Genomic DNA, 57,671 nt, shown 5'->3' on the forward strand with positions numbered 1-57,671 from the left:
CGACCGAGCCGTTGTCCTGTGGAACACCGTTGCCGGGGTGCCACAGACCGCCGCGCCCGGCTCGGGTGCGCCGTCCCTGCCGCCGGGTGGACGGTGCTACAAGCGCTGCAGCACGAGTGTTGCGGCCTCCGAGTCCTGCACGCTGTCCGCGTTGATCCAGACCTGCTGGGCGCCGTCACCCTCCAGTTTGGACTGGAAGGTGGCCCCGCCGCTCGTCTCGATCGTGAACATCTTCTCGGCCTCACCGATGCCCTGGATCCGGTGGGCCGGATCGCTGATCTTGTTGACCACCGTCACCTGGGCGAACGACTCGGTGAAGCGGATGCAGGTGAACTCGTCGACATCGGATCTGATGGTGGTGGAGTACCAGCGCGCGGCCGGGACGCAGTAGAACCGCGTGAGCCGCTGGAACCGCTGCGCCTTGCCGTTGTCCGGCAGTTGCTGGTTGTGCAGACCGCCGCCGTCGATCGGCAGCTTGACACTGCAGATGAAGGCGGTGACCTGTGCTCGCGGGTTGTCCTGACCGACGGCGACGGAGATGTAGGCGGCATCGCCGCCGGAGAGGAAGCGGACCACCGCCGGGCCCTGATCCTGGGTGGTACCCGGGACCGTGACGGTCACCGGCTCGTGCCGGGGGTCGTTCGACCAGGTGACCGTGACTTCGGCGTCGCCGTCGGACATCGCCGAGTTGTAGAGGAAAACGCCGTACAGCTGGGTGTCGTCCAGCTCGCCGAGGGTGGCGGTGTCCCCTTGGCGAAGCGTGACGACCTGTCCCGCGGACCAGTCGATCGACATGGCTCTCCTTCGTTCGGACATCGGGGTTTTCACGACCGGCGGTGTGCTCCCACCGCCGTTGACCTTCGTCTTCGAGGCTATGGAGGTGGGGCGAGCACCTCATCAGGGAAATCCCTACAGCAACCCCGCGTCTTCCCGGCCCGGGCACAGATCCGTCACGCCGCCGCCCGGTCCGTCGATCATCCGATGTGGACGGTCGCTTCCCCGGTGCCCGGTTCAGTTCCAGAGACCCGCGGCGGCGGTTTCGGTGACGTAGTCCTCGAACGGCCTGGCGGCGCGGCCGAGGGCCCGTTCCACGTCGTCGGTGGCCTCGGCGGCCAAGCCGTCGCGGATCGCGACGAGGATGCCGGTGAGCAGCCGGGCGATCCCGGCCGGGATGCCGGCGGCGACCTGGTGCTCGATGTGGGCCTCGGGGGCGATGTCGGCATAGCGGATCGGGCGTCCGGTGGCCTTCCCGATGAGGTCCGCCGCCTCGGCGAAGCTGACGGCCCGCGGTCCGGTCAGCTGGTAGATTCGGCCCCGGTGGTGGTCTTCGGTGAGCGCCGCCGCGGCGACTTCGGCGATGTCCTCGGCGTCGACGAACGGCGTGCGCCCGGCCCCGGCAGGCAGGGACAGCGTCCCGGCGAGGATCCCCGGCAGCCAGGGGCCCTCGCTGAAGTTCTGCGCGAACCAGTCCGGTCGCAGGATGGTCCAGTCGAGTCCGGAGGCGCGCACGGCCTGTTCGGCGGCCTTGAGCGGATGGCGGTCATCGGCCTCGCCGACGCCACCGGCCGACAGGAGCACCAGCCGCCGCACCCCCGCGGCGACCGCTTCGGCCACGAACCTCGGAATGCGGTCCCCGCTCGCCCGCAGGTCCGGTTCCACGACGTAGGCGGCGTCGACGCCCTCGAGTGCCGGTGCCCAGGTCGGCGGATCCGCGAGGTCGAACGCGATGTCCCCGCCGGTGCGGGAAGCCGCGCGCACCGGCCGGCCGGCGGCGCGGAGGCGCCGGGTGATGCGGCGACCGGTCTTCCCGGTGCCGCCGACGATGAGGATGTTCTGCATGCCGGACAGCCAACTCCCCGGCTCGCGGACGATCCATGGGAGTTCGTCGAGGATGGCTTTGCGATCGTCTACGGTGGGCGGGTGGACGTGCTGAGCGATCTGCTGGTCCGGGCCCGCGCCGGCAACACGCGGGTCCGGCAGCTGATCCAGCGGCCACCGTGGTCGGTGACCTATGCCGATCCGCCGCCGCTGACCGTCGTGGCCACGCTCGGCGGGTCCGCTTCGGCCCGGTTCGACGACGCCGGTGCCGCGGCGGTGCGGCTGGCCCCGGCAGACATCGCCCTCGTCAAAGGACCCGGCCGGCACACGATCGCCGACGACCCGTCCACGCCGCCCGGGTTCGTGATCCACCGGGGGAGGAAGCACTTCCCCGGCGGAGGCGAGGTGGCGGCGCAGGCCCAACGGATTTCGGCACCCCGCACCTACGGCGACAGCTTGCCCGGGGCGACCGTCATGCTGCGCGGCGCCTACGAACTCCACGGCGACGCCGGTTCCCGGCTGCTGGACATGCTCCCACCGCTGGCGGTCGTGCCCGCCGGGCCGCGGACCCAGCCGGCACTGGATCTGCTCGCCGCCGAGATCGCGCGCGACGAACCCGGCCAGGACGCCGTCCTCGCCCGATTGCTGGACCTGGTGCTCGTCCTGGCCTTGCGCGCCTGGTGCGCCGGACCGCAGGCAGTGCTCCCCGCCTGGTACCGGGCGGCGGAAGATCCCGCCGTCGGCGACGCGCTGCGCCTGATGCACGACGATCCCGCCCGCCGGTGGACAGTCGCCGCGCTGGCCACCGAGGTCGGCATGTCCCGCGCCGCCTTCGCGGCCCGCTTCACCAGCTTGGCCGGCCAGCCACCGCTCACCTACCTCACCGGCTGGCGGATGACGTTGGCGGCGGATCTGCTCCGGGACACCGACGCGACCGTCGCCACCGTGGCCCGCACGGTCGGCTACGACGACGCCTTCGCGTTCAGCGTCGCCTTCAAACGCGCCCGCGGCACCAGCCCTTCGGTCTGGCGCCGCAAGTGCGTTGACACCTCCGCACCACGGGCCACGCGTCCCGGCTCGGAGCCGGGATAGCGACGATGGCCCCACCCAGCCGGCGAGCTCCCCCGTTCGCCGGCCTTACGCGGCGGCGTATTCCGCGGGGGAAGGCGTGCGGCCGTCGCCGGCGGTGATCGGTCGGGACCGCCACAGGGAGATGCCCAAGCCGATCAAGGCCACTCCGGTCGGAACGGCCAACGGGCGGTTGAACCATTCCGGCAGCACCGCGAGCGCGAGCGTGGCGACGGTGCCCGCCGCAAGGAGCGCCGAGGCCCACCGGGCGAGCACGCGCGCCCGGAACAGCGCGATGCCGAACAGGCATCCGCCCGCGAGGTAACCGACGGAGCTGACGACGATGACGGCCTGCATGGCGCCGATGCCGTGGGTCGCGGTGCCACCAAAAGCGACGGCGAGGACGTCGGCGACGTAGCCGGGCGCCGTACGCGCCAGAGCGGGCAGCACGGCGGCGGCGATGACCTCGGTGCTCATCATGAGCAGATAGCCGGCGGCGAACACCACGTAGCCGAGGAAGCCGAGGATTCCCGTCTGCCGGATCTGACGCAGGTACATGCCCGTGATGCCGGCGAGGGCCAGCGCGGCCATGAGCGCTTTCGCGGAGCTGCGCACGACCCAATCGGTGGTGGCGACCGCCGAGACGTCCATGGCCGGGTGGCCGATCTGGACCCCGATGAACAGCGTCCCCGCGATCGCGGCCGAGATCCCGGCGGCCCGCGAAAGCCACCCTGCTGTGGGCGTCAGGGGGAATCGGGTTCTGACGGGTTCTGGCGTCGCACTCATGCGCTGCTCCTTCGAGCGGTCCGGATGGTAGGTGTACGACGTACACCTTTACCCCGGCCAGTAAAGGCGTACTATGTACACCTGTCAAGACCGGACCGTCGGCCAGGAGGTGGAGCGCCCCCATGCCGGACACCGCCGAGACCACCGGCCGGGACCGGCTCAACCGCGCCAAGGTGCTGCGCGCCGCCGTCGAGCTGGCGGATGAGGGCGGCTTCGAGGCGCTGACGATGCGCAGGCTGGCGGCCGGGCTCGGGGTCGTGCCCATGGCGCTCTACAAGCACGTGGCCGACAAGCGCGAGCTCCTCGACGGCATGGTCGACCTGGTCTTCGCCGAAGCCGAGGTGCCCGTCGACGTCGACTGGCGCACCGCCATGCGAACACGCGCCTCGTCGATGCGGCAGGCGCTGCTCCGCCACCCGTGGGCGGTCGGCCGGATGGAGACGGGGACACCCGGGCCGGCGAACCTGCACCACCACAACGCCGTGATGCGGTGCCTCCGCCGTGACGCCGGCTTTCCCTTCCGCATGGCCGTGCACGCCTACAACCTGATGGACGCCTACGTCTACGGGTTCGCCCTCCAGGAGAAGACCCTGGCCGGCGACATCCCGGCCGAGGCGGCGCGCCGACGGGACACCGTCGTCGACCGGCAACCGTCGGGACTCGAGGACTACCCCTACCTGGCCGAGGTGGTCACGGAACTGGCGCAGACGGGATTCGCCTTCGCCGACGAGTTCGAATTCGGGCTCGACCTCATCCTCGACGGCCTCGACCGCCTGCGCCGGCACGCTCCGGCGTCCACCTCACCCACGCCCGAGGTCGAGCCGGACGCGGCACGCGGGGGGTAGGAGATCGGCAACCGCGGATCACCGGGGCGTCGCGTGGTCCCGGGTACCGGGATCGTCTTCACCGGTGTCCTCGGCGGCGCCGCGCGGCGTGTTGCGCGCCGACCGGGATCCCACCACGCCGAGCAGGACGGCGGCCGCGAGCAGGATGCCGCCACGCAACCAGACGCCGGCCTCGATCCGGGTGGCCAGCAGCACGCAAGACGCCAAACCGAGCACGGGGAGCACGGTGGGCGCGCGGAAGTGCGGGAGCGCTTGCCGGTCCCGTCGCAGCACCAGGACCGCGGTGTTCACCGCGGCGAACACGATGAGCAGCAGCAACACCAGCGTCGAGGCGAGGACGTCGATTTCACCGGTCAACGCGAGGACGAGCGAGAGCCCGCTGGTCACCACGATCGCGACCCAGGGCGTGCGCCGGCGGGGCAGCACCTTCGCCAGCACGGACGGCAGCAGGCGGTCACGGGCCATGCCGTACGCCAGCCGTGAAGACATGATGCCGGTGAGCAGAGCGCCGTTGGTCACCGCCACCAGTGCCACCACGCCGAACACCCACTGCGGTACCCCGCCGGCCACCCGCACGACCTCCAGGAGCGGGCCGCTGGAGGCCACCAGCCGTTCAAGGGGCACCACCGCCCCGGCGACCACGCCGACCAACAGGTACAACACCCCCGCGGTGGCCATCGCCCCGAACAAAGCACGGGGATAAGACCGGCGGGGGTCCTTCGTTTCCTCGGCCACGTTGACCGAGGTCTCGAAGCCCACGAACGCGTAGTACGCCAGCACGACCCCGGCGAGCACCGCGGCGACCGGACCGTGCTGGGCGGTGCCGATATCGGTCAGCCGGTCGAGATCGGCGTCCCCACGCAGGATCACCCACGCGCCGAGCCCGACCACCAGTACCAGACCGCCCGCCTCGACCAAGGTGGCCAGCATGTTGGCCCGCAGCGAGTCCTTGATACCGCGAGCGTTGAGCAGGCCCAGCGCGAGCAGGAAGACGACGACCACCAGCACGGTCGGCAACTGGACGAACTGCCGCAGGTAGTCACCGGCGAAGCCGCGGGCCAACGCGGCCACCGAGACGATCCCGGCCGCCAGCATGCAGAACCCGACCACGAATCCGGCGAACGGGCCGAACGCGCGGTGGGCATAGTGTGCTGCGCCGCCCGCTCGCGGATATTTCGTCGCCAGCTCAGCGTACGAAGCCGCGGTGAGCACGGCCAGTACCAGCGCAACGATCAGTGGCAGCCACACCGCGCTGCCGGACGCGCCGGCGATCTGCCCGATCAGTACGTAGATCCCCGCGCCGAGCACATCACCCACGATGAACAAGTACAGCAACGGAGTGGTGACCTCGCGCGCCAACGGTTCGCTCATGGCTCAAGTGTCCGGTGACGTCGGTTCCCGCGCTGGCTGGCGCCACGCCGCTCGGGAAACAGAGCTCCTTCGACCAGTTTTCTCCTTGGCGTCCGCTGATCGCGCTGCCCGTCGCTGGTGCTCCATACGGTGTAGCCGGCAAGCGCTGTCACGCGGCTCGGGTGAAGAGAAGAAAACGGGACTGCGAGGGGAGAACGGGCGGCTTGGGTGATCGGGCTGCGCGAGGCCGCGATCCGGCTGAGTGTGCACCAGCTCGGGCAACACCGTCGCCGGCGCGTGAGCACGCTGGTGGCGCTTTCGCTGGCCGCCGGGTTCAACGTGGGCAGGGCCCCGCACCGCCGGCGTGCCGCACCGTGCGCCTGAGCAGACCCGGCGCTCGCGCTCACCGTCCATCGGGCTGATGCTCCTCCCCGCCGGGTCGCCACCAGCCGGGGTGACCGCCGACGCGGCGTCCCGGCCGCTCCCGGTGTTGCCGGACATCCGCACCTGCCGCCGGTCGCGCACCCACGCCCGGTCATGCCGACGACCGGGGAACGGATCGGCCCTTCCTCATCCGCAGGATCATGGCGACCGCCTCCTCCGAAAGAGCTGCCGGCGTCAGCACCTCCTGCAGGAGCAGGCCACGCATCGCGGCCACGGTGACGGTGGCCAAAGTCAGCGCCTCCTCGGCGCCGAGTCCTTCGCGTTCCGCGAGCGAGGCCAGCATCTTGGTCAGGTCGTCGAGCGAGTCGATGAACTCGCGGAAGTCCTCCGGGCTGTACGCGGCCAGTCCTACGACATGGAAGAAGCCACGGACCCGCGACAGCTGCTCCGGGCGGGTGTAGGTCCGCCAGATCGCCACGACGAGGTCGTCGAAGGTGCCTTGCCCGGCGGCCTCGAGCAGTGCCTCGTTGTCGCGGGATCGCTGCGCCTTGAGCATGGCCGCCAGGACGCCCGGGAGCGACCCGAAGTGGTACCGCAGGAGGGCGTGGCTGGTCTCGGCCCTGGCGGCGATCTCGCGGAGCGATACCTCCGGTGCGGGCAGGACTTCCCCGAAGGCGTCGAGGAGCCGGGCCAGGAGACGCTCGCGGGCGTCGCCGTTGCGTTCCGTGCTTGACAGGATCACTCCCACAGTTTATCCATTGGAAAAGAGCTGGCTACGCCGTGTCGCTCACATGGTCGCAGCCGGCCCCAGTGGAGGGAACGACTCGTGGAACGGTTCCAGGTGGTCGGCGCGACGGTCGTCGACGGATCGGGTCGCGACCCGGCCGACGTCGACGTCGGCGTCGAAGACGGGCGGATCACCCGGATCGGTGCCTCCGGCGCACGCGGCGAGCGCCTCGATGCCGGCGGCCTGACGATGACGCCCGGCCTGATCGACGCGCACGTCCACTTAGGCCTGTCCAGCCCGATCCAGCCACAGTTTTCGTTCCGGATCAGCGCCGCCGAGCTCGCGGCGGACATCTTCGCCGCGGCCGGCGCGACGCTCGACGCCGGCTTCACCACCGTCCGGGACACCGGCGGGGTGGACGGCGGCCTCGTCACCACGATCGCGAAGGGCAAGGTCCGGGGCCCTCGCGTGCTGTCGTGCGGGCCGGTTCAGTGCCAGATCGGCGGGCACGGCTACTACGGAGCCGACTGGGAACCCACCGAGCTGTGGAACAGCCACCACCTGCCCGGCCTGTGCGCCCTGTCCATGATGTCCGGCAACGCGGACGAGCTGCGGCGCAATGTGCGCGAGGCCTTCCGCCGCGGAGCCTCCTTCCTGAAGCTCTGCGTGACCGGTGGCGTGGTCGGCGCGCACGACCGGCTGACCGACACGCAGTTCACCGTCGAGGAAATCGCCGTCGCCGTCCAGGAAGCCACGGCGCGCGGCACCTACGTGACGGTGCACGCCCACAACAACGACGGCATCCGGAACGCGGTCGAGGCCGGAGCGCGCTGTGTCGAGCACGGCACCGACCTCGACGAATCCACGGCCACCCTGATGGCCGGTCGCGACGTCGCCCTCGTGCCCACGTTCGCCGTCGTCGAGCAACTGCTGCACGACACCGCCGGAGCGGGCCTCGACGCATCGACCCGCGACCGGGTGCTGGGGGTTCGCGAGCGGATGACCGAGGCGCTCGCTGTCGCCAAGGAGGCCGGGGTGCGGATCGGGCTGGGTTCCGATCTCATCGGCCCGGCGCAGGACCGCCGAGGCGAAGAGCTCAGGCTGCGCGCGAAGCTCGAAACACCGATGGACGCCCTCGTGGCGGCCACTAAGACCAACGCCGGGATCCTCGGCCTGTCCGGGCAAGCCGGGGTCATCGCTCCCGGCGCGCAGGCCGACCTCGTGCTGTGGAACGGCAACCCGGTCGAAGACCCGGAGCTGTTCGCCGATCCCGCCAACGCCGTCCTCGTTCTCCAGGCCGGCCGAATCGTGAAGGACCTCCGATGAGCACCATGTGGCAGGGCTGCCTCGCCGACACCGGCTACTTCGAGCTGCGTTCCGGCAGCGGGCACGACTACGGCGTCTGGGTCACCGCACCACCGGGCTACGACCCCGCTACCACGCCAGCGCCTGCCGTCTACGTGCTCGACGGCAACTGGGCCGTGGGCATGACGGCTCCGCTCATCGTCACCCAGAACGACCCCATGCAGCAGATCCGGCCCTACATCCAGGTCAGCGTCGGCTACGCGGGCGAGGACGCCCAGCACTGGGCCCGGCTGCGCAACCGGGACCTCGTGCCACCCGGCGAGCCCATCGCCCGGGAGTTCGTCGACGCCGTGGAGACGGGAGTCCGCTCGGGCGCGATGACCCGCGAGGAAGCCGACGCCTACCTCGCCGAATTGAAGGAAACCCACGCCGACGCGTTCCTGGCCTTCCTCACCGCGGAGCTGCACCCGCGGATCGAACGCGACTACGGCACGGCCGCGAGCGGCCACGGCCTCTTCGGCTACTCCTACGGCGGGCTCTTCGCCCTCTACACCTGGCTCACCGGCAGCACGCTCTTCGAAAGCATCGGAGCGGGCAGCCCCGGTGTCGTCGGTGAGGACAGCCGGATCTTCGCGATGCTCGAAGAGAGGGAGGACAACCTGCCTGCCGCCAAGCTCCACCTGACGCTCAACGACCGGGAGCTGCTCGGAAACCTGCCCGTCTACCAGAACCTCACGAAGAACGCGGCCACCGTCCTGCACCGCCTGACCGCCCGCGGCGGCGCCGTCACCAGCGCGGTCCTGCGCGAAACGCACGTCACCGGCCTGCAGGCCTCGTTCCTCAGCTACCTCAGGACCTGCCGTGCCCGGTAAGCGCTCGGGTGCCGGCGTGGTGGTCGTGATCGGAGCGGGGGTGATCGGTTCGTCGATCGCCCTCGAGCTCGCCCGGGCGGGCCACCGGGTGATCGTGCTCGATCGGGCTCCGGGAGCGGGACAGGGGTCGACCTCGGCGTCGAGTGCGATCGTCCGGTTCAACTTCTCCACCACCGCCGGGGTGGCGACGGCGTGGGAGGCGCACTTCGGCTGGCTCGACTGGGCCGGCCACCTCGGCCGCGATGTCGGCGACCTCGCGGAGTTCCGCAGGAGCGGGCTGGTCATGCTGGACGTCGAGGCGGCTCCGCGTGCGTCGTGGCTTCCGTTGTTCGACGAGATCGGTGTCCCCTACGAAGAATGGGACAGCGCCGCCTTGGCCGAGCGCGTTCCCGGTATCGACACCGGCCGCTATTGGCCGCCGAAGCGGCTCGACGACGAGGAATTCTGGGAGGACGCCGAGCACGCGCTCGGTGGCGTGTACACCCCGGACGCCGGTTACGTCTCGGACCCGGGCCTCGCCGCCGTGAACCTCGCCGCCGCGGCGTCGGCGTGCGGGGCGGACTTCCGGTTCCGCAGCACGGTGGCAGCGGTGGAGAAGACCGGCGGGCGCGTGACGTCGGTGCGGCTGCCGGACGGCACCCGGATTCCGTGCGCCGTCGTGGTCAACGCGGCCGGTCCGTGGTCGGGCGCGGTGAACCGGCTGGCCGGCGTGGGTTCCGGCTTCACGGTCGGCGTGCGGCCGATGCGGCAGGAAGTGGCGCACGTGCCGGTCCGGGAGGGCTACGGCGGGCCGGTGGTGGCGGACATGGATCTGGGCACCTACTTCCGCGGTGAGGCGGGAGGGGATCTGCTCGTCGGCGGAACGGAGCCGGAGTGTGATCCGCTGCAGTGGACCGACGACCCGGACACCGTCGGCATCCACCCGACGGCCGCGGTCTTCGAGGCCCAGGTGACGCGGGCCGCGCGGCGGTTGCCCGCGCTGGCGGTGCCCAACCGGCCGCGCGGCGTGGTCGGCGTTTACGACGTCGCCGACGATTGGACGCCGATCTACGACCGCACCGAACTCGACGGCTTCTACGTCGCGATCGGCACGAGCGGCAACCAGTTCAAGAACGCACCGGTCGTGGGGCAGCTGATGACGGAACTGATCAACCAGGTGGAGAACGGCGCCGACCACGACGCGGCGCCGGTCCGGTTCCGGGCCCCGCGCACCGGCCTGGAGATCGACCTGGGCGCGTTCTCCCGCAGGCGCAAGCGAAACACCGCGAACTCGGGCACGGTGCTGGGCTGAGCGGAACCTCGGCCGCGAGCACGACGCCTACGTCGACCACCGCCCCCGTGCTCCAACCAGGATCCAACCGGGCCCCGCGATACTCGCCCTCAAGTGCAGCCGCCACGGGGAAAGCAGGGGTGCTATGACTCAGACCAAGTTCGATGTGCCGGTGAGCGTCGGGCTGACGGCTTTCGCGGCCTGTTCGGCGCGGGCCGTCGAGGGGAGCCGGCCGGACCGGTTGATGGAGGACCCGTTCGCCGCCGCCTTCATCCACGGCGCGAAACTCGATACCGGGCTTCCCTTGACGGTCGGCGAGGTCGACCAGGAGTCGATGCTCTCGTCGCGCTTCGCCGGGGTGCGGACCCGGGTGTTCGACGATTTCCTGCGCGAAGCCGTCGACGACGGTGCCGACCAGGTCGTGATCCTCGCGGCCGGCCTCGACGCGCGGGCGTTCCGGATGCCGTGGACCGGCGGGATCGACGTCTACGAGGTCGACCACCCCGACGTCCTCGACTTCAAGGACGCGGTGCTCGGCGACCTCGGGGCCGAGCCGCCGTGCCGGCGGCACGTGGTGCGGGCCGATCTGGCCGGGGACTGGGGTTCGGCGCTGGCCGCCGCGGGGTTCGACCCGCGGCGCCGGACGGCGTGGACGGCCGAAGGCCTGCTGCCGTACCTGGGCGCCCGCGAGGAAGGGCACCTGCTGCGGACCATCGGCGCCCGCTCGCTGCCGGGCAGCCGGGTGTGCCTCGAGTACATGCCGCCGGACGTCGTCGCGACTTTCCGCGACCACCCGCGGCTGGAGGCCACGAGCGACACCCTCGGCGTGCCGATCCGGGAAATGTGGAACGCCGAACCGCGGGAGGACACCGCCGGGCTGCTGCGCGCGTCCGGCTGGCGCGTCGGCTTCCGGTCGCTCGGCGACTGCGCGCTTTCGCTGGGCACGCCGCTGGGGGACGAGTTCGCGACCCCCGGCGACGACTTCACCGACGGCATGGCGCGCTGCGGCTACCTGACCGGCGAGCTGACCCGCTGACGCGGCTCACGGAAGTGCGGGGCGTGGCCGGGGTTCCCGGCCACGCCCCACCGTCCCGTCTGTCCAAAATGGACACGTACTGTGACGGGCTTCACAGCGCGGGACGCGAGTTGCTCGCCCCGTCGCGGTGCTGCTACTGTTCGTGGCATGACGACTCCCGTGCACGCAGCAGTCATACTCTGACGCTGGTTCGCCGCCTTCCGGCGCAAGCGATCGGCTGACCACCCGCCGTCCTTGCCTTTTGTCGTACCCCGGAATCCGCGAACCATTCGTGCCTGTTCCGTCGATCGTGAACCAGTGCTTTCCGAAGACTCGTTCCTGTTCGCCGCGGCGCGTGGTTCCTTCATGCTCCCGTAGGAACGGACCTCATGCCTCACTCTGGACCCTCCGCGTCCGGCGACGTCACCGGCGCCGGCAAACTCGATCGCGACGTGCTCAAGGTCGCCGCCGTCGTCGTGCTCGGCTCGATCATGGCGATCCTCGACACGACCGTCGTCAACGTCGCCCTGCAAGAACTCACCGTCCGGTTCCAAACCTCCTTCGCCACCATCCAGTGGGTCTCCACCGGGTACATGCTCGCGCTGGCCGCGGTGATCCCGGTGACCGGCTGGGCGTCGGACCGCTTCGGCACCAAGCGCCTCTACCTCGTCGCGCTGTCGGTGTTCCTGCTCGGCTCGGTGCTCGCCGGGCTGTCGTGGAACATCGAGACCCTGATCGGCTTCCGTGTCCTGCAGGGGCTCGGCGGCGGCATGCTGATGCCCGCCGGGATGACTCTGCTCACCAGGGCGGCCGGGCCGCAGCGCGTCGGCCAGGTGATGGCGCTGCTCGGCGTGCCGATGCTGCTCGGCCCGATCGGCGGCCCGATCCTCGGCGGCTGGCTCGTCGACACCGTGTCCTGGCGCTGGATCTTCTTCATCAACGTCCCCATCGGACTGGTCGCGCTCGTGGCGACCACCGTGTTCCTCCCCCAGGACGAGCCGGAGCGGGCCGACCGCTTCGACTTCCCCGGCATGCTCATGCTTTCGCCCGGGTTGGCCCTCCTGCTCTACGGCGTGGCGAACGTGCCGGGCGCGGGCGGCGTGAGCCGGCCGGAGGTGTGGCTGCCCGCCGGGCTGGGCGCCGTCCTGGTCGCCGGGTTCGTCCTGCGGGCCACCCGGATCCCGAACCCCCTGATCGACCTGGGCCTGTTCCGCGACCGGACGTTCTCGGTGGCCGTGCTGGCGATGGCGTTCTTCTCGGTGTCGTTCTTCGGCGTGATGCTGCTGTTCCCCAGCTACTTCTTGCTGGTGCGCGGCGAATCGGCCCTCTCCGCGGGGCTTTTGATGGCGCCGCAGGGAATCGGCGCGATGCTCACCATGCCCGTCGCCGGCAAGCTCGCCGACCGGATCGGCCCCGGCAGGGTGATCCTGCCCGGCATCGTCGCCATCGCCGCGGGCCTGGCGCTGTTCGCCGGCGTCGGCGCCGGGACGGCGTACTGGCAGCTGCTGGCCGCGTTGTTCGTCGTGGGCCTCGGCGTGGGGGCCGCCATGATGCCGATCATGGTCGCCGCGCTGCGGACGTTGCGGCACCGGGAGGTCGCCCGGGCTTCCACGGCGACGAACATCATCCAGCAGATGTCCGGGGCCATCGGCTCGGCGGTCATGTCGATCATCCTCGCCGGCGTGCTCGCGGCGAAGTTCGGCGTGCCGACCAGCCAGGGACAGCTGGCCGCGGGCGCCGCGCTCGCCGATCCGGCGACCCACGACGCCGCCGCGGCGGCCGCCGCCGACTCCTTCGGCACGGCGTTCACCTGGGGGCTCGTCTTCATGGTGGTCTCGGCGGTTCCGGCCGCCCTGCTCCTGCGGAAGGCGCCGCTCCGTGATGAACTCGTTCCCGACGTGGTGGACGTGCCCGTCGGGAAAACCGTGGTCTAGGGAGAAATCATGTTCGTCCGCTGGGTCGAGGGCGGCGAGGAGCTGACCGCCGAGTGGCGGTCGGAGAACAACGCGCCGCCGCCGGCCGAGATCGTCGTCGCCGACGACGACCTCGCCGCCGACGAGGCCTACCGCCTGGCCGTCGACGGCAAGGCCGTGTTGTGGCGCGGGGACTTCCAGAACGCGCGGCAGCTGCTGAAGGCGGTCGACCGGAGGATCCAGCGGGCGGGCAAGCGACGTCCGGCCAAGAACGCCACCGAGGCGTTCCACCTGCACCGCCAGCGGCAGGCCCGGCAGGCCCAGCTGCTGGGCAGGCTGCTCGTGCCCGTCGACCCCGGGCACGTCGTCCCCCTGCGCCGGGCGCCCGACGTGCGGGAGGCGTGCGCGGAGGCCTACGGCCCGGCGGAGGGACCGTCGGTCGTGTCGCTGCGCGAGCTGCTCGGCGTGATCGGCGCGCACGAGTGGCGGCGCAAGGGTGTCGAGGTGCCCGGGCTCGGCGCCCGGATCCACCCGCACTACGGGGTGTTCTCCCCGGCCCGCGGCGAGTACGTCGACCTCGTGGCGGCGGCGCCGCTCCCCTCGACCCGGCTCGCCTTCGACATCGGGACCGGCTCCGGCGTGCTCGCCGCGGTGCTGCTCGCCCGCGGGGTGCAGTCCGTCGTGGCCACGGACCTGGACCAGCGGGCACTGGACTGCGCGCGGGACAACCTCGACCGGCTGGGGTTCGCCGATCGCGTGCGGTTCGTGCGGACGGACCTGTTCCCGCCCGGCGAAGCACCCCTGGTCGTCTGCAACCCGCCGTGGCTGCCGGCCAAGCCGACCTCGCCGATCGAGCACGCGGTGTACGACCCGGGCAGCCGGATGCTCCGGGGCTACCTGGACCGGCTGCGCAAGCACCTCGAGCCCGGCGGCGAGGGGTGGCTGGTGCTGTCGGACCTGGCCGAGCACCTCGGGTTGCGGTCCCGCGCCGAACTCCTCGAGGCGATCGACGCGGCCGGGCTGACGGTGGCCGGGAAAACGGACACGCGGCCGCGCCACCCGCGTGCGTCCGATCCGGACGATCCGCTGCACGCCGCACGCGCGGCCGAAGTCACCTCACTCTGGCGGCTCACCGTTCACCACTGAACGGCAACACGAGGACCACCGAAATCGACGCGCTTACCCGGCCACGACAAAGAAAGGCGGGTGTGACACCCGACAATAACCTGCTGCACCTCGAGCCGAGTTGGTTCACCCCATCGGGCGATGGCACGCGAATGGTTACCGCGTAACGTTGAAACAGACGGCGCGGTGGGGGAATTACGTTCGCGCGGATCTCCTCCTACGCGTTAATCGCAGCGATGGGGGTATATTCGTCATGCAAAAAAGTTTTGCCACTAGCGTTTGCCGGACGTATTCGGCCGCGCGCGGGCGAGGCCGAACCATTCTGCCCGGTCCACAGTCGACAGACGCGTCCCCGGCCGGTGCCTCCGCACGCGCTCCTCGGACACTGCGCTTCGAACTGCTCGGTCCGCTCGCCCTGAAAGTGGGCGACGTCGACTTCACCCCGACCGCGCCGCGCCTGCGTGCGGTGCTGTCACTGCTGGTGCTCAACGCCAACCGGGTCGTCCCGACCTCGGTGTTCCTCGACGAACTCTGGGACGGCGCGGCGCCGCCGAGTGCGCGGGGCACCCTCCAGACGTACGTGTTCCACCTGCGCAAGCTGTTCGAGCAGGCGCTGGGCGAGTCGTCCAAGCACGTGATGAGTGAAGTGCTCGTCACGCACATGGACGGCTACCTGATCCGCGTCGGGGACGGCCAGTTCGACGTGCACGAGTTCGAGTGCCTCGTCGACCGGGGCGCCTTCGAGCTGGCCGACGGCGCGCCGGAGGAGGCGTCGGCCACGCTGCGGCGCGCGCTCGACCTGTGGCGCGGTCCGATCAGCGTCGACTGGTCGGCCGGGACCAAGGCCCGCGCGCACGCCGCCCGGCTCGACGAGCTGCACTACCGCGCCCAGCTGCTGTTCATCGAGGCCAACCTCTGCGCGGGCCGGCACCGCGAGGTGGTCGGCGAACTCGCGTCCCTGCAGGTGGAAGAGCCGTCGCAGCAGACCGTCCACGCGATGTTCATGATCGCCCTGCACCGCAGCGACCGCACGTCCGGGGCGCTGTCGGTGTTCCGCCGGCTCGCCGAGCGGATGCGGGAGGACCTCGGGCTCCGGCCGTCCGGGCGGCTGCAGTCGCTGCACCGGGCACTGCTCGCCGAAGACCCGCTGCTCGACGACCGGCGCCTGCGGATCGAGCCACTCCTCGATCAGCTCGCCGCGAAGTGGTGAGCCGCGGCTCCTCGCTGCCGCGGGTGGGCAAGGTGGTGCTCGTCGACGTCGGGCTCCCGTACGCGGTCTACCTGGCGCTCAGCCGGCTGGGGGTCTCCCCCGTGCTCGCCCTCGTCGTCGCGGGCGGGGTGTCCCTGGTCCGGGTCGCGGTCGGCTACGTCGCCGAGCGCACGGTCAGCGCGCTGTCCGTGCTGGTCCTGGTGCGCTTCGGGCTGGGCGTGCTGCTGGGTCTCCTGTCCGGGGACGCGCGCGTCGTGCTGATCAAGGATTCCCTGGTGACCGCGTCGGTGGGGCTGGCCGCGCTGGTCTCCCTGTTCCTGGCCCGCCCGCTGACCTATTACATCCGGCGCGATTTCAATGGCGACAGAAATGCCGGAGAAGAATCCTGGACACACTCCACCGAATTCCGCCGGACGAACCGGGTGACCACCGGGGCGTGGACAGCGGGATTGCTGGCCGAGTCGGCGGCCAGAATCGGCGTGGCGTTCTGGACGCCGCTCGACATAGCCACACTGGCGTGCCCGGCAATCGGGGCGTGCTCGATTCTCGTGCTCATCGCGTGGACCCAGTGGTACGGCCACGCGGCGCGGCCCACCGTCGACGCCGAGCTCGCCGCCGTCCGGTCCTGACCGTTTCCCGCGGTCGCGAACCGCGAACCATGGAGTTGATCATGACGTATGAGGAAACCCCCGTGCTGATCGTCGGTGGCGGGCTGACCGGCCTCGCCGCGGCGTTGTTCCTCGCCCAGCAGGGCGTCGGTTCGTACCTGGTCGAGAAGCACGAGACGACCACCGTGCTGACCCGGGCTTCCGGGATCAGCCCGCGCACGATGGAACTGCTCCGCAACGCGGGCCTGGCGCAGGTCGTCGCCGACCGCGGGCCCAAGCTCGTCCAGGGCGACCGCTGGCGCGAGCTGGGCCAGCCGAGCGACCAGATCCCGTGGGTCGTGCTGCGCGCCACGAGCGTCGCGGACATGGAGAACGCGGTCGTGATCGAGGAGCCGTCGCTCGACTTCGACGGGATCAGTCCCATGAAACCGCACTGGTGCGGGCAGGACCGGCTGGAGCCCATCCTGCGTGACGCGGCGGCCGCCCGGGGCGCCCGTATCCGGTTCGGGACACTGCTCGAATCGCTGGACCAGGACGACGACGGGGTCACGGCGGTGGTCGTCGAACGCGCCACGGGCGAACGCACGACGGTCCGGGCGAGGTACGCGATCGCGGCCGACGGCGTGGGCGGCGGCCTGCGCGAGCAGCTCGGCATCGGGCTCGAAGGGCACGGCGTCGTCGGCGCGGCGATGAGCGTGCTGTTCAAGGCCGACCTGAACCCGGCGATCCAGGGGCGCCGGTTCGTCATCTGCTACCTCGCCAACGAGCAGGCGCCCGGCGTGCTGCAGCTGTTCGACGAGGAGCGCTGGGTGTACGGGTTCTTCTACGACCCGCGCACGACCGATCCGGCCGGCCTCACCGAGCAGCGGTGCACCGAGCAGCTGCGGACCGCGCTCGGCCTGCCGGACCTCGAGATCGAGGTGGAGATGACGATGCCGTGGGTGATGTCCCACAACGTCGCCCGCGCCTACCGGTCCGGCCGGGTGTTCCTGGCCGGGGACGCGGCGCACGTCCACCCGCCGGCCGGGGCGTTCGGCGCCAACGGCGGCATCCAGGACGTGCACAACCTCGCGTGGAAGATCTCCGCCGTGCTGAGCGGCTGGGCCGGCGCCGGCCTGCTCGACACCTACGAGCGGGAACGCCGGCCGGTCGGCGCGGCCGTCGCGCGGCAAGCGTTGCTGCGGCACACCTTCCGCCTCGACAGCGGCGCCGGCGGCGAAGAACTGATCGACGCGGCCGTGGTGGGCAACGGTTACCGCTACACCTCCGCCGCGATCGAGGGCGACGAACACCCGTCCGCGGTCCCGCGCGAGTTCGACCTCACCGGCCGGCCCGGTTACCGGGTGCCCCACGTCTGGGTGCGCCCCGGCGTGTCCACAGTGGATCTCGCCGTGGACTCGTACGCGCTCCTGACCGGTCCCGGCGGCGCCGCCTGGACGGAGGCCGTGGACTCCCTGCCGGGCACCGTGCCGCTGAGCGTGCACGTCCTCGACAGCACCTTCACCGAGGCCGCGGAGCTCGCCACTGATGGCGCGCTGCTGGTGCGGCCGGACGGGTTCGTGGCCTGGCGCGGGGAGAACGCCCAGTCCGCGGGCAAGCTCGGGGACGTGCTGGCCCACACCCTCGACCGCGGCGAGAAGCCGGCCGGAAAGTACTGAGAGGACAGGACATGGGAAGCATCACCGCACCTTCGAACGTCTACACGCTGATCAACGTCTTCCCGGTCGAGCCCGATCGGCGGACCGAACTGTACGAGCACCTGGTCGAGGCGACCGAGAAACTGATCAAGCACCTGCCCGGCTTCGTTTCGGCGAACTTCCACCTGAGCCACGACGGCAAGCACGTCGTCAACTACGCCCAGTGGGAAAGCGAGCGGCACTTCCGGGCCATGCACGCGGATCCGCGGCTGAAGGCGCACTTCGACTTCTGCCGCGCCCTCTCGACCCCCCACTCGATCCCCTGCGACGTTTCGTCGGTGCACGAAACGACCTGATCGCGGGCGTACTCCCGGAAGCCGGTGCGCGGACCTGTGTCCGCGCACCGGCTTCTGTCCGTTGTGGACGGACCAGGCGGAAACCCGCTTACAACCGGACTCCAAGGACAAGAAGGGAAAGTAGAACCGGAGAGCAGCAGCCGACGCGAGGAGGAGCAGTGGCCTACCGGGCTCTGATGGTCCTGCGCATGGACCCCGACGACGCGGACCAAGTGGCCGCGGCGTTCGCCGAACACGACCGGACCAGCCTGCCGGGCGAACTCGGCGTCACCCGCCGGACGCTGTTCCGGTTCCACGACCTCTACTTCCACCTCATCGAGGCCGAGGACGACATCATGCCTTCCCTCCACGCCGCCCGCGGCAACCCGCACTTCCGGAAGGTCAACGACGAAGTCGGCCAGTACCTCACGCCGTACTCGGCCGACTGGAGCGAGCTCAAGGATTCGCAGGCGGAAGTCTTCTACAGCTGGGAGAACCCGCGGTGAACACACCCAAGGTGGCCCTCGCCGACGTCGCACCGAACCGCCGGCAGGGCGGGAGCACCCGCGCCCTGCTCACCCCGGTCTCGGTCGGGGCGACGTCCGGCTTCCTGGGCACGATCGACCTCGCCCCCGGCGAGTTCGTCGCCGAGCACTACCACCCGTACTCGGACAAGTACCTGTACCTGACCCGCGGCACGGTCCTCGTGGTGCTCAACGGCGAGGAGATCGAGCTGCGGGCGGACGAGGCGCTCCTGGTCACCCGGGGCACGCGCAACCGCATCGTCAACACCGGCGACGTCCCCGCGCGGGCGGTGTTCCAGATCTCCCCGCTGGCCCCGAAACCGGAGCTCGGGCACGTCGACACCGAGCCGGTCCCGTACCCGGACGCGGGTCCGCCCCGGGTCGGTGGGCTGTGACGGGCCGCCGGGTGGTGATCACCGGCATCGGCGTCCGCGCGCCGGGCGGCGTCGGCACGCCGGCCTTCTGGGACCTGCTGACCTCCGGCCGCACGGCGACGCGGACGATCTCGTCGTTCGACCCGGCGCCGTTCCGGTCGCGGATCGCCGCCGAGATCGACTTCGACCCGGTCGCCGAGGGGTTCACCGCCGAGCAGGCGGCCACCGCGGACCGCGCGGCACTGCTCGCCATCGCATCCGCCCGGGAGGCGCTGGCCGACAGCGGCGCCGGCCCGCTCGACCCCGAACGGACCGGGGTCAGCGTCGGCACCGCGGTCGGGGCGACGACGAGCCTGGACCGCGAGTACGCGCGGGTCAGCTCCCGCGGGGCGACGTGGCTCGTCGACCACACGCTCGCGGCGCGGAACCTGTTCGACCACTACGTCCCGAGCTCGATGGCCCGCGACGTCGCGTGGGAGGTCGGCGCCGAAGGGCCGGTGGCCGTGGTGTCGACCGGGTGCACGTCCGGTCTGGACGCCGTGGGCCACGCCGTGGAGCAGATCCGCGACGGCCGGGCCGAAGTGATGCTCGGCGGGGCGACGGAGGCCCCGATCTCCCCGATCACCGTGGCCTGTTTCGACGCCATCAAGGCCACCTCGGCGAACAACGCCGACCCGGCCGGCGCCTCACGGCCGTTCGACCGGGGCCGGGACGGGTTCGTGCTCGGCGAAGGCGCGGCCATGTTCGTCCTGGAGGAGCTGACCGCGGCCCGCCGCCGGGGCGCGCACGTCTACGCGGAGGTGTCCGGGTTCGCGACCCGGTGCAACGCCCACCACATGACCGGGCTGCGGCCGGACGGGCGGGAGCTGGCGAAAGCCGTCACCGTGGCGCTCGGCCAGGCGAAGCGGACGCCGGACGCGGTCGGCTACGTGAACGCGCACGGCTCGGGCACCAAGCAGAACGACCGGCACGAGACCGCCGCGTTCAAGCGGAGCCTCGGCGACCACGCCTACCGGGTCCCGGTCAGCTCCATCAAGTCCATGATCGGCCATTCGCTCGGCGCGATCGGCGCGATCGAGCTGGCCGCCTGCGCCCTGGCCATCGAGCACGGAGTCGTGCCGCCCACGGCGAACTACGCCGAGCCGGACCCCGACTGCGACCTCGACTACGTGCCGAACACCGCCCGGGCGGTGGCGCTGGACACCGTGCTCAGCGTGGGCAGCGGGTTCGGCGGCTTCCAGAGCGCCGCCGTGCTGACGAGGGCGGCCTCATGACGGCGGTGGTGACCGGCCTGGACGTCATCGCGGCCAACGGGACCGGTGTGGCGGAGTACTGGGAGGCGACGCTGGCCGGCCGCTCGGGGCTGGGGGTGATCAGCCGCTTCGACCCGGCCGGCTACCCGGTCCGGGTCGGCGGCGAGGTACGGGCGTTCGAGCCGCGGGACCACCTGCCCAGCCGGTTGCTCACGCAGACCGACCGGATGACCCAGCACGCGCTCGCGGTGACCGGCTGGGCGCTCGCGGACGCGGGCGTCGACCCGGCCGAGCTCGACGAGTACGCCATGGGCGTGGTGACCGCGAGCGGCTCCGGCGGGTTCGAGTTCGGCCAGCACGAACTGCAGAAGCTGTGGGGAACCGGGCCGGAGCGGGTCAGCGCCTACCAGTCGTTCGCCTGGTTCTACGCGGTGAACACGGGACAGCTCTCGATCCGCCACGGCATGCGGGGCCACAGCTCGGTCGTCGTCACCGAACAGGCGGGCGGGATCGACGCCGCCGCGCAGGGCGCGCGTCTGGTGGACGCGGGAACGCTGCGGCTCGCGGTCACCGGGGGCTTCGAGGCGTCCCTGTGCCCGTGGGGCCTGGTCGCGCAGATCCCCAGCGGGCTGCTCAGCACCGAGCCGGATCCGGCCCGGGCCTACCGGCCCTTCGACGGCGATGCGTCGGGGTGGGTGGCCGGCGAAGGAGGCGCGATCCTGGTCGTCGAAGAGGCCGGCGCCGCCCGGGCACGCGGCGTCGACCGCGTCTACGGCCGGATCGCCGGGTACACGGCCACGTTCGACCCGAAACCGGGGTCCGGCCGTCCGCCGGGGCTCGCCCGCGCCATCCGCGGCGCGCTGCGGCAGGCCGAGGTCGAGCCGTCGGAGGTGGACGTGGTGTTCGCCGACGCCGCCGGCATCCCGGCGTGGGACGAGGCCGAGGCGGCCGCACTGGCCGAGGTCTTCGGGCCCCGCGCGGTTCCGGTGACCGCGCCCAAGACGATGACCGGGCGGCTGTCCGCGGGCGCCGCGCTCGACGTGGCGACCGCGTTCCTCGCCCTCCGCGACGACGTGGTGCCGCCGTCGGTCGGCACCCGCGGATCGTCCGAAGTGGACCTCGTGGTGGACCGGCCGCGGGAACTGCCCGTGCGCACCGCGCTCGTCGTGGCCCGCGGGGCCGGCGGCTTCAATTCCGCGCTCGTCCTGTGCGAGCACTGACAACTCATCGCTCCGACCGGAGGTGGCACATGACACTGGCCGAATTCGTCGACGTGATCCGCGCGTGCGCGGGTGACCCGGACGAGTACGACCTGAACGGCGACATCCTGGACGTCCCGTTCGAGGAACTGGGGTACGACTCGCTCGCGCTGATCGAGGTGTCGGCGCGGCTCAAGCAGGACCACGGCGTCGACGTGGACGGGTTCGCCGAGCTGGCCAGCCCGCGGGCCGCGCTGGAGCTCATCAACGGCGCGCGCGAACGTGAGGTGGCGTGACGTGGCGGCCGAGACCGAGAACTCCGTGACCATCGACGCGCCCCTCGAAGTGGTGTGGAAGTTCACCAACGACGTCGAGGCGTGGCCGGAGTACTTCGACGAGTACGCCGCGGTCGAGGTGCTCCGCCGGGACGGCGACACGATCGACTTCCGGCTCACCACCCGGCCCGACGACCAGGGCCAGGCGTGGTCGTGGGTCTCGCGCCGGACCGCCGACCCGGCGACCCGCACGGTGCGGGCGCACCGGCTGGAGACGGGGCCGTTCGAGTACATGCGGCTGCGGTGGTTCTACACCGAGTCCGGCGGCCGCACGACCATGCGCTGGGTCCAGGAGTTCGAGGTGCGCGCCGACGCCCCGTTCGACGAGGCGGCGATGGTCGAGCGGCTGAACTCCGGTTCCCGCAGGAACATGGCGCGCATCAAGCAGATCCTCGAAACGTCGTCCTGAACGGTACGCGGGAAGGATTTCGAATGACCACAGTAGACAATCCGGCGGCGGCCGGCCCGCTGCCGTCCCTGGACGACCTCCACGCCCGGCAGCTGTTCCTGCTGGCCAGTGCGGGCCGGCTCGCCAAGGTCGTGCACGTGCTGGTGGAGCTGCGGATCGCCGACCTCGTCGGGGACGGCGTGCGCACGGCCGAGGACCTGGCCGCGGCGACCGGGACGCACCCCGACGCGCTCCTGCGGGTGCTGCGGGCGGCCGCCTCGGTCGGCGTCTTCGCCGAAGGGCCCGACCGGGCGTTCTCCGGGACACCGGTCTCCGACGCGCTGCGGGCGGACAACCCGCGAGGCCTGCTGCCGCTGGTGAAGTACAACCACCTGGACCTCACCTGGAAGCCGTACGAGCGGATCATGCACAGCGTGCGAACCGGCGAGCCCGCCTTCGACCAGGTGCACGGCCGGTCGTTCTTCGAGCACCTGGAGAACGAACCCGAGTCAGGGGCGTTCTTCGAACGCTTCATGATGCACTTCAGCCGGGTGATCGTCGGCCGTGAGCTGCCCGGCTACCGGCTGCACCGGTTCTCGCGGATCGCGGATCTCGGCGGCGGCGACGGCTGGTTCATCGCGCAGGTCCTGCTGGCCAACCCGGCGGGCACCGGGGTGCTGATGGACCTGCCCAGGGTCGCGTCCTCGGCGCCCCCGGTGCTGGCCGAACACGGGGTCGCCGACCGCGTCACCGTGGTGCCCGGCGACTTCTTCACCGATCCGATCCCGGGTGGCTGCGACGCCTACCTGTTCAAGGGCGTGCTGCACAACTGGTCGGACGAGGACGTCCGCCGGGTGCTGCGCCGGGTGCGCGCGGCCATCGGGGACAGCGGGGCCCGGCTGCTCGTCTGGGACCAGGTCGTCGCGGCCGGGAACGTCTGGGACCACGCGAAGTTCCTCGACATCGACATGCTCGTGCTGTTCGGCGGGCGGGAGCGGACCCTGGCCGAGTGGCGGACGCTGTTCGCCGAAGCCGGTTTCGCCCTCACGACCACGGCGGCGAGCCGGTGGTCCATGCTCGAATGCGTCCCGGCGTGACCACGGTGGAGGAACACCCGATGACCCCGGACAACGCCGGCGGGCCCGGCAGGATCCTGGAACTGATCATGGCGTTCTACGGCTCGCGCGCGGTGCTCTCCGCGGTCGAGCTCGGACTGTTCAGCACCCTCGCGGGCCGGTCGATGACCGCCGCCGAGCTGAGCGACCAGGCCGGCCTGCACCCCCGCGGCGCCACCGACTTCCTCGACGCGCTGGTGTCGCTGGGACTTCTCGAGCGCACCGGCGACAGCTACGCCAACACCCCCGACGCGGAGCGGCACCTCGTCGCCGGGAAGCCCGGGTACGTCGGGGGGTACGCCCGCATGGCCGCCGGAATGCTGTTCCCGGTGTGGGGCAAGCTGACCGAGGCCCTGCGCACCGGACAGGCCCAGGTCCCCAGCGGCCGGGGCATTTTCGACGGCTACCGCGACGACGACGCCACCCGCGGGTTCCTCGGGGCGATGGACGCCGTGAACAGCGGCGTCGGAGCAGCATTGGTGTCGGTCTTCGACTGGAGCCGGTACTCGTCGGTGGTGGACCTCGGTGGCGCACGCGGCAACCTCGCGGCGACGCTCCTGCGCGAGCACCCGCACCTCGACGCGACCTGCTTCGACCTCCCACCGGTGGAACGGTTCTTCGCCGAGCACACGGCCGAGCTCGGCCTGGCCGGCCGGATCCGGTTCGTGGCCGGCGACTTCTTCGCCGACCCGCTGCCGGCGGCGGATGTCTTCGTCGCCGGGCACATCCTGCACTACTTCGACCTGCCCGCCCGGCAGCGGCTGCTCGCCCGGGTCCACGAGGCGGTCAAGCCGGGGGGCGCGGTGCTGGTGTACGACCGGATGATCGACGCCGACCGCCGGGGACGGCCGCTGAGCCTGCTGGGCAGCCTCAACATGCTGCTGACGTCACCGGGAGGTTCGGAATACACGCCGGTCGAAGCGCGGAAGTGGCTGACCGAAGCGGGTTTCGGGACGGTCGAGGTCGCGAGCGTGGGCGCACTGGACACATTGGTCATCGGACACAAGGACTGAGGGCACCGCGGTGGAACAGATTCGCTTGACCGGCGCGCAGGAGACCCTGCTCGCCACGTTGTACGCCAAGGCGCTCGACAACCGCTCGCCCCGGCCGGTGCTGGGCGACGGGAGTGCGGAGCGGCTGATGGGCCGGCTCGACTACGACTTCCGCAAGATGAAGTTCATCGGCCGCGACCGGCGCACGGTGACGTTCCGGGCCAAGAAGCTCGACGAGTGGACGACGGAGTTCGTGGCGCGCCATCCCGACGCGCTGGTGCTGCACCTGGCGTGCGGCCTCGACAGCCGCGCGTTCCGGCTGCCGCTGCCGGACGGCGTGCAGTGGATCGACGTCGATCAGCCCGACGTCGTCGAGCTGCGGGAGAAGCTGTACGAACCGCGCGACGGCTACCGCGTGCTCGCCACGTCGGTCACCGAGCAGGCGTGGCTGGAGTCCGTTCCGGCGGACCGGCCGACGCTCGTGATCGCCGAAGGCCTGACGCCGTACCTGCAGCAGGCCGACGGCCTGACGATGCTGCGCCGGCTGGTGACGCACCTCCCGCACGGCGAGATGACGTTCGACGCGGTCCTCCCCTGGACGCTGCGGATCGCCCGGTACTCCCGGCTGGTCCGCACGACCGGCGCGCCGTTCGGCTGGGCCGTCGGCGATCCTCGCTCACTCGAGGAGCTGGTGCCCGGCCTGCGGTTGCTGGAGGAGTGGTCCCTGCTGGACTCGCCCCACCTGGCCGACGCGCGGGCGCAGGACCGCGTCACCGCGTCGATCATGAAGCTGGCCCGGCCACTGCGGTACGCGCACCGCCTGCTGCGCTACCGGTTCTGACTCGGGTGGGGTGGTTCCCCAGGCCGCCCCACCCGTTCCCGCTCGATCGACGCGAAACGGGCGCGGGCGAAGCGCCCGGCGCTCCGGCCGTCCGCTCACCCGGCCGCGGTGGGCCGGGTGAGGGTTTCGACCGGGAAAGGCGCCGCCGGGGTGTCGGTCAGGCCCGCGAGTTCCAGGATGCGCAGGACCGCGGACCCCGCGCTCACGCGGGTGGCGAAGCCGATGTGCCGGCGTCGGGTCGCCGCGGCGACGTCCAGCAGCAGGGCGATACCGCAACTGCTCAGGTACCGCAGCTCGCTCAGATCGACCACCACCCGCCCGGACGCCGTGGCCTCGACCCGGCCCAGGACGGCCGGCCGCACCTGGCCGACCGTTTCCAGGTCCAGATCGCCGGTCAGCTTCAAAGTCACCAGGCCCGGCGCCGTCTCCTCGACCGAGACGTTGGGCGACGCCGCGCCCTCGGGCACCACCGGCTTGTCCTCCGGCGCGGCGGCCGGATCCGGGCGGATGCGGAACCGGACGGCGGTGCCACGATCGTCGTGGTCGATGCCGAACTCCGCCGAGAGTGCCTTCATGATGCCGATGCCGCGCCCGCGGTGGCTGTTCTCGGCCGGCTCCGGCCGCCAGCGGCCGTCGTCACGCACGACGACCTCCAGCTGACCGTCCGCGGCGCGGGTCACCGAGTACTCGACCTCGCCGGTCGACCCCGGGAAGGCGTGCTCGACGGAGTTGGCGGCGGCTTCGCCGAGCGCGAGGCTCAGGTCCTGGTGCAGTTCCTGGGACAGCCCGGCCGACGCCGACCAGCCGGCGAGGTCGCGACGCAGCCGCCGCAGCAGTCCGGTTTCGGCGGCCGCCCGCCGTCGCAGGGGCGGCGGCAGCAGCCGGACCGCCAGGACCGCGACGTCGTCTTCCCGGCCGTCCAGGAGGGCGCTGGTGATCGCGGTGACGAGCTGTTCCGGTGCCAGGGCGTGCGCGCGGCTCGCCGCGTCGCACAACCGTCGCAGCCCGTCGTCGATCGGCTCGTCGCGCCGCTCGACGAGGCCGTCGGTGTACAGCAGCACCGAGGCGCCGGGCGCGAGGACCGCGGCGTTCTCGCGGTGGTGCGTCCGGTCCGGGCCGCCGAGCACCGCGCCGCGACCGGGCAGCAGCCGGGCGGCACCGTCTTCGACGACGACGGGCGGCGGGTGGCCGGCCACGGCCCACCGCAGTTCGCCGGTCTCCCAGTCGAGGGTGAGGCAGGCGCAGGTCGTGCCGGCCGCGCCGTCGGTGCGGGCGGCGAAGGCGTCAAGGCGGTCCAGGGCCGCGGCCGGGCCGTGCCCGTCGAGCAGGCTGCCGGCCAGCGCGCTGCGCAGCTGCCCCATCACCGCCGCCGCCTGCGCTCCCTTGCCCACGACGTCGCCGACCGAGAAGGCGACCACGGAGCCGCCGAGGGCGATCAGCTCGTACCAGTCGCCGCCGGTCTGGGCGTGCACGGCGGCCGGCTGGTAGCGGGCCGCGGCGGCGATCCGGGAAAGGCGGGGCAGCTCGCGCGGCAGCAGGCTGCGCTGCAGCGTCTCGGCGATCTCGTGCTCGCGCTGCAGCAGCAGGTCGCGCTCGGCTTCGCGGCGGCGTCGCTCGGTGACGTCGCGGCCGATCGCCTGCACCCCCGACGGGGTGGCCTGGATGCTCAGCTCCAGCGCCACCTCGGTGCCGTCGGCGCGGCGGAGGTGGTGGACTTCGCTGGTCTCGCGCACGGTGCCCGGCCCGGCGATCAGCTGCCGCCACCGGTCGCTGCCGCCGTCGTCGAGCAGGCCGGTGATCGGCGTCCCGATCAGCTCCTCGCGCGCGTAACCGAGCAGCGCGCAGGCCGCGGGGTTGACCTCGGCGAAGCGCAGGTCGCGGTCGAGCACCCAGATGGCGTCGGTGGCGCGTTCCACGAGCAGCCGGTGCCGTTGTTCGCTGTCGCGCAGGGCCCGGCCGGCGTGGGTGCGCTGGATGGACTCCCAGCACCGGGCGACGATGAGCTCGACCAGGTCGACCTCCGCGTCCGTCCAGTGCCGGACCGTGGCCTGGTGCACGGCCATCGCCGCGACGAACCGGCCGCCGCGCAGCAGCGGCACGCAGATGACGGCCCGGATCCCCGTCACCCGGTAGGCGTTCAGGTCCGCCGGGGCGAGGCGGTCGTCGCCGAAGCTGTCGGCGACCACCCACGACTTCCCGGCGCGCATCGCCCGCATGCACCCGTCACCGAACGCCGACATGGCGAAGCGGCCGGGCAGCGGTGGCAGGCCGGTGGCGTGGTCCCCGCTCATCAGGAAGTGGTCTTCGTCCTCTTCCGCCTCGGCGTAGGCGCACCGGTCGGCACCGAGGTACTCCCCCAGGCTGCGGGCGGCGTAGACCATGACCTCTTCGGCGTCGTCCAGCTCCTGCAGCCCCCGCTCGAACCCGGCGAGGAACCGCTGCCGTTCCACTTCCGACCGCCGCCCGGACGCCTCCAGCAACACGCCCGAGGCCGTGCCGCCGGGCCGCACCCGGCCCAGCTCCTGCAGCCACACCACCCGGCCGTCCGCGGCCACGGCGCGGTAGGTGATCTCGTAGTCGCCGCGGGCCCAGCCCTCGGCCCGGGCGCGGGCGCAGCCGTCGCGGTCCTGCGGGTGCACCACCGACAGCGCGAACGCCGGATCGGCCAGCCACCGGCCGGGCGCGTGCCCCAGCAACGCGCGGGAGGCATCGGAGACGAAGCTGAACGCGCCGCTGCGGACATCGGCCTCCCACACGACGACCGGCAGACCTCCGACGAGATCCCGCAGTTCTTCCGGTCCCATGCTCCCGACTTCCCACGAACGCCGCCCCCTCGTGCGACTCGGCTCACCCTAGCCGATCCACCGGAAACGATCCGGGTGCGACGAACGGCTCGACGAGCGGCCCGCACTTCGCGTCGGCCGCGACGGTCAGCTGCCTGCTTCCGTCCGCAGCCGGGCTGGGGAGTCGCGGTCCGGTTCCGGACCGAACCAGTCGAGGCAGACGACCATGGCGTCGTCGACGGTCCAGGCGGCTTCGCGCCGGGCCGCCAGGTCGGCCAGCACGGCGTTGGGGACCTGCGCCGCCGGCAGGACGGCGGAGTCGACGACGGCCCGGCCGAGGTCGCCCTCGCCGTAGAGGTCGCCGGACGGGCCGAGGGTGTCGTGGACGCCGTCGCTGACGAAGACCAGCCGGTCGCCGGGACGGGCTTGCAGGCGTTCGGTGCCGTACTCGGTGTCCCCGAACGCGCCCAGGGGCAGTTGCTCGGCCAAGGAGATCCGCCGCGCTTCTCCGTCACGCAGGAGCCACAACCGTGGTGCCCCGGCGTCGAGGACGTCGATCGCCCCCGTTGCCAGGTCCAGGGTCAGCAGCAGGCCCGTCACGTGTTCGCGCCCGTCGTAGTGAGCGTGCAGGGCCTGATCGGCCAGCTCGGCCTGGGCCGTCAGGGGCACACCGGCGCGGCGGGCGTTGCGCAGGGCGTTGACCGCCAGGTGGGTCACCATGGCCGCGTCGACGCCGTCTCCCATGCCGTTGACCAGCGTGACGGTCAGCGAGGTGGCCGTCGCCGACCAGTCGAAGCTGTCGCCGCGGACGGCGTAGGCGGGTTCGAGCTGACCGCCCAGTGCGAAGCCGGGCCGGGCACACGACCGTCCGGGCAGCAGCTGCCACTGCATCTCGGCGGCCAGGGTGAGCCGGCTGGTTCGCCGCGCCTGCAGGTACAGGTCGGTGTCCCGGCCGGCAACGAGGAGTTCGTGCGCGAGCGCTTCGGCGATCCGGGACAGTTCCAGCCGGGCACCCGCGTCGGGGACGGTGGCCATGCTGACGGCCAGCACGCCCAGCCGGTCGCCGCGCACCGACACCGGGACGTGGGCCGTGACCGTGCCGCCGTCCGGTTCGACCAGCAGCCGCTGGCCGGCGAACGCGGCCCCCGCCACGGTGCCGAGCACCGGACGCGACTCGCCGGTGTACGGCGAGTCCGTGACCGGCTGCAGCTCGGTCATGCCGTAGTCGGCGAGCAGCAGCTCGACCGTCCGGGCGGCGAACCCGGCGGTCAGCACGGCTCGCAGCACCACGAGCAGCTCGTGCGGTGCGGCTTCCCGCAGCAGCCGTTCGACCGCCGTTGTCTCCACCGCGCTGCCTCCTGACGCGAGCCGCCTCGCCGGTGCCGGACCGCCACGACGCTCCCTTCCCGACCACGTCGGTACCGTACGACAATAGTTGTCACATGACAAAGGTGTTCTGGCGGCTCATCCGGACGTGGGTCACCCGCCCGCGCGCGCGGTACGCTTCCGGCGACGGCTCGACATAGGGATGCCACAGTGAACGCCGCGAACCGATCCCGCAGGACGCGCGCCACCGACCCGGTGGCCGCCGCCGTGGCCGACACCGCCGAGCTGCTCGAGATCCTCTTCGAGCGGGCACGCGAGGCCTCCTCGAGACCCCTGTCGGTGTCACAGGTCCGCGCGGTCGTCGCCCTCGACCGCTACGACGGGCTCAACCTGCGCACGCTGGCGGAACTGCTCGGCTCCACCCCGCCGCTGACGAGCCGGCTGTGCGACCGGCTCGAGGCCGTCGGCTTCCTGGAACGGCTGCCCCATTCCCGGAACCGCCGCGAACTGGTGCTGCGGCTCAGCGACAGCGGGCGCGCCTACCTACAGGACCTGCGCGCGCGGCGCCGGGAGCGCCTGCACGCCGTCCTCGCCGGGTTGACCGCCGGGGAAAGGGACGCTCTCGCCGGCGGGTTGCGCGCGTTCCAGGAGGCGGCGACCCGGAACCTCGCCGAGGGTGACAACCCGGCACTGGCGCAGTAGAGTACTGTTGTCATACGACAACGATCTTGGCGGCCGTCCGCGCGCCGGGTCTTCTGTGGTCGCGGTTCAGCCGTCAGCCGTGGCCGGGCAGCGTGTCGCCTTCCTCTCCGGTCGACCCAACCGGCATCCGATCGGAGCGCAGCTCATGAACCGAGCATCCCCGCCCGTGCTGTCCACCGCCGCGACGTCCGTCGGCGACATCGGAGTCGTCACCGTGAGCGGAGACGTGGACCACGTCGTCCGGACGACGTTCCAGGAGGCCATGGCTGCGGCTCTCGCCCGTCGCCCGCGCGGGCTGGTCGTCGACCTGACCCCGGTGCGGTTCTTCGGTTCGACGGGTTTGTCGGTGCTCGCTTGGCTGTACCAGGCCGCCGCCGACGCCGGGATCGCGGTCACGCTGGTGGCCACGCAGCACAGTGTGCTGACGCCGATGGCGATCACCCGGGTCGACGAGCTGTTCGCCATCCACCCCACGGTCGAGCAGGCCGTCGCACACCACGGAAAGCCACCGGCGACGGCGGCACCCCTCGAGCACGTGACCGGGTAGAGACGGGAAGCACCGGCGGAGCCGCGTCCCTCCCCCGCCGGCGCGGGCCGTCGTGTCGGCCTCGAGGTCAGCCCGTCGGGGGGTGCTCCTCGCGGGTGGTTCCTTCCTCGACGATCTCCGCGATGTGGACCACGTCGTCCGGGTCGAGGTCGGCACGCTCCGCGGTCACGGTGACGTCGACCGTCTCCAGGTGGTGTTTCTCGCGCAGGAACCGCTCGCGGTAAAGCTGCTCGGCGTCCTCGGTGAGGTTGTGCAGCAGCCGTGCGTTGAGCCCGGCGCCGATCACGATGCCGAGCACCGGCACGGCCTGTCCGAGCTTCTTCTTCGTCAGCTGCGCCGCGGATCGCTCGTAGAACGCTCTGACGATCCGCGTGACGCCGTTCTTGTTCAGCTGATCCCACGTCGCCTTGCGGGCGAGGTCGTTCACGAGCTTGTTCAACTGGACGTACGCGATGCCCTTGCTGGTCTGCTGGGCCATGCCGAAGCTGAGGACGCCGAGGGCGAAGACCCGCTCCTGCGGCAGCTCGGTGTCGTAGCCGTAGTACGCGGCGGTGTGCGCGACCGCCCTCGTCATCGCACCCAGTACGAGCACGGCGTCGGCCGCCATCGCCGCGGCGACCGTGCCCACCCCGGGTACCGCACCGGCGCCCGCGCCGACGACACCACCGGCCGTGGTGAGCAGTTCGCCGCCGGAAACCGCCAGGCCCGCGCCCGCGCCTTCGACCGCGCTGAAGGCCGTGTAGCGCAGTCCCAGCCGAGGCTTGGCCTTGTCGATGTCGGCCAGGTCCAGCCGGTGGATGTCGCTCAGCTCGCTGACAGCGTGCCCGCGCTTGGCATAGGCCGCCACGACCGCCTTGCGCCGCAGCGTCGCTTCGCTGGCCTTGTTCACCAACTTCAGCAATCCGTCGATCGAGTTGTGGACGATCGCGGTCAGCTGTTCCGCGCCGGGCACTTGCTCGATTCGCCCCTTCGCGACCTGGCCGCCCTTGGCCAGGCGATCCCGAACGCCCGGCAGCAGCCGGCGCTCGTTGACGGCCAGCCGCTCGTCACGCCAGCGCTCGATGTCCTGCCACGCGGCACGCTCATACGGGCTCATCTGCTCGACGCCCACGGCCACCCCCTCGATGCGAAGACCACCCCGCCCGCGGCGGAGAGCTCATGGGGCATCGTAAGCGGTTCCGTTGCCGGCAGCGCGGGCAACGGCTGCGGCGCGCGCTTTCTCACCGCGTGGGCTTTCACCGCCCGGCGGCGGACTCCCGGCCCGCGCGGAAGAACCCGACCACCGCGTCCGCACCGCCGAGCTCGGCCATCGTGCGGGCCGCGCCGAAGGCGGCGTTCCAGAATTCCCCCTCCCGAGGTTCGTGCGGGCCGACGTAGGCATAGGGCTCGGCGAAGTACCGGTCCCCCGGCGAAACGCCGTAGTTCACCTCGTCGAGAGAGATCGCGACGTCGAAGTGCTCCGGCCACAGCACCGGCACCAGCTCAGGGGCGAACTCACGCAGTGCCCGATCCCCCTCGGCGAACGCCCGCATCAGCGTCTTCACGGCATCCGCGGCCAGGGTGATCACCTCGTCGGTCCGCACACCCGGCCCGCCGCCGTACACCCCGGCCGGTTCTCCGGCTTCGAGCCCCGCGGCCGCCGCGACTTCGTCGTAGGAACGGCCGTTCAGCGGCACCCGGCCGGAGCCGGTGCGGAGTTCGCCACCTTCGACCCGCAGGTCGGGCGCGGCCGCCGTGGCGAAATATCCATCGAGGACTCGGTGTGCGGACGGCGCGCTGATCCCGCTGGACCCGCACCAGGCCCTCGCCCGCTGGAAGACTCAGCTTCCGAGGACCTGCGCCAAAGGTCGTTGCGGGTCGTACGCGGCCCAGCCAGGGTCTCCCGTGCCGGCGAACGCGACCCAGGCGGCGTGCACCCGGGCAGCGAGGCCGTCCGGGGCGGGATCGGGGCCGAGCAGGCCGGTGTCACCGTGCAGCCACGGCTTGTCGGCGATGTCGAAGACGAAAGGCAGTTCGACGGTGTGGGTGGCGCCGAGCCGTCCGTTCAGTGCCGTCGAGCGGTACCCGAACGAGTAGACGTGGGTGCGGCCGCCCGAGATCCGGGCGTGGGCTTGGGCCAGGTGGGCCGTACCGGCGCCGAACAGGGCCTTCCCGAGGACCGCGGAGCGCAGCTCACCCGGCGTCGCGTTCGGCCGGGCCGCGCGGTGCGCGGCGACCTCGGTCTCCGGGTCCGTGCACACGCCGGCGGCGAGGGCGAGTACGTCCGCCCACGTCGAGGACTCCAGGCGGCCCTGCGGCACGAGGTAGAGGTGCCCCTCTTCGGTGTTGGTGCCGATCAGCAGGTCGACGTCGCGGGCCGGGCCGTTGCCGAGGGCGTCGGCCGGCTGGACCGGGAGGACCAGGCTGAACGGGCTGAGGCCGGCCAGCGGGTCGGTCGCGGTGCTGGTGCGCAGCTCGAGGCCGGCCAGTGCGGGCAGGATTTCCAGGAAGCGCTCGTCGGGGATCCCGGCGAACGCCTCGGCGGCCGGTTCGACGCCGAGCGCGGCGGCGGCCGCGGTGGTGACTCGTCGCGCCTGTTCCGGGGTGAAGGCGCCGGTGCCGCTGCCGCTCTGGATGATCGCCCGCCGGAACAGGCCCTTGGCCTCCGGCGTCGCGAGCAGCGCTCCGGTGAGCGTGGCGCCCGCGGACTGGCCGAAGACCGTGACGTTGCCCGGGTCGCCGCCGAACGCCGCGATGGTGGCGCGCACCCAGTGGAGTGCGGCGAGCACGTCGAGCAGCCCGCGGTTGGGCGGAGCGCCTTCCAGGTCGAGGAAGCCGGGGATGCCGAGGCGGTAGTTCACCGTGACGAGGACGATGCCGTCGCGGGCGAACGCGCTGCCGTCGTAGAGCGCGGCGCGGGTCGAGCCGGTGACGAATCCGCCGCCGTGCACGAAGACCATGACGGGTCGCTTGCCGCTGTCGGCGGCCGGTGTGCGGACGTCGACGGTGAGGTACTCCTCGCCCCGGACCCAGCCCGGCCCGAAGTAGGGGGTCATGTCGAGCCCGCCGAAGTCGCGGACCGGTTGGGGAGCCGTGGGCGAGGGTCGCGTGCCGTCACGGACGCCGGACCAGCCCGGGTGGGGCGCGGGTGAGGTGAACCGGCGGGCCCCGATCGGCGCGGCCGCGTAGGGGATGGCACGGTAGAACTCGCCGGAGTCGTCGCGGACGCCGCGCACGGCGCCCGCCGGGGTGTCGACGACCGGGTCTGCGTACTGGGTCACGGGAAAGCTTCCTTCCGGGTTTTCAGGAAATGCGGGAGAAGGGCGCCCACTCCTTGATCGCGAACTTCGACCCGTGGCGCTCGACCTCCAGAGCCCCCGAGCCACCGAAGTGCGCGGGAAAGACGAGTGCGTTGTTCTCGGACGCCTGGCCGAGCAGCTTGTGCCGGGTGGCCCGGGACTCGGCTGGATCCTCGCAGAAGCAGGAATTGGTCTCCGGCTCCACGATCTGCAGCGCGGTGTGCACCAGGTCCCCGACGAACAGGGCCCGGTCGCCGCCGGACTCCAGGCTGAGCACGGACGAGCCGGGGGTGTGCCCGGCGGCGAGGCCGAGCCGCAGGTTCTTGTCGATCCGGTACGTCCCCTCCCACAGGTGGGTCAGGCCGGCCTGGTGGACCGGCGTGACGCTGTCTTCGAAGACGTTCTGGTTGCCGCGGCCCAGCACGGACCGGTTCTCGTTGGCCGGGTCCCAGAACTCGAAGTCCCGCCGCGTCATCAGGTACGTCGCGTTCGGGAAGGTCGGCACCCAGCTGCGGCCGTCCAGGCGGGTGTTCCAGCCGACGTGGTCGACGTGCAGATGCGTGTTGACCACGACGTCGACGTCCTCGGGCCGCACCCCGGCGGCGGCGAGGTTGTCGAGGTAGCCGGTGTCCAGACGGCTCCACACCGGCGAGTACGGCCGGTCCTTGTGGTTGCCGACGCCGGTGTCGACGAGGATCGTGCGCCCTTCGCTGCGCAGCAGCCAGGACTGGATCGCCGAGTGGCACTCGCCGGTCTCGGGCCTCCAGAAGTCGGGCGCCAGCCAGCCGCGGTGCTCGTCCCACGAGCCGTCGGGACTGTCCGGGAAGAACTCGGCCGGGGTCAGCTCGACCGAGCCGTAGAACTCCTTGACGCGGGTGACGGTGACGTCGCCCAAGATGATCTGCTCCATGGCGTCGAGCCTGGGCGCGGAAGCGCGCCCGAACCACTCCCGCGTTTTCCTACCCCTCGCGGGGTGTGGCTGGGATCGGGCCGCGCCGCGGATACTGGGGACATGGACGGACCTGGCCCACTCGGCGATTTCCTGCAGGCCAGACGGGCGCTGCTGCGGCCGGAAGACGTCGGTCTGCGCGACCTCGGGCCGCGACGGCGGGTCGCCGGGCTCCGGCGCGAGGAACTGGCCCGGCTGGCGGGCGTCAGCGTTTCGTACTACACGAGGCTGGAGCAGGGCCTGTCCCGCGGGGCTTCGGCCGAGGTGCTCGAGGCGATCGCCAGCGCCCTGCGCCTCGACGGCCACGAGCGCGAACACCTCAACCGGCTCGCCGGGGCCGCCCGGCGCACTCCCCGCGCGCGCCGTCCCCGGCCCGAGCGGCTCGCCGACGAGACGCGGGACCTCCTGCGCGCCGTGGACGGTGTCCCGGCGCTGGTGCTCGGCCGGCGCACGGACGTGCTGGCGTGGAACACCCTCGGGCACGCTCTGCTGGCCGGCCACCTGGACTTCGCCAGCCCGGACAACCCGGCCGAGCGACCGAACACGAGCCGGATGCTGTTCCTGGACCCGCACTGCCGGGAGCTGTACACGGACTGGGACCGCAAGGCCCGCGCAGTGGTCGGCAACCTGCGGATCACCGTCGGCAGGCACCCGCAGGACCCCCTGCTCGCGGAACTGATCGGCGAACTGACGATGAAGAGCCCGGAGTTCGTCAAGCTCTGGGGCGACCACCGCGTGGCACCCTGCGACGCCGCCTCCTACGAACTGCACCATCCCGTCGTCGGCCCGGTGACCGTGACCCAGCAGACCCTGTCGATCGCCCGCTCGCCGGAACAGGTGCTGATCGTGTGCACCACCCCCACGGGCTCTCCCGCCGAGGAGGCTCTCGCGCTGCTCCGCCAGACGAGCAACGGCCAGGTGCGTGGCGCGGACAACGTCGGTTCTCCCGTGCGGACACTCCGCTAGGCGGGATCCGCGCCCGCAACCGGCCCTCCGACGGGCCAGTCGGCTTCAGTCTCTGCCCGACGGTTGCGCTCGCGAGCGCCGCAGTGCCGGCCGGAGTGGGATTCCGGCCCGTTTCGGGGTAGGAGACTCGCCATGGGTGGGCAAGATCGGACGAGGTTCCTGTTCGTACTGGTAGGTGGCTGGCCTGGGGCGGGCAAGAGCACGCTGGCGGCCGCGCTCGGTCCGCGGCTGGGGTTGCCGGTGCTGGCCAAGGACGAGATCAAGGAAGCCCTCGTCGAGGAGCTCGGGCTTCCCCGCACGGTGGACGAGTCGCGGCGGCTGGGCCGGGCGGCGGTGCTGGCGGCGCTGCGCGTGGCGCGTCGCTGCCCCGGTGCGGTCCTGGACAGCACCTGGTTCGGCTACACCCGGCCCCTCGTGGCGCGGTTACCGGGCCAGGTGGTCGAAGTGCGTTGTGTGGTGCCCCGCGAGATCGCCCGGGCGCGCTACTACGCGCGTGCCGCCCATCGGCACGCGGGCCATTTCGATCTGGCCCGCCAGGAGACCGAACTGTGGGGCGACCCCGTCCGCCCGCTCGGCGCCGGCCCCCTGGTGGAGGTCGACACCACCACTGAACCGGACATCCTCGCGGTCGTCGCCGACGTCCTCCGCGCGGCCGGCAGGTAGCCCAGCCGCTTGAGGCCGAAATCGCCCCGTGCCCGGGAGGGCCGAGATGATCCCGGCCCTCCCGGAACAGTCCCGTACGAGGATCAGATCTTGCCCGCGGCCACGTCGGCGAGGGTCACGCGGGCGGCCTTGTAGTTCACCACGTAGCGCTTGGACGGTTCCGCCGAGGTGATCTCCTCCCGGATCGGCAGGCCGTTGTCGGCGTTGATGGTGAGGACGTCCGCACCGCCGCCCAGGATGGCGGGAGGCGCCGTGAGGGTCAGCGCGGGCTGGCCGTCGACGGTGGTCTTGCCGACGACCATGTCCGGGATGGTCGCGTACAGCTTCAGCACGCCCGCGCGGACCTCCGCGTCGGCGGCGTTGGCGAACAGCGCGTGTTCGGCGTTGCTCCACAGGTGGTTGTTGATGAGGTTTTCCAGGTCCTTGCCCGTCGGACGCGGTCGGGAGGCGGGGACCGGCTTGCCGACCTTGCGGAACACCTCCGCGGTCTCCGCCTGGGCGGCCGCCCAGGCCTTGTCCGCCTCGGCGGGGCTCAGGCCGACTCCCAGGGCATTGTTGGCCGCGGTGATCATCGCGGTCCTGGCCTGGTCCACGTCGCCGTTCGCGGCGAGACGGGCCGCCGCCATCACCTTCCCGTCGTATGGCGTCGCCGGCTCGGCGTGGCCCTTGGCGACCGCGTCCACCAGGGTCTTCGCCGAATCGCCCGTGAACTGCCGGCCCTGGTCGGTGTAAAGGGTGTAGTAGAGGTCCGGTTCGTTGTCCGGCCCGAACTTCGTGTTGATGATCAGCGACGCGTCTCCTGGCTGGGTGCCGGCCGCCTTGACCGCGGCGGCCAGCTTCACCAGGGGTGCCTCGACCGCCGACGGGGCCGCGTCGGACGGGCCGGCCGGGACGCCGCCGCCCGAGGTACCGATCACCACAGCGGCCGCGACGGCGGCCGCGCCCGCGGCGACGACGCCGGCCTGGGGCCAGGAGAACCAGCGCCTCGGCCGCACGACCGTGGCCACGGGTTCCTCCATCGCCGTCCGCAGTGCCGCGCGGGCACGGTCATAGGCCTCGGGACCGGGGGACGGCACGTCACGCAGCTTCTTCATGAGATCCATTTCGTCCATGGGGCTGTCTTTCACGTTGTCGGGACTTGCAGCAGCGCGACTACTTCGGGGGCTTCACGCAATGCCTTGCGCGCCTGGTGCAGCAGGCGGCGGGCCGTGCCGGCCGGGATGCCGAGCACCCGCCCGGCCTCGGCGACGGTCAGGTCCTCCCAGGCGACCAGGCCCAGCACTTCCCGCTCTTCCGGTTTGAGCCGGGCCAGTGCCCGGCTCAGCAGGGCCTGCGTGTCCACGCGGGCTTCCACCGCCGGCCAGGGATCCCAGTCACTCGCCACGCCGGTCAGGTCCGGCGCCGGCTCCTCGGCCGGCGCGGACCGCCAGTGCCGGCGCAGCCTGTTCAGCGCGACGCCGTACAACCAGGGCCTGGCTTCGGGGTACGAAAGGTCATAGTTCGCACGGGACTCGTAAGCCGCCACCCACACATCGCCGAGCACGTCTTCGGCGGCCTGCCGCCCCACTCTGCGCGCCAGGTAGTTCCCGAGCGCGGTCTCGTGCCGGCTGATCACTTCCACGAAGGCATCGGTGTCTCCGCGCAGCGACCTGCCGATCAGTTCCGCGTCTGTCGACATCAAGCTCCTCGGGTTTCGCTTCGCCCTGACACGGCGTCTTTGCCAACGCGCACCCAAAGCGTTCAGGCCATCTCATCCCACGACGGACATCGCTGGTCAGGCGCCGTGCGCGGCAAGGAGCGCCGTCGTCACAACCGGGCCCTCCCATCCCGGGGAAGCGGCTCACGTGTCATTGTCCCGTGGCAGGGACGCGGCGCCTCGGAAGCCGCACGGAGGAGAGGGAGCGGGGCATGCAAGGACCGGCGCTGCTGGGTCGCGAGACGGAGCGCCGCGCACTGGCCGCACTGGTCGAGCGGGCCGCCTCCGGGGCGGGCGGCGCGGTGGTCGTCCTCGGCGCGCCCGGGATCGGCAAGTCGACACTCGTCGCCGAGGCGGCGGCGCGGGCCGCGGGGCACGGGGTCCGGGTGCTCACGGCGGTGGGCGTGGAGTCGGAGGAGGACGTCGCCTGCGCCGGCCTCCACCAGCTGGTCCACCAGCTGCGAGACGGCATCGACGACCTGCCCGGACCGCAGCGGGCCGCCCTGCGCGCCGCCGTCGGGCTCGCCGACGAGGCCGTGCCCGATCTCTACCTCGTCGGACTGGCCGCGCTGACCCTGCTGTCGGACGCGGCGGTGAAGGCACCGCTGCTGGTGGTCGTCGAGGACGCCCACTGGATGGACCGGGCCAGTCTCGACGTGCTCGGGTTCGTCGCGCGGCGGATCGAGTCCGACCCCCTCGCCCTGGTCGTCGTCACCCGCGGCCTCGACGACCGGCTCGGCGGTGCCGGGCTGCCCGTGCTGGCCCTGGACCCGCTGACGGACGAGGTGTCGGGCGAGCTGCTCGACGCGGTGGCCCCCGGCCTGGGGCCGCAGGTCAGGCGGCGGCTGCTGGAGGAAGCTGCCGGGAACCCGCTGGCGTTGACGGAGCTGCCGGTCGCGCTGCGGTCGGTCGGCGGGGCGTACGCGCTCACGCCGGGTCCGCTGCCGTTGACCGAGCGGCTGGAGCGGACCTTCACGGCCCGCGTCTCCCGGCTTCCGGTGGACACCCGGGCGGTGCTGCTCCTGGCGGCCCTCAACGGCGACGGAACGCTCGACGAGTGCCTCGCCGCCGCGGCGCGGATGCTCGGGACGGCGGTCGGCGTCGCCGCCCTCGGGCCCGCGGTCGACGCGGGCCTGGTGGCGGGGTGGGGGATGGTCTTCCGGCACCCGCTCGTCCGCTCGGCGCTGCACCACGCCGCGACCGCCGCGGAACGACAGGCCGCGCACGCCGCGCTCGCCGCCGAGCTCCAGGGGCAGCCGGACCGGCAGGCGTGGCACCGCGCCGCCGCCACCGCCGGTCCCGACGAGCACGCGGCGCGAGACCTGGACTCCACCGCCGGCCGGGCCCTGCGGCGGGGCGGGGTCGCCGCGGCACTGGGCGCGCTGCGGCGGGCGGCGGAGCTGACCGCGGACCCGTCCGCTCGCGCGGACCGGCTGCTGCGCGCGGCCGAGCTCGCCCTGGAGTCGGGACAGCCGGCCGTCGCGGCGCACCTGCTGGCCCAGGCGCGGTCGCTGGACCTCTCGGTCCGGGACCAGGGCCGGGCCGCCTGGGTCGGCATCGCCCTGGTCGAAGGCTCGGCGCAGGGCGAGGGCACGGCGACCGCCGAGCTAGCCGAGCTGGCCGTCGGGCTCGCCGCCGGCGAGCCCGTGCTGGGGCTGCGCATGCTGTGGGGCGCGGTCCTGCACTGCTTCTGGGGAGAGCCGGGGCCGGACGCCCGCCGCCGGGTCGCCGCCGCCGTCGACCGGATGCCCGTGGACGCGGACAACGCCGACCTGGTGGCCCTGCGGGCGTACTGCGCGCCGGTCGAGCGGGGGCGAGCCGTCCTCGAGTCACTGGCCGGTCAGCTGGAGCGTTCGGCCGAGGACCCCGAGGGGGATCAGCTCCTGGGCGGCGCCGCGGTGACGGTGGGTGCTCCCGCGCTGGCGAGCCGGCTGACCGCGAGATCACTGGACGCCCTGCGCGCCCAGGGCCGGCTGTCGATGCTGGCCCGCGCGCTCTGCGTCCAGGCGGGGAGCGCCGCGCGGCTCGGTGACGTGCGCGCCGGTCACCTCGCCGCCGAGGAGGCCGCCGAGCTGGCCCGCGAGACCGGTCAGCCCCTCGTGCACGCGATGGTGCACGCCATCCGCGCCCAGCTCGCCGCCGTCTGCGGCGACCCGGAGGCGGAGGCGTGGGCGGCGGAGGCGGAGCGCACCGCCCTCCCCGGCGGCGCCCGCCCGGCGCTGGCCATCGTCCAGATGGCCCGCGGGCAGGCCGCCCTCTGCCAGGGGCGCTACGGCGACGCCTTCGGGCACCTGCGCCGCGTCTTCGACCCGGCCGACCCGGCGTTCCACCCTTGGCTGCGCTTCTACGGGGTCGCCGAACTGGTCGAGGCGGCCGTGCGCAGCGACTCCGCCGAGGCCGCGCGGGTCCTCCTGGAGGAGCTGACCCCACTCGGCGAGCCGACGCCCTCCCCCGCGCTGCTCTGCGGGCTGCGCCTCGGCCACGCCCTGCTCAGCCCGCCGTCCGCCGCCGAGCCGCGCTACCGGGAGGCCCTCGACGCCGTTCCCGTCGACTGGCCGTTCGAGCGGGCGCGGGTGCACCTCGCCCTGGGCGAGTGGCTGCGGCGGCACCGCCGCCCCGCGGAGTCCCGCGTCGTCCTGCAGGCCGCGCGGGAGGTCTTCGACGCGCTCGGCGCCTCGGCCTGGGCGGAGCGGGCACGCCAGGAGCTGCGCGCCGCGGGCGCGTCCTCTCCCCGCCGGGACCTGGCCGCGGTCGACCGGCTCACCTCGACCGAGCTCCACGTCGCCCAGCTCGCCGCCCAGGGGCTGACGAACCGCGAGATCGGCGAGCGGCTGTACGTTTCCCCCAGGACGGTGAGCACCCACCTCCAGCGGATGTTCCCCAAGCTGGGGGTGACCTCCCGCGGTGAGCTCGCGGCGGTGCTCGGCGCCGCGATGACGTATGCCGAAGACGTCGTCTGACGGACGCGGCCAACCCGGTCCGGTCCCTAGGTTCGTGCCCATGCCCGGTCCGCACACGGCGGACGGGCGGGAAGGCACAACACACCATGGGCACCATCACCGTCGGCACCGAGGGCTCGACCAGCGTCGAGCTCTCCTACGAGGACCACGGCTCCGGCCGGCCGGTCGTCCTCATCCACGGCTACCCGCTGGACGGGCGGTCGTGGGAGAAGCAGACCGAGGCGCTGGTCGAGGCCGGCCACCGCGTCATCACCTACGACCGCCGGGGCTTCGGCCGGTCGAGCCAGACGATGACGGGCTACGACTACGACACCTTCGCCGGCGACCTGGACCGCGTCCTGACCGAGCTCGACCTGCGCGACGTCGTCCTCGTCGGCTTCTCGATGGGCTCGGGTGAGGTCGCCCGCTACCTCGGTACCCACGGCTCGGAGCGGGTCGCGAAGGCGGCGTTCCTCAGCGGGCTCCCGCCGTTCCTGCTGCAGACCGAAGACAACCCCACGGGCGTGCCGCAGTCGGTCTTCGACGGCATCGCCGAGCAGGCCAAGGCCGACCGCTACGCCTGGTACGAGAACTTCTTCGTCGACTTCTTCAACACCGATGAGACCCTCGGCTCCCGGCTCAGCGAGGCCGCGCTCCGGGCGAACTGGGTCACCGCCATCGGCTCGGCGCCGGTGGCGGCGTACGCGTGCGTTCCGACGTGGCTGACGGACTTCCGGGCCGACCTGGAGCGCATCGACGTGCCGTCGCTGATCCTGCACGGCACCGCCGACCGCATCCTGCCGATCGACGCCACCGCGCGCGAGTTCCGCCGCCGCCTGCCCGGCGCGCGCTACGTCGAGATCGACGGTGCTCCGCACGGCCTGCTGCTCACCCACGCGGCCGAGGTCAACGCCGCCCTGATCGCCTTCATCGCAGACTGAGAGCCGGACATGCGCAAACTCACCGTACGCCTCACCGTCCTGCTGACCCTGCTCGCCGTGGTCACCGGAATCGGCGCGTCCAACGCGGTAGCCGCCCACCCGTCAGGCGGACCGAAGCCCACGATCGTCCTCGTCCACGGCGCGTTCGCGGACGGCGCCAGCTGGACCCCCGTCATCGAACAGCTGCAGCAGCGCGGCTTCACCGCCGTCGCCGTGGCGAATCCCCTGCGCGGAGTGCGCTCCGACGTCGAAGCGCTCGACGCGCGTCTCGCAAGCATCGACGGGCCCGTGGTGCTCGTCGGCCACTCCTACGGCGGTGCGGTCATCACCAACTCGAAGGCCCGTTCCCCGATGGTGAAGGCGCTGGTGTACGTCGCCGCTTTCGCCCCCGCCAAGGGGGAAGCCGCGGCCGACCTCGCCGGGAAGTACCCCGGCAGCACGCTGGGCGAGACGCTGGCCCCGGTCCCGCTGCCCGGCGGCTCGCAGGACCTCTACATCAAGCCCTCGCTCTTCCGGCAGCAGTTCGCCGCCGACGTGCCGGCGCGGCAGGCCGCCGTCATGGCAGGCACCCAGCGCCCCATCTTGGACGCCGCCCTGGCGGAGGCGTCCGGTGAACCCGCCTGGGCGAGCGTCCCCTCGTGGTTCGTGCTGGCCGGCGCCGACAAGAACATCCCCGTAAAGGCACAGCGGTTCATGGCCGACCGGGCCGGCGCCCGCGCCACCGTGACCGTCGAGGGTGCTTCGCACTCCGTGGCGGTCTCCCGTCCGGACACCGTCGTCAGGCTCATCGTGCGTGCCGCGGGCTGACCCACTCCCCCGGCGGCCTCCGTGGAGGCCGCCGGGGATCGCGCGGCGCCCCGATCCCCTGCCGTTCCGACGAAGGAAAGTCATGCGCTCCAACCCGTCTACCGTGCTGTCCCGGATCATCGAGAGCACGCTCGTGCTGCTGGGCGTGCCCATCTTCGTGTCGGACGACCTCAGATGGATCGCGTTGTGGGACCTCATCGCCGTCGTCTACGTCGCGATCCGCGTCGTCCGCCTCAGCCGCGGCAAGCGGGCGGGCGACGATCGGGGCGCGTGGGTCAGGACCGCGCTGGGCCGCCGCAGCGGCACCCTGTTCACCCTGTGCACCAGCTTCATCGGGATCATGTCCGGTTTGACCATCGTGCTCACCGAGGAAGGCACCCCGGCCGCGCAGCTCGGCAACGCCGCGGGCGTGCCCGCCGTGCTGCTGGCCTGGGCGATCCTGCATTTCGGTTACGCCGACCGCTACGCACAGGCCTACTACGGCGCCCTGCCCGAGAAGCTGCTGGTGTTCCCCGGCACCGAGCACCCGACGTTCATCGACTTCGCGTATTTCTCGTTCACCGTCGGCACCACGTTCGCGGTTTCCGACGTCGAGTCCCGCACCTCCGCAATGCGGCTGCGCATCCTCGCGCACGGCGTGCTTTCGTTCCTCTACAACACCGCGATGCTGGGCATCGCCATCGGCGTGCTCAGCGGCTGACCACCCGGGATCCTCCAGGGGTCAGCACCCGACAACGCGGATAAGCCCAGGACATTGGCCTGGGCTTATCCTCTGGAAGCTTCCCGCCCGGTTCGACAGCCCTGCCGGTGGCGCGGCGACCTATACCGGTCACGTACACGACGGAACCGCACGGCGGAGCCACTGCCAGAACCGACCTGCACGGGCCGCTGACCGCGGCCGCAGAGCCTCCACGGCCCACTATGGGCCATCGCCGACGAGTCCCTGGAGCACGGCGAGGCCGGTTTGTTCGGCAGTCAGATAGGGACGGACATCGTGGGCCTTGGCACCGTTGTGGACCGAGACGTCCTGGACTCCCGGCCCGAACAACGGAGCCAAGGTCTTGGTCAAGGCCACGACATCGCCGTCATCCGCGACATTCGTCCAGCGGCGGATTCCAGCGGGCCAGCGGCCACGGCCCTCCCTTGGCCGAGGAAGGAGCCGATCGAAGATCAGATTGGGCACGCCGAGCGGCGAGCCGAGCGTCACAAACGTGCTCACCCCCTGGTCCGGCATCGCACACAGCGCCTCGTACGCGACGACGGAACCCAAAGAGTGGCCCACGACGACCTGAGTTTCCGCCGTCACGGCGGCGAGGACTCGATGTTGGATCCGCTCCCGTATTGCCGAGTCCGCGAAATAGGCGTGGACCTGCTTGAGGCTTCCGATCAAGACACGTTCGGCCAACCCGCCGAAGAACGCCGATCCACTAAGGGCGTGAAGGGCCCGTTGCACCCATCGGGGCGTACGCCCTCGCGTGCCTGAGGCCGAATCGTCTACTTCCTGCTCCGTTCGCGCGGCTTCGTGCCACCAAGCGCGCAGGAGATCCCGCTCGAACGGGTCAGCCAGATCGGTCACGTCGTAGTCCGGAAAGTCGAGGCCACGGGACCCTGGGGGCCGGAACAGATCGCCGTAGAAGGCGACCGCCACGTCGGCCACCTCCAGCCGTCCGCCGGCGAGCACGACTCCATCGCAGAGCGCGGGAGCGCAGGCGGCTCGCAGCGACTCGGGGCCCCGGTACTGCTGGGCGATGCCGTGGACCAGCAGCACCTTGCTCATGCGCGGGCTTCCGGGGCCCAGTCGCGGAGGTGCATGGCGACGATGCCCATGCTCGTCGACACGCAGATGTCACCTTTCGGAAGCACCACGACGTCGGTCGGGGTCACGTTGAGCTGCACGTTGGCGACCGTCTGTTCCCCGGCCTGGCACCAGACACGGAGAGTCCCGTCGCCTCCGCCGACGACGAGGACGGAATGACCATGCATCTCAGTGGCCGCGAGACAGCTCACCCACTTGTCCATTCGCGGCACCTTAGTGCTGACCTCCCGAGCGTCCGTGGGGTTCCAGGCCCGGATGACGCCATCGTGGTCGCCTGTGAAAACGAGAGCCTGATCACCTCGGACGCCGAGCACCGCGGCGTGCACGGAGCCTTCATGCCCGGCGAGGGGCGGCCCGAGCGGTTCGAGGGTTTCCAGGTTCCACAATCGCGCTGTCGAGTCCAAGCTTGCGGTCAGCAAAATCGGGACGCCCGCGAGGTCGGCCGCGACCACCGAATTGATCCGCCCGGTATGACCGGTCAGCTCGGCCAGGAGCGAATGCGACTCCAGGTCCCATACCTGCAGATCGGCGCCGGCCGCGGTAGCTACGACCGCCCGGCCACCACGTCTCGCCGTGGCGAGGATCCTCGACTCGTCAAAGACCACGCTCGGAGGCTGGTGCCGCGACCACTTGACCCTTTCCCGGCGCTCCGCCAGATCCCAGATCTTGGCCGTCCCGTCGACCATGCCGGCGGTGACCGCGACCGGACCGCCAGAGTCGATGAACCCCACTCCACCGACGTAGCGGCGATGTCCGCTGAGCACCGGATCGACCACCGCACCGGAGTGGACATCCCGGATCCGCAAGGTGCCGTCATCCCCGACCGAGAACAAGACCGTCCGGCCGTCCACCGCGCCGACCGTCAAAGCGAATGTGTCGTTGTCCGCCCCGTGCAGCGCATCGCCTATTTGGCGGAAACTGCCCAGCGACCAGAGCCGGACTTGCTCCCAGCCGCACGATACGGCGACGGTGTCCGTGTCGAGCGAAGCGGCGTCGACCGCTTTCAGCCGGAAACTGTCACCGGAAAGCGGGGGTCCCAGCTGACGATATTCGTTCAGGTCCCAGACGCGGACCTCGGTGTCCGAGCTTCCGGTGACGGCGATCGGCTTGCCCGCCCGCTCGGCGAACGCCGCGTAGGCGATCCGATCCGTGTGCCCGATCATCTCCTGACCGACCTTCTGCCCGGCGCCAAGGTCCCAAAGCATCAGACTGTTGTCTTTCCCGGCGAACAAGGCGATCGCCTTGGCCTCGATGGAGCCGACGGCGATCACTCCCCACCGCTCCAAGGTCGGCTGCACGGTCGAGATCTCCCTGCGCTCGAAGAGGTCCCACATCGTCGCATGGCCTTCGGTGGTCGCCGCGATCACGGCGGCGCGGCCGTCCACCTCCGTGAAGGCAAGCAGGTCGACGTTCGCGTTGTGTCCCGACAGGGGCTCGCACCGCAGTGCGCCGTTCCGGGGATCCCACAGCCGGACCATGCCGTCCTCGCTCCCCGTGGCAAGCACCGGCTCCCCACCCACCCGGGCCAGGCGGATCGCCCGCACGGGACCCGTGTGCCCGGCGAGCGGTGGCCCGACTGCCCGCCTCGTCCGGAGGTCCCAGATCCGGACGACGGCATCTTCGTCACCGGTGACGGCCACCGGCATGCCAGCACTCTCCCCCAGCGCCACAGCGCTCACGGTGGCCCGGTGCCCCGACAGCGGAGGCCCGTCCTGCCGGCCGCCGGCGTCGAGGTTCCAAACCACGGCGGCGGTGTCCTCACCGCCGGTCAAGGCGAGGTTGCGTCCGTTCACCCGGCCGAGGGTCACGCTGGCCACCTCGCCGGTGTGACCGATGAGCGGTTGATCCGCGGTGAGGTCCCAGATGCGAACAGTCCGGTCGGCTCCGCCCGTGATGGCAATGGGCCGACGATCGACGGCGCCGAGCACGACGGCGTCGATCACGCCGTCGTGGCCTGCGAGCGGCTGTCCGAGTTGCTGCCGCGAAGCAAGGTTCCACACCCGACACGAATCGTAGACACAGCTGATGGCGATCGGGATGTTGTCCAGAACACCCGCAGTCAGTGACCTGATCGCCATGTACGGATGCGCGATTAGCGGCTCCCCGACCTGCTGCCGAGTTTCCAGGTCCCACAGGCCAATCGTTCCGTCAGCACTGCCAGTCACCACGGCCGTGCGGCCCTCCAGCGTGGTCAAGGCGACGGCGGTGACAGGCTGCCGGTGACCGATCAGCGGCTCACCGAGCTGACGCTGGGTCTCGACGTCCCAGACCCGCACGCGACGGTCGCTGCCGGCGGTGAGCGCGATCCGCTTCCCGTCGAGGTCGGTCCAGGTGACGGCGTTGACCGGCCTGCAGTGCTCCATGAACGGCTCGCCGATCTGCCAGCCAGTGTCCAGGTCCCACACCCGGGCCGTTCCGTCCTTGCTGGCGCTGACGGCGATGGTCCGCTCCCCGCCGGCGCCGAAGACCACGGAAGTGATCTCGTTCGTGTGCCCGCGGAGCGGCTCGCCGAGTGGCCGTCCCGACGAGATGTCCCAGATGCGGAGCCGGCCGTCGTCTCCACCGGTCAGCGCGACCGAATACTCACCGAGCTCGCCGACCGCCAGCGCCGTGACCGACCTGCTGCCGTGCGGCAGCGGCTCCCCGAGAGGCCGCTGGGTGATGAGATCCCACATCCGGGCAGTGCCGTCGTCCGCGCCCGTCAGCACGACCGGCCGCCCGTCGAGCTCTCCGGCGGCCAGTGCGCGGATGTCGCGCTCGTGGCCGACCAGCTGACGGTGCACCCCGGTCGGCGACCACCATGCCCAGCGCGTCCGCCACGGCATCGGCAGCGCGAGCCGGTCGATGCCTTCGGCCAGTTGGATAGCGCCACAACGGCGCGCCGAGAGCTGGAGGTAGGCGGCGCGTTCGCCCACTGACAGGGTGTCGCCCAGCTGGTGGGCCGCCTGCTCGTAGGAATTCCTGGCTTGCTGCGCCGGCGGAGAGACGACCTGGGGGAACGCCCTCAGCAGGGCCAGTTGCTCCGCGACCAGCAGGAAACTGGGGTCGTGCACGAGTTCGTCGAGCCGGCCGGCCGCCGCGGCGGCGTGGGTCGCCAGGTGGGCGCGCAAGTACTGGTGCGCGGAGAACCAGTCCGGCCGGCCGTCGGCGTTCAGGGAAACGGTGGCGAGCAGAGCGCTGACGATACGATCTTGGGCGACCGCCACTCCCGCCCGGTAGACCGCGCGAAGGTGTTCGGCCAGCGCCTGGTGGTAGAGCCGGTACACCGAGCGCCCCTGGTCGGTCACCTCCGCGACGTACGCGGCGGCCTTGTCCAGGAGCCAATCGATGTCGTCGTCGCCGAAGGACCGCCGCCACAGCGTTTCCGCGATGGCGATCCAGAGCAGCCCTCGCGGGAGCCCCTGTCCTTCGGCAAAGGCCAGTGGTGTGAGCAACGCACGGACCCGGCTTTCGTCCGGACCAAACCTCGACAGGTAGTCCTCGAACGCCTCGCCGATCTCACTGGGCAGGTCGTCTTCCCAGTTCGGCCGGCTGACGTCGATGACGTCGTTGCCCGAGCGGAGACCGCGTGCCGTCATGCGAGCCACCAGAAAGACGCCCGCCGCCCGGCCGGCCACCGCGTCGCCCACCTTCCGTGCCAGCTCGATGCGCCCACGGTAGGGCGTCGTCAACTCTGGTTCGTTTTCCGCCAGAAGCAGCTTCGTCACGTACTCGGCGATGTCGTCCTCGCCCAGATAACCTTCGTGGTCCAGGTTCAGCACCTGGAACGAAGCACCCAGGCTGCTCACGAGTTCCGCGCGCGTACCGACGAGCAATCGCACGCCCGGTATCTCCGACATCGGCCGCAGCAGCTCGCGAGCGATCCTCCGCGGCTCACCCTTCCCACCCGCGTCCGCGGCCGTGCCGGAGCCAGCTTCGTCCAGCGCGTCGACCACGATCACCAGCGGACCGCCCTCCCGCGCGCGGAGGCTGATCTCGCGCAGCAACTGCCCGGGACCATCCACCTCCGCGCCGATCGCGGAGGCGATCTGCTGGACGATCTCCGGGAGGAGCTTGTGCCGCGAATGCACCGCCGCCTGGACGATGCCCGGCGGCACCCGTGTGCCAGCGGGATTTGTCTCGTGCAGCAGGCTTCGCCGGTACGCGGGATCGGACATGGCGACGATGCGCCCGACCACCGCGGACTTCCCGCACCCGGGACTGCCGGTGACGACCCGCCCCTTGCCATCGGGGCTGTCAGCCACGAGCCAGGCCACGAGCTCCTCGAGGATCCGTCGCCGACCATGGAAGTACAGACCCGGTTCGGAGTCGAACTCCACGCCGCGCGCCCGGGGGCCGAAGTGGTCGTGGAGGTCCCGCTTGGCGAGCAGCCGCTGCAGCTCCAGATCGGTGTCCTCGGCGGGAAGGTTGTGACGGAAACCCGCATTGTCGAGAAAGGGCGCGAGGCCGGTGACCATCCCGGCCGCGAGTTCGGCCCGTTGCCGCAAGCCTAGCTTCCGGAACCGTTGGTTGACCGAGTCGACGACGTCGATTAGATCCAGGAAACGCTGCCGCTGCCCGGTCCGCTCGCGAACCTCGTGCAGAGCGGGAAGCAATGACTCCATGAAAGTGCCATCGCCAGCCTCGTCCTTGGCGCGCGCGGACGACAGCAACCAGACCCCGCCCGAACCGTCATTGTTGAGCTGCCGGGAAATCGTCCGGAGAACCAGCTGGGCACCGTCGGCCGCGCCGGTTCCGCCATAACAGGTGTCGAGGACGACGAGGAGATTCCGCAGTCCGGTCCGGGTCAGGATCCGGACCAGGTCCTCGGTGGCCAGGGCGGTCGCCGCCGGATCATCGTCGGTGCTGTCCCAGCACAGGAGGTAATGGCGGTCGCGCTCGGCAACCAACCCGTGGCCGGCGAAGTAGAACACGACCACGTCGTCGGCGCCCAGCGCGGCGTCCTTCGACCACCCGCTCAACGACGAACGCACGTGCTCCGCGGTCCAGTAGTTCCCCATCCCCTGGAGAGCGCGTTCGTACCCGAATGTCGCCAGAAGGCCGGCCAAGCATTCGGCGTCGCTCGACGACCTCGTCAACTGCTCGTCCGGAGGTAGTTCCTTGTGCCGGTCCACGGCCATACTGACGAAGTAGCGCCTTCCCCGTCCCGGTTCGGCAGCGCCACCAGCCATGGACACCCTCCGTTCGCCGACCACTCGAAGGGACCAGTCAACACGACGAGGGCTCGGTTTCAAAGGGAAACCTCTCCAGGTCGCTCGACCAGATCAAGATCGTCGGAACAGCGATGCGTACTGTAATGTCAATATGACGCCAAATAGTCCGTTATACACTCGGTAACAGTAGGTGCCCGACACTCGCCACCGGGTCATGGCTACCCGGAATCGGCTGTGCATTGTCGGATCAGCCGGACATTTCCGCGCGCCTGGCTGTTTGAAAACCTGAGGAAAGCATCGCTGCCACCCGTTCGCCTGCCGTCTGACCGGTCGTGAATCCCACGACACGCACAACCGACGGCGGTCCGTCGCCGTGGCGCCGGAAATCCAGCCGACATCTACTACGTCATGCTCGAGCGGGTTGTGAAGGATGCCGCCGAACGTGTTCACCCTGACGACGTAGGGGGATGTCGCGGCTTTCGAAGCGATCGGACCGTTGTTGTCCCGGGGGCCGAACAGGTTCAACAGCAACTCGTCTTCCAGGGTCACCCGCCGAGGTCCATTGCGACCGTGGCCGACCCCTTTGCACGGCAGGCGTTCGGTGTTGTGGACCATGCCGCTCGCGGCGGTCATCAATGCTTCGGCGCTAAGCGGCTTGAAATCCGAAACCGAGCCGACGAACGTCGTCTTCCTCCCCCGAACCCGCCGGCCACCACAGCCATTCGCACGCGATCCGGCAGAGGGCGATTCCTTCGGTGAGGTGCGCCAAGCCGCACGCGACCGCGGCCGGCTGATCGGCGCGGTCTCACGGCAGCGTGCTGGACGAGGCGATGAGCAGGCCGTCGGAGAACACCACGACGCCGTGCGTGACGCCGAGGACGCGCTCCACGACGCAGTTGAGCAGCCAGTTGACCTTCCCACACCCGAAGCGCTACGCGGATCCCTGGTGCCTCGCGACGAGCGGCCGGAAGATGTCGTCGACGATCGACTTGATCCGCTGCGGGGACACCGGCCGCATCGCCATGAGCAGGTCGTGGCGCAGGAGCTGGAACGGCAGTTCGAGCACGTCCTGCGGGATCCGGGCGAGGTCGAGCTCGCCCCGCTCGTGCGCCCGGTGGAACACCGCATCGGATAGCCGGGGGCCGTCGCCGAGCACGCTGAGCGCGACGTCCGCCGGGGTGAGTCCGGCGGTGTCGTGGAGTCCTGCGAACGTCGCGCCGACGAGTGTCGCGAATTCCTTCCGCCGCACGTTGATGGCCTGTAGCAGGGCGAGGAGATCGTCGCGCAGGGTGCCGGTGTCCGGGATCTCGACCGGATGGAGTTCGCGGTAGTGGCGGATCGCGGCGAGCATGAGGTCGCTCTTGTCCGCCCACCGCCGGTAGAGCACCGCGACGCCGGTCTTCGCGCGGTCCGCCACGGACTCCATCGTCAGCTTGGCGAAGCCGGTCTCGGTCAGCTCGTCCCACGCCGCAGCCAGGAGGGCTTTCTCCAGTTCGGTGCCTCGACGGCGGCGTTTGACCGCACTCTGTTCGACGGAGCTCATGGTCCCCACCATAAGAGATGTTTGCCTTCCTTGACAGACCTCCGTACGGTGGCATTAAGGAATGAATCCAACTCTTAAGGACTTCATGATGTTCGATGTCGTCATCGTCGGCGGCGGCCCCGTCGGGCTCTTCCTGGCCTGCGAGCTCAAACTCGCCGGGATCGACCCCGTGGTGCTGGAGCGGTTGCCGTCGGCCAACCAGGCCGACAAAGCGCACGGCCTCACCGGCCAGGTGGTCCGCCTGCTGGACCACCGCGGTCTGTTCGAGCGGTGCGGCGGCACCGGCTCGCCGACGCCCGCCCCCGCCTTCTACTTCGGGGCGATGCCGTTGCCGTTGGCCGTCCTCGGGCCGGACAATCCGATGTACTTCCTGCAGATCAACCAGCGCGACCTCGAGCGCGTCTTCGGCGAGCGAGCCGCCGAACTCGGCGTCGACGTGCGCCGGGAACACGAAGTCAGTTCCCTCGCGCAGACCGAGGATCACGTCGAGCTCGTCACCGTGGCTCCCGGCGGCAGGCGGGACGAACTCCGCGCCCGCTTCGTCGTCGGCTGCGACGGCGGACACAGCCTGGTGCGCAAGCAGGCCGGCATCGCGTTCCCGGGCATCGTCAACGAACACGTCGTGTCCCGGACCGCCCTCATCGCCCCGACCCGGCAGTTCAGCCGTGCCTCGGGCGGGCAGTCCCGGCACACGCTGGGCGGGCGGGTGCTGATCGATGGGTTCGGCGAAATCGACGGCAGCTTCCACCGCACGGAACGCGGAGTCGTCTCGATCGGGCTCTTCGACCCCGAACACCCCCTCGTCAACACGATCGAATGGGAGGACCACCCCGAAGGCGACTTCCCCGGCCCGGGCACCCCCATGACGCTGGCCGAGCTGGAGGCCAGCGTCGAGCGCGTCCTCGGCGCCCGGGTTTCCCTGGCCCCGCCACCGGACGGCTCGCCGACCCTGCTGCGCCGCCTCTGCGGTCGCAACACCCGCCTGGCGCAGCGTTATCGCGATCGCCGGGTGTTCCTCGCCGGCGATGCCGCCCACGTGCACGCGGCCTCGGGCGGACCCGGCCTCAACCTCGGACTGCAGGACGCCGCGAACCTCGCGTGGAAGCTCGCGGCCGAGCTGCACGACTGGGCGCCCGGCCCGCTGCTCGACAGCTACGAACCCGAAAGCCGGGCCCTCGGCGAGCGGGTCTTCCTGCAGTCACAGGCCCAGACCGCGCTCATGGCGCCGGGCAGCGCCGTGACCGCCCTGCGGGAGCTGTTCGCCGCGATGCTGGCGAACCGGGAGAACGTGCGGCTGATCGCCGCTCTGCTGGCCGGCGCCGATGTCCGGTACGACATGGGGGAACCGGATCCGGTCGCACCGACCGGGTGGTTCGCGCCGAACCTCGATCTGGTCACCGAAAGCGGGCGCCCCCACCGTCTCGCCGAGCTTTGCCGGGACGCCCGCCCCCTGCTTCTGGATCTCTCCGGCGACGCCGGACTCGCCGCGGCGGTGGCGCCCTGGTCCGATCGAGTCGCCCGGGTGGCCGCCCGGGCCGCAACCCCGCCGGCGCCCGCGCTCCTCATCCGCCCCGACGGCTACGTCGCCTGGGCCGGAGCCGATACCGACGGTCTCCGAGCGGCGCTCGGCCGGTGGTTCGGCCCACCGCGGCCGATGGCCGAAGCCGGCGAGCGACACCGGCAGCAGGGGACGACGCGAGGATGACCGACGACGTAGGTCACTCACGCCGACCCGGTTCGAGTCCCCCGATCCCCGGCCGTGCCGATGTCGCCGCGCGTCCGTCACAAGGAGTTCTCATGCGACGGAGCAGCACCGGCGCCGGGCCGCACACGAGCTGGAACGCGCGGCTCGTCGGCCTGATCGTCGTCCTGGCCCTGGTGAACTTCGTGGTCGATTCGGCCATCACCGCGCCCCTGCTCGTCCTCCCGGAAATGCTCGACCACTTCGACACCGACCAACCGGCCTGGCTCAACGCCACCGCGATGCTGGCGGGAGTGATGTGGGCGCCCCTGCTCGGGAAAGCAGCCGACATCCACGGCACGCGCAAGGTGCTGGTGCTGACGTTGCTCCTCGGCGGCGCGGGTTCCCTGATCTGCGCCGTGGCTCCCCACATCGCGCTCTTCGTGGCCGGGCGCATGCTGCAGGGAGCGTCCCTCGCTGCCGTGTTCCTCGCCGTCGCCATCGTCCGCGATGCCTGCGCACCCCGCATCGCGATGATCGCCGTCGGCATCGTGACCTCCAGCTCCGCCGTGCTCAACATCGCGTCTCGCTTCCTCATCGAGCGGCTGGCCACCGCATTCGGTTTCCACGTCCTGTTCTTCGTCTCGGCGTTCGTCGCGGCCGCGATGGCGATCACCGTGCGCACCACCATCGCCGAATCCCGGACCAGGACGCCGGGCAAGCTCGACCTCGGCGGCGCGGTCCTCCTCGGCGGAGGTCTCGCCGGGGTGCTCGGCTACATCAGCCTCGGCTCGAGCCTCGGCTGGCTCGCCGCCCCACCGCTGGCCCTCCTCGCCGTCGGCGTCGTGGCCTTGGTCTGGTGGTTCGTGGGGGCGAGCCGGAAGCCCGAGCCCCTGATCGACGTCAGGAACATCGGCGGGCCGCTGAAGCTCACGCTCCTGGTCATCTTCCTCGGCGCCGGCGCCTACCAGAGCATGCTGCAGCTCATCCCCCTCGTCGGTGCCGTCCCGGCGGAGCGGGGACTCGGGTACGGCCTGGCCGGCCAGGGATCGGTGGCGCTGCTGCTCGCGGTGCCGGCCATCGGGCTCGTCGTCGGCGGTCCGGTGGCCGGCTGGCTCGCCGCGCGCATCGGACCGGCCGCCACGTTGGCCGGCGGAGTCGTGCTCGGGTTCGTGGTGTCCCTCGGGATGCTCCTCGGGGTCGCCCAGCTTCCGGTCGCGCTGTGCTCGGCGTTCCTGCTGGGTGTCACCGCGGGAGCGATCGCGACCTCCGGCTTCAACACAGCAGCCGCCTTGGCGCCCACCGAACGGCAGGGCGTCGTGTCCAGCCTGGTCGTCGTCGGGGTTTCGATCGGCTCGGTGGCACTGGACTTCGTGGGCTCGGCGGTCCTCAGTTCGACCGTCGTGGTCGTGGACGGCGAGACGATGAACTCGGCGACGGGCGTGTTCAGCTACATCGCCATCGCTTCCGCCGCGTTCGCGATCGCCGCGGTCGTAGCCGGCGGGCTCGTGCGACGCACACGTGCGAACCGCACGCCGTCGGCACCCGGTCTGGAGCGGAATCCCGCGTGAGGTCAAATGGCGTGAATTGGAGCTGGAGCGACGTGGTGTCCAGTAATGCCGACGTGCTCGCCCGATCCTCGGGCGCCACCGCCCCGAACGGCGGCTCCAAGGCAACCTTCCATGCCGCGGAGCACGGGACGGTCAACCTGCAAGCTACGGCGGCATGTGTCGGCTGTGACGAAGTGAAGACGTGGAAGATCGTGGCCGAGGTCAAATAGCGGACAATCGCTTGTCCCGTGATGTCTCTGCTGTCCATGATGTCCCGGGACAGGCGGTCGGTCATGAGCGCACTGTTCTGCCGCTGAGCGCTGACAGGGTCAGTGTGCCGGCCTCGCCGTGCGGTGCCACACTTCGCGCCATCGGTAGGCGGTGCGTACCGAATCCCCGGGCGGGGCGCGGACGGATCGGCGGGAGCTCGCGTCCGCGGCAGCACGCGGTCGGCACTCGATATCCGCTCATGCCGCCGGCCGAGCGTCCACGTCCGGTCATGCCGACGAGCGTGTATGGACTTCATCTCGTCATATCTCTGCGTCCCGGCTACGCGACGCGCCGGCCCGGTCCAACAGCTCGGCGGTCGCCTCCCACAAGCGCCGCTCCCGGTCGCGGTCGTGCGCGACCGGCTGGACCTCCGTCAGCTTGGTCTTCACCACGAACGCGCCCGCACGCAGGTGTGCCCACTGGTCGTCGAGGGCCATCGCGGCCAGCAGCGGCCCCGAGCGCTGCGGCGTCGAGACGCCGGGAATCCGGCCCAGCGCACGGCTTACCGCCTGGAACGCCGCAGGGGCGCCGCGGCCCAGCGCGGTGCCGGGCATCCAGCCCGGCTCGAACACGGACACGGCGATCCCCGGGCCGGCTTGGCGCTGCAGCTCGTGGGCGTAGTAGAGGATCGCGAGCTTGGCGTTGGAGTAGGCGACGCCGGAGGCTGCCATGCCCGGGGTTTGCTCGCCGCCGGCCGGGCGGGCGAGCTCGACGGGGTCCGCCCACTTCGCCTCGGGCACGTGCAGCAGCTTGCGCCAGAAGTTGGCGTGGTAGGTGTTCGAGCCGACGAGCACCACCCGCGCCGGGGCGGTGAACGAGCTGAGCAGGTCGCCGATGAGCTGAGCGTGGGCGAGGTAATTGACGGCGAAGGTCAGCTCGTAGCCGTCGGCCGAGACCCGCCGGGTGTCGGCCGACATGGTGCCGGCGTTGGCGACCAGCGCGCGCAACGGACGGACGGCGCCGTCGGCGAGGAGGCCGCGGACGGTGGCCGCGGCGGCACGGACGTCGGCCAGGCTCGCCAGGTCGCAGCCGATCGCGTGGACGCGCGCCCCGAGGGCACCAGCCTCGTCGGCGACCGCGGTCAGGTCGCGCCCGGCGCGGCCGACGAGCAGCAGGTCGGGTCGCTTCCCGTCCGGACGGCCCGCCATGGCCAGCACGGCGTGGCGGCCCAGGTTGCGCGTCGGGCCGGTGATCAGGACGGTTCCGGGTTCGGTCATGGCTCCAGCCTGCGAACCGGGCCCGGCCGCAGCCAGTCGTCCGGTTTTCGTAGGACCACCAGGGCCAGGACAACCAGTGCGGGCTCGTCCAGAATGGACGGCGTGGAAGCGTGGGAGTTCGGCCGGACGCTGCGCCGCTGGCGCGACCGGGTGGCACCCGAGGCCGTCGGTGTCCCGGCGGGCCGGCGGCGCCGCGCCAGCGGTTTGCGCCGCGAAGAACTGGCCGCGCTCGCCGGCGTCTCGACCGACTACCTCACCCGCCTCGAGCAGGGACGCGCGAGGGCGCCGTCGCCCCAGGTCGTGGAGTCGCTGGCGCGCGCGCTGCGCCTGGCCGATGCCGAACGTGACCTGCTCTACCGGCTGGCCGGGCACGCCGCGCCCGGTCCGGACGTCGTGCCGTCGCGGGTCACCCCGAGCGTGCAACGGCTGCTCGACCGGCTGTCGCACACCCCGGTGGTCGTCTACGACGCCACCTGGACGCTTGTGCTGGCCAACGCTCCCTACAACGCACTCATGGGCGACACGACCACCTGGGGCGGGCTGGAACGCAACGCCGTCTGGCGCAACCTCGCCCGGCTGCCTTCCCGCGTCGTGCACACCCCGCGCGAACAGGCCGAACACGAAGCCCGCCTAGTGGCCGACCTGCGCCTAACCGCGTCGCGCTACCCCGCCGACCGCGCGCTGCGGCGTCTGCTCGCCGACCTGGCCGCGGGCAGCGCGCGGTTCGCCGAACTCTGGGACGCCGAGGCACCCCCACCCCCGGCCGACCCGTCCCGGCGCAAGACCATCGACCACCCGGCGGTCGGCCTGATCAACCTCGATTGCGACACGCTGCTCGTCGCCTTGGACGACCTGCGCATCAGCGTCTACACCGCCGAGCCCGGCAGCGAAGACGCCGACCGCCTGGCGCTGGCCGCCGTCCTCGGCACCCAGTCGCTCTAGCTGTGCACCCAACGCCTCCGGTCCTCGTCACAGCCACTCGAATCCGTCGCGTCATCTTTCCTTCTCCCAATCTGACAAAGGAAATGTCTTACCCGACCGTCCACACTGAAGATCCATATGGAGAGTCAGCGACACGATTCTGTACACCGTCACGCCCGTTTCGCCCTGGCGAGCAATGGCGTTGGTTCTCTGGATCGAAACGCCACACAAGCGCTGACCTGTCGTGCGCAGGCCGGAAGAACGCTCGACGCGGCTGCGACTCGGTACCGGCCAGGCGTCTTGTGCGACTGCGGCAGCCGGCATCATGGCGACCACTACGGCTGCGACGATCGTGGCCAGTCGTTTCCCGCTGTTCATCCAGCCCCTCATCACGCCAGTCACGACGGTTCGGCGGCTTCGCCTCCCTCCCTGGGCTCAGCACGCCGAACCGTCTGCCGACACCGGATCCACCGGCTCACCTTCGCCACTGGAACGACGGCCGCCACACTGCACCACAGGAGCCACGGCCGAGGAGCGGATTCTGGACAAAGCTGGACGTTGGTGAACGTCGCAATTTGCTACCGGCGCCGAGGTGGCAGCGACTTGAGTACGGCGTCGGCGCGCTGGACGCCGA

Annotated in this window: 51 protein-coding genes (1 of these 51 running past the window's edge); 33 read left to right on the forward strand and 18 right to left on the reverse strand. The window is 71.5% G+C overall.

The genetic code is table 11. The features are described from left to right. Positions 1-96: 96 nt before the first annotated feature. Together DV20_RS07825 and DV20_RS07830 are read right to left on the reverse strand one after the other, a co-directional pair. Positions 97-795 carry a hypothetical protein gene (locus DV20_RS07825; protein WP_051735832.1) on the reverse strand — a complete coding sequence of 233 codons (699 nt, stop codon included), beginning with the start codon at positions 793-795 and terminating at the stop codon, positions 97-99. Between the two features lie 216 nt (positions 796-1,011). Continuing rightward, complete coding sequence (locus tag DV20_RS07830) at positions 1,012-1,839, reverse strand: SDR family oxidoreductase (RefSeq protein WP_043777847.1); 828 nt, start codon at positions 1,837-1,839, stop codon at positions 1,012-1,014. Between the two features lie 81 nt (positions 1,840-1,920). Here DV20_RS07830 and DV20_RS07835 point away from each other — a divergent pair, with 81 nt between their 5' ends. Next, positions 1,921-2,910: a helix-turn-helix transcriptional regulator gene (locus tag DV20_RS07835; RefSeq protein ID WP_051735833.1), complete on the forward strand. Its 990-nt coding sequence runs from the start codon at positions 1,921-1,923 to the stop codon at positions 2,908-2,910. Between the two features lie 45 nt (positions 2,911-2,955). On the opposite strand, the gene DV20_RS07840 is transcribed toward DV20_RS07835, so the two are convergent. Next, the gene (locus DV20_RS07840) at positions 2,956-3,672 is read right to left on the reverse strand and encodes a hypothetical protein (RefSeq protein WP_152603648.1); all 717 of its coding nucleotides are present in this window, start codon (positions 3,670-3,672) and stop codon (positions 2,956-2,958) included. Between the two features lie 122 nt (positions 3,673-3,794). On the opposite strand from DV20_RS07840, the gene DV20_RS07845 reads away from it, so the two are divergent. Then, positions 3,795-4,517, forward strand: coding sequence for a TetR/AcrR family transcriptional regulator C-terminal domain-containing protein (locus tag DV20_RS07845; protein WP_051735834.1), 723 nt, complete (start codon positions 3,795-3,797; stop codon positions 4,515-4,517). Positions 4,518-4,535: 18 nt separating this feature from the next. On the opposite strand, the gene DV20_RS07850 is transcribed toward DV20_RS07845, so the two are convergent. Further along, positions 4,536-5,888, reverse strand: a complete 1,353-nt coding sequence (locus DV20_RS07850; protein ID WP_051735835.1) for an APC family permease — start codon at positions 5,886-5,888, stop codon at positions 4,536-4,538. A 514-nt stretch (positions 5,889-6,402) separates the two neighbouring features. Then, positions 6,403-6,993: a TetR/AcrR family transcriptional regulator gene (locus DV20_RS07855; RefSeq protein ID WP_043777848.1), complete on the reverse strand. Its 591-nt coding sequence runs from the start codon at positions 6,991-6,993 to the stop codon at positions 6,403-6,405. Positions 6,994-7,077: 84 nt separating this feature from the next. Between DV20_RS07855 and DV20_RS07860 the strand changes: the two genes are divergently transcribed. From DV20_RS07860 to DV20_RS07950, 19 genes are all read left to right on the forward strand, one after another. Then, complete coding sequence (locus DV20_RS07860; RefSeq protein WP_043777849.1) at positions 7,078-8,304, forward strand: metal-dependent hydrolase family protein; 1,227 nt, start codon at positions 7,078-7,080, stop codon at positions 8,302-8,304. Next, positions 8,301-9,155: an alpha/beta hydrolase gene (locus DV20_RS07865; RefSeq protein WP_043777851.1), complete on the forward strand. Its 855-nt coding sequence runs from the start codon at positions 8,301-8,303 to the stop codon at positions 9,153-9,155. The genes DV20_RS07860 and DV20_RS07865 overlap by 4 nt, the downstream gene beginning before the upstream one ends. Beyond that, the gene (locus tag DV20_RS07870) at positions 9,145-10,446 is read left to right on the forward strand and encodes an NAD(P)/FAD-dependent oxidoreductase (protein WP_043777853.1); all 1,302 of its coding nucleotides are present in this window, start codon (positions 9,145-9,147) and stop codon (positions 10,444-10,446) included. Before DV20_RS07865 ends, DV20_RS07870 begins: the two co-directional genes overlap by 11 nt. Positions 10,447-10,570: 124 nt before the next feature. Beyond that, the gene (locus DV20_RS07875; protein ID WP_051735836.1) at positions 10,571-11,461 is read left to right on the forward strand and encodes an SAM-dependent methyltransferase; all 891 of its coding nucleotides are present in this window, start codon (positions 10,571-10,573) and stop codon (positions 11,459-11,461) included. A 368-nt stretch (positions 11,462-11,829) separates the two neighbouring features. Then, positions 11,830-13,374, forward strand: coding sequence for a DHA2 family efflux MFS transporter permease subunit (locus DV20_RS07880; protein WP_043777854.1), 1,545 nt, complete (start codon positions 11,830-11,832; stop codon positions 13,372-13,374). A gap of 9 nt (positions 13,375-13,383) precedes the next feature. Continuing rightward, positions 13,384-14,499: a methyltransferase gene (locus DV20_RS07885; protein WP_043777856.1), complete on the forward strand. Its 1,116-nt coding sequence runs from the start codon at positions 13,384-13,386 to the stop codon at positions 14,497-14,499. Positions 14,500-14,899: 400 nt separating this feature from the next. Next, entirely contained in the window at positions 14,900-15,688 is a 789-nt protein-coding gene (locus DV20_RS07890; protein ID WP_051735837.1) for an AfsR/SARP family transcriptional regulator, read from the forward strand. After that, entirely contained in the window at positions 15,685-16,317 is a 633-nt protein-coding gene (locus DV20_RS07895; RefSeq protein WP_152603649.1) for a VC0807 family protein, read from the forward strand. Before DV20_RS07890 ends, DV20_RS07895 begins: the two co-directional genes overlap by 4 nt. A 41-nt stretch (positions 16,318-16,358) precedes the next feature. Further along, positions 16,359-17,954: an FAD-dependent monooxygenase gene (locus tag DV20_RS07900; RefSeq protein ID WP_043778042.1), complete on the forward strand. Its 1,596-nt coding sequence runs from the start codon at positions 16,359-16,361 to the stop codon at positions 17,952-17,954. Between the two features lie 11 nt (positions 17,955-17,965). After that, positions 17,966-18,289 (forward strand): antibiotic biosynthesis monooxygenase family protein, encoded by a 324-nt coding sequence (locus DV20_RS07905; RefSeq protein ID WP_043777860.1) that lies wholly within the window; start codon positions 17,966-17,968, stop codon positions 18,287-18,289. Positions 18,290-18,447: 158 nt separating this feature from the next. Then, positions 18,448-18,774 carry a TcmI family type II polyketide cyclase gene (locus DV20_RS07910; RefSeq protein WP_043777861.1) on the forward strand — a complete coding sequence of 109 codons (327 nt, stop codon included), beginning with the start codon at positions 18,448-18,450 and terminating at the stop codon, positions 18,772-18,774. Then, the gene (locus DV20_RS07915; protein ID WP_235190734.1) at positions 18,771-19,187 is read left to right on the forward strand and encodes a cupin domain-containing protein; all 417 of its coding nucleotides are present in this window, start codon (positions 18,771-18,773) and stop codon (positions 19,185-19,187) included. Before DV20_RS07910 ends, DV20_RS07915 begins: the two co-directional genes overlap by 4 nt. Beyond that, positions 19,184-20,440, forward strand: a complete 1,257-nt coding sequence (locus DV20_RS07920) for a beta-ketoacyl-[acyl-carrier-protein] synthase family protein (RefSeq protein ID WP_235190735.1) — start codon at positions 19,184-19,186, stop codon at positions 20,438-20,440. Before DV20_RS07915 ends, DV20_RS07920 begins: the two co-directional genes overlap by 4 nt. After that, entirely contained in the window at positions 20,437-21,639 is a 1,203-nt protein-coding gene (locus DV20_RS07925) for a ketosynthase chain-length factor (RefSeq protein WP_043777863.1), read from the forward strand. The genes DV20_RS07920 and DV20_RS07925 overlap by 4 nt, the downstream gene beginning before the upstream one ends. Before the next feature lie 29 nt (positions 21,640-21,668). Beyond that, complete coding sequence (locus DV20_RS07930) at positions 21,669-21,914, forward strand: acyl carrier protein (protein ID WP_043777866.1); 246 nt, start codon at positions 21,669-21,671, stop codon at positions 21,912-21,914. 1 nt (position 21,915) lies between these two features. Beyond that, positions 21,916-22,362, forward strand: a complete 447-nt coding sequence (locus DV20_RS07935) for an SRPBCC family protein (protein WP_043777868.1) — start codon at positions 21,916-21,918, stop codon at positions 22,360-22,362. A 23-nt stretch (positions 22,363-22,385) separates the two neighbouring features. Then, positions 22,386-23,438, forward strand: coding sequence for a methyltransferase (locus DV20_RS07940; protein ID WP_051735839.1), 1,053 nt, complete (start codon positions 22,386-22,388; stop codon positions 23,436-23,438). Positions 23,439-23,458: 20 nt separating this feature from the next. Next, positions 23,459-24,469, forward strand: a complete 1,011-nt coding sequence (locus tag DV20_RS07945) for a methyltransferase (RefSeq protein WP_063607782.1) — start codon at positions 23,459-23,461, stop codon at positions 24,467-24,469. Between the two features lie 10 nt (positions 24,470-24,479). Beyond that, entirely contained in the window at positions 24,480-25,289 is an 810-nt protein-coding gene (locus DV20_RS07950) for a class I SAM-dependent methyltransferase (protein WP_043777869.1), read from the forward strand. 95 nt (positions 25,290-25,384) lie between these two features. Here DV20_RS07950 and DV20_RS07955 read toward each other — a convergent pair whose 3' ends face one another. After that, positions 25,385-28,093 (reverse strand): SpoIIE family protein phosphatase, encoded by a 2,709-nt coding sequence (locus DV20_RS07955; RefSeq protein ID WP_043777871.1) that lies wholly within the window; start codon positions 28,091-28,093, stop codon positions 25,385-25,387. A gap of 126 nt (positions 28,094-28,219) precedes the next feature. Continuing rightward, positions 28,220-29,419, reverse strand: coding sequence for a PP2C family protein-serine/threonine phosphatase (locus DV20_RS07960; RefSeq protein ID WP_043777872.1), 1,200 nt, complete (start codon positions 29,417-29,419; stop codon positions 28,220-28,222). A 189-nt stretch (positions 29,420-29,608) separates the two neighbouring features. Between DV20_RS07960 and DV20_RS07965 the strand changes: the two genes are divergently transcribed. After that, complete coding sequence (locus tag DV20_RS07965; RefSeq protein ID WP_235190736.1) at positions 29,609-30,100, forward strand: MarR family transcriptional regulator; 492 nt, start codon at positions 29,609-29,611, stop codon at positions 30,098-30,100. 145 nt (positions 30,101-30,245) lie between these two features. Then, positions 30,246-30,647, forward strand: coding sequence for an STAS domain-containing protein (locus tag DV20_RS07970; RefSeq protein ID WP_084093365.1), 402 nt, complete (start codon positions 30,246-30,248; stop codon positions 30,645-30,647). A 67-nt stretch (positions 30,648-30,714) separates the two neighbouring features. Here the strand turns inward: DV20_RS07970 and DV20_RS07975 are convergent, their stop codons facing one another. The 4 genes from DV20_RS07975 to DV20_RS07990 all read right to left on the reverse strand — a co-directional run bounded on the left by DV20_RS07975 (position 30,715) and on the right by DV20_RS07990 (position 34,835). Next, complete coding sequence (locus DV20_RS07975; protein ID WP_152603650.1) at positions 30,715-31,758, reverse strand: EcsC family protein; 1,044 nt, start codon at positions 31,756-31,758, stop codon at positions 30,715-30,717. 124 nt (positions 31,759-31,882) lie between these two features. Continuing rightward, positions 31,883-32,323, reverse strand: a complete 441-nt coding sequence (locus tag DV20_RS07980; protein WP_235190737.1) for a hypothetical protein — start codon at positions 32,321-32,323, stop codon at positions 31,883-31,885. Positions 32,324-32,467: 144 nt separating this feature from the next. After that, entirely contained in the window at positions 32,468-33,907 is a 1,440-nt protein-coding gene (locus DV20_RS07985) for a carboxylesterase/lipase family protein (protein ID WP_043777874.1), read from the reverse strand. Positions 33,908-33,929: 22 nt separating this feature from the next. Next, complete coding sequence (locus tag DV20_RS07990; protein WP_043777875.1) at positions 33,930-34,835, reverse strand: MBL fold metallo-hydrolase; 906 nt, start codon at positions 34,833-34,835, stop codon at positions 33,930-33,932. 102 nt (positions 34,836-34,937) lie between these two features. Here DV20_RS07990 and DV20_RS07995 point away from each other — a divergent pair, with 102 nt between their 5' ends. Further along, positions 34,938-35,840 (forward strand): helix-turn-helix transcriptional regulator, encoded by a 903-nt coding sequence (locus DV20_RS07995; protein WP_043777876.1) that lies wholly within the window; start codon positions 34,938-34,940, stop codon positions 35,838-35,840. A gap of 132 nt (positions 35,841-35,972) precedes the next feature. After that, positions 35,973-36,503, forward strand: a complete 531-nt coding sequence (locus tag DV20_RS08000) for an AAA family ATPase (protein ID WP_043777878.1) — start codon at positions 35,973-35,975, stop codon at positions 36,501-36,503. Positions 36,504-36,586: 83 nt separating this feature from the next. On the opposite strand, the gene DV20_RS08005 is transcribed toward DV20_RS08000, so the two are convergent. Continuing rightward, positions 36,587-37,615 (reverse strand): hypothetical protein, encoded by a 1,029-nt coding sequence (locus DV20_RS08005; RefSeq protein ID WP_235190738.1) that lies wholly within the window; start codon positions 37,613-37,615, stop codon positions 36,587-36,589. 11 nt (positions 37,616-37,626) lie between these two features. Then, a complete protein-coding gene (locus tag DV20_RS08010) occupies positions 37,627-38,181 on the reverse strand; it encodes an RNA polymerase sigma factor (protein WP_043777881.1) in 555 nt (184 codons plus the stop codon). Between the two features lie 230 nt (positions 38,182-38,411). On the opposite strand from DV20_RS08010, the gene DV20_RS08015 reads away from it, so the two are divergent. The 4 genes from DV20_RS08015 to DV20_RS08030 all read left to right on the forward strand — a co-directional run bounded on the left by DV20_RS08015 (position 38,412) and on the right by DV20_RS08030 (position 43,586). Then, a complete protein-coding gene (locus tag DV20_RS08015) occupies positions 38,412-41,159 on the forward strand; it encodes an ATP-binding protein (protein WP_043777883.1) in 2,748 nt (915 codons plus the stop codon). An 86-nt stretch (positions 41,160-41,245) separates the two neighbouring features. Beyond that, positions 41,246-42,079, forward strand: coding sequence for an alpha/beta fold hydrolase (locus DV20_RS08020; protein WP_043777885.1), 834 nt, complete (start codon positions 41,246-41,248; stop codon positions 42,077-42,079). Positions 42,080-42,088: 9 nt separating this feature from the next. After that, positions 42,089-42,886, forward strand: coding sequence for an alpha/beta fold hydrolase (locus tag DV20_RS08025; RefSeq protein WP_043777888.1), 798 nt, complete (start codon positions 42,089-42,091; stop codon positions 42,884-42,886). An 82-nt stretch (positions 42,887-42,968) separates the two neighbouring features. Continuing rightward, positions 42,969-43,586, forward strand: coding sequence for a DUF1345 domain-containing protein (locus DV20_RS08030; protein WP_043777889.1), 618 nt, complete (start codon positions 42,969-42,971; stop codon positions 43,584-43,586). A 219-nt stretch (positions 43,587-43,805) separates the two neighbouring features. On the opposite strand, the gene DV20_RS08035 is transcribed toward DV20_RS08030, so the two are convergent. From DV20_RS08035 to DV20_RS08045, 3 genes are all read right to left on the reverse strand, one after another. After that, the gene (locus tag DV20_RS08035) at positions 43,806-44,663 is read right to left on the reverse strand and encodes an alpha/beta hydrolase family protein (RefSeq protein ID WP_043777892.1); all 858 of its coding nucleotides are present in this window, start codon (positions 44,661-44,663) and stop codon (positions 43,806-43,808) included. Further along, complete coding sequence (locus DV20_RS08040; RefSeq protein ID WP_160169705.1) at positions 44,660-49,816, reverse strand: caspase family protein; 5,157 nt, start codon at positions 49,814-49,816, stop codon at positions 44,660-44,662. Before DV20_RS08040 ends, DV20_RS08035 begins: the two co-directional genes overlap by 4 nt. 970 nt (positions 49,817-50,786) lie before the next feature. Next, a complete protein-coding gene (locus tag DV20_RS08045) occupies positions 50,787-51,398 on the reverse strand; it encodes a TetR/AcrR family transcriptional regulator (RefSeq protein ID WP_043778057.1) in 612 nt (203 codons plus the stop codon). Positions 51,399-51,486: 88 nt separating this feature from the next. Between DV20_RS08045 and DV20_RS08050 the strand changes: the two genes are divergently transcribed. The 3 genes from DV20_RS08050 to DV20_RS44755 all read left to right on the forward strand — a co-directional run bounded on the left by DV20_RS08050 (position 51,487) and on the right by DV20_RS44755 (position 54,859). Beyond that, positions 51,487-53,103, forward strand: a complete 1,617-nt coding sequence (locus DV20_RS08050) for an FAD-dependent monooxygenase (protein WP_051735849.1) — start codon at positions 51,487-51,489, stop codon at positions 53,101-53,103. Between the two features lie 92 nt (positions 53,104-53,195). Next, a complete protein-coding gene (locus tag DV20_RS08055) occupies positions 53,196-54,650 on the forward strand; it encodes an MFS transporter (RefSeq protein ID WP_043777895.1) in 1,455 nt (484 codons plus the stop codon). Positions 54,651-54,661: 11 nt separating this feature from the next. Next, a complete protein-coding gene (locus tag DV20_RS44755) occupies positions 54,662-54,859 on the forward strand; it encodes a hypothetical protein (protein ID WP_152603651.1) in 198 nt (65 codons plus the stop codon). 300 nt (positions 54,860-55,159) lie between these two features. Here DV20_RS44755 and DV20_RS08060 read toward each other — a convergent pair whose 3' ends face one another. Then, positions 55,160-56,116 carry an SDR family NAD(P)-dependent oxidoreductase gene (locus tag DV20_RS08060; RefSeq protein ID WP_043777896.1) on the reverse strand — a complete coding sequence of 319 codons (957 nt, stop codon included), beginning with the start codon at positions 56,114-56,116 and terminating at the stop codon, positions 55,160-55,162. 102 nt (positions 56,117-56,218) lie between these two features. On the opposite strand from DV20_RS08060, the gene DV20_RS43740 reads away from it, so the two are divergent. Next, entirely contained in the window at positions 56,219-57,058 is an 840-nt protein-coding gene (locus DV20_RS43740; RefSeq protein WP_084093374.1) for a helix-turn-helix transcriptional regulator, read from the forward strand. Between the two features lie 557 nt (positions 57,059-57,615). On the opposite strand, the gene DV20_RS08070 is transcribed toward DV20_RS43740, so the two are convergent. Further along, positions 57,616-57,671 carry the 3' portion of an ATP-binding protein gene (locus DV20_RS08070; protein ID WP_235190739.1) on the reverse strand. 2,887 nt of this gene lie beyond the right edge of the window, so 56 of the gene's 2,943 nt are visible here — the last part of the coding sequence; the start codon falls outside the window, past its right edge; the stop codon is at positions 57,616-57,618.

This window comes from Amycolatopsis rifamycinica, assembly GCF_000695625.1.
GTDB classification, from domain to species: Bacteria; Actinomycetota; Actinomycetes; order Mycobacteriales; family Pseudonocardiaceae; genus Amycolatopsis; species Amycolatopsis rifamycinica.

What these genes read in the sequence shown, in the direction of transcription:
- DV20_RS07880 (WP_043777854.1), top strand. Translation starts at nt 11,830, where the DNA reads ATGCCTCACTCTGGACCCTCCGCGTCCGGCGACGTCACCGGCGCCGGC.
- DV20_RS07900 (WP_043778042.1), top strand. Translation starts at nt 16,359, where the DNA reads ATGACGTATGAGGAAACCCCCGTGCTGATCGTCGGTGGCGGGCTGACC.
- DV20_RS07865 (WP_043777851.1), top strand. Translation starts at nt 8,301, where the DNA reads ATGAGCACCATGTGGCAGGGCTGCCTCGCCGACACCGGCTACTTCGAG.
- DV20_RS08015 (WP_043777883.1), top strand. Translation starts at nt 38,412, where the DNA reads ATGCAAGGACCGGCGCTGCTGGGTCGCGAGACGGAGCGCCGCGCACTG.
- DV20_RS07830 (WP_043777847.1), bottom strand. Translation starts at nt 1,839, where the DNA reads ATGCAGAACATCCTCATCGTCGGCGGCACCGGGAAGACCGGTCGCCGC.
- DV20_RS08035 (WP_043777892.1), bottom strand. Translation starts at nt 44,663, where the DNA reads ATGAGCAAGGTGCTGCTGGTCCACGGCATCGCCCAGCAGTACCGGGGC.
- DV20_RS07845 (WP_051735834.1), top strand. Translation starts at nt 3,795, where the DNA reads ATGCCGGACACCGCCGAGACCACCGGCCGGGACCGGCTCAACCGCGCC.
- DV20_RS08000 (WP_043777878.1), top strand. Translation starts at nt 35,973, where the DNA reads ATGGGTGGGCAAGATCGGACGAGGTTCCTGTTCGTACTGGTAGGTGGC.
- DV20_RS07825 (WP_051735832.1), bottom strand. Translation starts at nt 795, where the DNA reads ATGTCGATCGACTGGTCCGCGGGACAGGTCGTCACGCTTCGCCAAGGG.
- DV20_RS07945 (WP_063607782.1), top strand. Translation starts at nt 23,459, where the DNA reads ATGACCCCGGACAACGCCGGCGGGCCCGGCAGGATCCTGGAACTGATC.
- DV20_RS07905 (WP_043777860.1), top strand. Translation starts at nt 17,966, where the DNA reads ATGGGAAGCATCACCGCACCTTCGAACGTCTACACGCTGATCAACGTC.
- DV20_RS07875 (WP_051735836.1), top strand. Translation starts at nt 10,571, where the DNA reads ATGACTCAGACCAAGTTCGATGTGCCGGTGAGCGTCGGGCTGACGGCT.
- DV20_RS07930 (WP_043777866.1), top strand. Translation starts at nt 21,669, where the DNA reads ATGACACTGGCCGAATTCGTCGACGTGATCCGCGCGTGCGCGGGTGAC.
- DV20_RS07885 (WP_043777856.1), top strand. Translation starts at nt 13,384, where the DNA reads ATGTTCGTCCGCTGGGTCGAGGGCGGCGAGGAGCTGACCGCCGAGTGG.
- DV20_RS07850 (WP_051735835.1), bottom strand. Translation starts at nt 5,888, where the DNA reads ATGAGCGAACCGTTGGCGCGCGAGGTCACCACTCCGTTGCTGTACTTG.
- DV20_RS08020 (WP_043777885.1), top strand. Translation starts at nt 41,246, where the DNA reads ATGGGCACCATCACCGTCGGCACCGAGGGCTCGACCAGCGTCGAGCTC.
- DV20_RS07925 (WP_043777863.1), top strand. Translation starts at nt 20,437, where the DNA reads ATGACGGCGGTGGTGACCGGCCTGGACGTCATCGCGGCCAACGGGACC.
- DV20_RS08060 (WP_043777896.1), bottom strand. Translation starts at nt 56,116, where the DNA reads ATGACCGAACCCGGAACCGTCCTGATCACCGGCCCGACGCGCAACCTG.
- DV20_RS07995 (WP_043777876.1), top strand. Translation starts at nt 34,938, where the DNA reads ATGGACGGACCTGGCCCACTCGGCGATTTCCTGCAGGCCAGACGGGCG.
- DV20_RS08055 (WP_043777895.1), top strand. Translation starts at nt 53,196, where the DNA reads ATGCGACGGAGCAGCACCGGCGCCGGGCCGCACACGAGCTGGAACGCG.
- DV20_RS08045 (WP_043778057.1), bottom strand. Translation starts at nt 51,398, where the DNA reads ATGAGCTCCGTCGAACAGAGTGCGGTCAAACGCCGCCGTCGAGGCACC.
- DV20_RS07940 (WP_051735839.1), top strand. Translation starts at nt 22,386, where the DNA reads ATGACCACAGTAGACAATCCGGCGGCGGCCGGCCCGCTGCCGTCCCTG.
- DV20_RS08005 (WP_235190738.1), bottom strand. Translation starts at nt 37,615, where the DNA reads ATGGACGAAATGGATCTCATGAAGAAGCTGCGTGACGTGCCGTCCCCC.
- DV20_RS08050 (WP_051735849.1), top strand. Translation starts at nt 51,487, where the DNA reads ATGTTCGATGTCGTCATCGTCGGCGGCGGCCCCGTCGGGCTCTTCCTG.
- DV20_RS07970 (WP_084093365.1), top strand. Translation starts at nt 30,246, where the DNA reads ATGAACCGAGCATCCCCGCCCGTGCTGTCCACCGCCGCGACGTCCGTC.
- DV20_RS08010 (WP_043777881.1), bottom strand. Translation starts at nt 38,181, where the DNA reads ATGTCGACAGACGCGGAACTGATCGGCAGGTCGCTGCGCGGAGACACC.
- DV20_RS07955 (WP_043777871.1), bottom strand. Translation starts at nt 28,093, where the DNA reads ATGGGACCGGAAGAACTGCGGGATCTCGTCGGAGGTCTGCCGGTCGTC.
- DV20_RS07840 (WP_152603648.1), bottom strand. Translation starts at nt 3,672, where the DNA reads ATGAGTGCGACGCCAGAACCCGTCAGAACCCGATTCCCCCTGACGCCC.
- DV20_RS08030 (WP_043777889.1), top strand. Translation starts at nt 42,969, where the DNA reads ATGCGCTCCAACCCGTCTACCGTGCTGTCCCGGATCATCGAGAGCACG.
- DV20_RS07990 (WP_043777875.1), bottom strand. Translation starts at nt 34,835, where the DNA reads ATGGAGCAGATCATCTTGGGCGACGTCACCGTCACCCGCGTCAAGGAG.
- DV20_RS08025 (WP_043777888.1), top strand. Translation starts at nt 42,089, where the DNA reads ATGCGCAAACTCACCGTACGCCTCACCGTCCTGCTGACCCTGCTCGCC.